41 protein-coding genes and 2 pseudogenes (2 of these 43 only partly in view) are annotated in these 57,671 nt (G+C 65.2%); 26 read left to right on the top strand and 17 right to left on the bottom strand.

Annotation, left to right across the window (positions count from 1 at the left end; all coding sequences use genetic code 11):
- On the bottom strand, window positions 1-395 hold the 5' portion of the coding sequence (locus KF791_11295; GenBank protein ID MBX3733164.1) for a hypothetical protein. Its footprint begins 76 nt before the window's first position; only the first 395 of its 471 coding nucleotides appear in the window; its start codon is at window positions 393-395; its stop codon lies off the left edge, out of view.
- Window positions 396-545: 150 nt separating this feature from the next.
- Between KF791_11295 and KF791_11290 the strand changes: the two are divergent.
- Window positions 546-755, top strand: a pseudogene (locus KF791_11290) (type II secretion system protein).
- 636 nt (window positions 756-1,391) lie between these two features.
- On the opposite strand, the gene KF791_11285 reads toward KF791_11290, so the two are convergent.
- Entirely contained in the window at window positions 1,392-2,981 is a 1,590-nt protein-coding gene (locus KF791_11285) for a calcineurin-like phosphoesterase family protein (protein MBX3733163.1), read from the bottom strand.
- Window positions 2,982-3,132: 151 nt separating this feature from the next.
- On the opposite strand from KF791_11285, the gene KF791_11280 reads away from it, so the two are divergent.
- The 3 genes from KF791_11280 to KF791_11270 all read left to right on the top strand — a co-directional run bounded on the left by KF791_11280 (window position 3,133) and on the right by KF791_11270 (window position 7,937).
- Window positions 3,133-4,572 (top strand): PhoPQ-activated pathogenicity-related family protein, encoded by a 1,440-nt coding sequence (locus KF791_11280; protein ID MBX3733162.1) that lies wholly within the window; start codon window positions 3,133-3,135, stop codon window positions 4,570-4,572.
- Window positions 4,573-4,597: 25 nt separating this feature from the next.
- On the top strand, window positions 4,598-5,467 hold the full coding sequence (gene mtnP / locus KF791_11275) for an S-methyl-5'-thioadenosine phosphorylase (protein ID MBX3733161.1): 870 nt from the start codon (window positions 4,598-4,600) through the stop codon (window positions 5,465-5,467).
- A gap of 106 nt (window positions 5,468-5,573) precedes the next feature.
- Window positions 5,574-7,937 carry a LamG domain-containing protein gene (locus tag KF791_11270; GenBank protein ID MBX3733160.1) on the top strand — a complete coding sequence of 788 codons (2,364 nt, stop codon included), beginning with the start codon at window positions 5,574-5,576 and terminating at the stop codon, window positions 7,935-7,937.
- Between the two features lie 26 nt (window positions 7,938-7,963).
- Here KF791_11270 and KF791_11265 read toward each other — a convergent pair whose 3' ends face one another.
- Window positions 7,964-8,968 (bottom strand): hypothetical protein, encoded by a 1,005-nt coding sequence (locus KF791_11265; GenBank protein MBX3733159.1) that lies wholly within the window; start codon window positions 8,966-8,968, stop codon window positions 7,964-7,966.
- A gap of 392 nt (window positions 8,969-9,360) precedes the next feature.
- Between KF791_11265 and KF791_11260 the strand changes: the two genes are divergently transcribed.
- A complete protein-coding gene (locus tag KF791_11260) occupies window positions 9,361-9,561 on the top strand; it encodes a hypothetical protein (protein ID MBX3733158.1) in 201 nt (66 codons plus the stop codon).
- Between the two features lie 170 nt (window positions 9,562-9,731).
- The gene (locus tag KF791_11255) at window positions 9,732-10,991 is read left to right on the top strand and encodes a DUF418 domain-containing protein (GenBank protein MBX3733157.1); all 1,260 of its coding nucleotides are present in this window, start codon (window positions 9,732-9,734) and stop codon (window positions 10,989-10,991) included.
- A gap of 205 nt (window positions 10,992-11,196) precedes the next feature.
- Here KF791_11255 and KF791_11250 read toward each other — a convergent pair whose 3' ends face one another.
- From KF791_11250 to metG, 3 genes are read right to left on the bottom strand one after another with little or no spacing between them, the layout of a single operon-like run.
- On the bottom strand, window positions 11,197-14,139 hold the full coding sequence (locus tag KF791_11250; GenBank protein ID MBX3733156.1) for a thioredoxin family protein: 2,943 nt from the start codon (window positions 14,137-14,139) through the stop codon (window positions 11,197-11,199).
- A 12-nt stretch (window positions 14,140-14,151) separates the two neighbouring features.
- Window positions 14,152-14,565 carry a BlaI/MecI/CopY family transcriptional regulator gene (locus tag KF791_11245; GenBank protein ID MBX3733155.1) on the bottom strand — a complete coding sequence of 138 codons (414 nt, stop codon included), beginning with the start codon at window positions 14,563-14,565 and terminating at the stop codon, window positions 14,152-14,154.
- A 42-nt stretch (window positions 14,566-14,607) separates the two neighbouring features.
- Window positions 14,608-16,281, bottom strand: coding sequence for a methionine--tRNA ligase (metG, locus tag KF791_11240; GenBank protein MBX3733154.1), 1,674 nt, complete (start codon window positions 16,279-16,281; stop codon window positions 14,608-14,610).
- 98 nt (window positions 16,282-16,379) lie between these two features.
- Between metG and KF791_11235 the strand changes: the two genes are divergently transcribed.
- On the top strand, window positions 16,380-17,384 hold the full coding sequence (locus KF791_11235; GenBank protein MBX3733153.1) for a PmoA family protein: 1,005 nt from the start codon (window positions 16,380-16,382) through the stop codon (window positions 17,382-17,384).
- A 64-nt stretch (window positions 17,385-17,448) separates the two neighbouring features.
- Here the strand turns inward: KF791_11235 and KF791_11230 are convergent, their stop codons facing one another.
- Window positions 17,449-19,446 carry an acetylxylan esterase gene (locus tag KF791_11230; protein MBX3733152.1) on the bottom strand — a complete coding sequence of 666 codons (1,998 nt, stop codon included), beginning with the start codon at window positions 19,444-19,446 and terminating at the stop codon, window positions 17,449-17,451.
- Window positions 19,447-19,567: 121 nt separating this feature from the next.
- On the opposite strand from KF791_11230, the gene KF791_11225 reads away from it, so the two are divergent.
- The 3 genes from KF791_11225 (at window position 19,568) to KF791_11215 (ending at window position 24,032) form a co-directional block, all read left to right on the top strand.
- Window positions 19,568-20,950 (top strand): Gfo/Idh/MocA family oxidoreductase, encoded by a 1,383-nt coding sequence (locus KF791_11225; protein MBX3733151.1) that lies wholly within the window; start codon window positions 19,568-19,570, stop codon window positions 20,948-20,950.
- A 653-nt stretch (window positions 20,951-21,603) separates the two neighbouring features.
- On the top strand, window positions 21,604-22,596 hold the full coding sequence (locus KF791_11220) for a dihydrodipicolinate synthase family protein (GenBank protein MBX3733150.1): 993 nt from the start codon (window positions 21,604-21,606) through the stop codon (window positions 22,594-22,596).
- Window positions 22,593-24,032, top strand: coding sequence for an NADH:flavin oxidoreductase (locus KF791_11215; GenBank protein ID MBX3733149.1), 1,440 nt, complete (start codon window positions 22,593-22,595; stop codon window positions 24,030-24,032). Before KF791_11220 ends, KF791_11215 begins: the two co-directional genes overlap by 4 nt.
- Window positions 24,033-24,550: 518 nt before the next feature.
- Here the strand turns inward: KF791_11215 and KF791_11210 are convergent.
- The 7 genes and pseudogenes from KF791_11210 to KF791_11180 form a co-directional block, all read right to left on the bottom strand.
- Window positions 24,551-25,763: pseudogene (locus KF791_11210) on the bottom strand (IS4 family transposase).
- Between the two features lie 39 nt (window positions 25,764-25,802).
- The gene (locus KF791_11205) at window positions 25,803-26,369 is read right to left on the bottom strand and encodes a hypothetical protein (GenBank protein MBX3733148.1); all 567 of its coding nucleotides are present in this window, start codon (window positions 26,367-26,369) and stop codon (window positions 25,803-25,805) included.
- Window positions 26,362-27,666 (bottom strand): AAA family ATPase, encoded by a 1,305-nt coding sequence (locus tag KF791_11200; GenBank protein ID MBX3733147.1) that lies wholly within the window; start codon window positions 27,664-27,666, stop codon window positions 26,362-26,364. Before KF791_11200 ends, KF791_11205 begins: the two co-directional genes overlap by 8 nt.
- 131 nt (window positions 27,667-27,797) lie before the next feature.
- Window positions 27,798-28,334, bottom strand: coding sequence for a hypothetical protein (locus KF791_11195; protein ID MBX3733146.1), 537 nt, complete (start codon window positions 28,332-28,334; stop codon window positions 27,798-27,800).
- Between the two features lie 31 nt (window positions 28,335-28,365).
- Window positions 28,366-29,286 (bottom strand): type II secretion system protein, encoded by a 921-nt coding sequence (locus tag KF791_11190; protein ID MBX3733145.1) that lies wholly within the window; start codon window positions 29,284-29,286, stop codon window positions 28,366-28,368.
- 148 nt (window positions 29,287-29,434) lie between these two features.
- Window positions 29,435-37,102: a cadherin domain-containing protein gene (locus tag KF791_11185; protein ID MBX3733144.1), complete on the bottom strand. Its 7,668-nt coding sequence runs from the start codon at window positions 37,100-37,102 to the stop codon at window positions 29,435-29,437.
- On the bottom strand, window positions 37,099-37,974 hold the full coding sequence (locus KF791_11180) for a hypothetical protein (protein MBX3733143.1): 876 nt from the start codon (window positions 37,972-37,974) through the stop codon (window positions 37,099-37,101). Before KF791_11180 ends, KF791_11185 begins: the two co-directional genes overlap by 4 nt.
- Before the next feature lie 549 nt (window positions 37,975-38,523).
- Here KF791_11180 and KF791_11175 point away from each other — a divergent pair.
- Window positions 38,524-40,302, top strand: coding sequence for an IS1634 family transposase (locus tag KF791_11175; protein ID MBX3733142.1), 1,779 nt, complete (start codon window positions 38,524-38,526; stop codon window positions 40,300-40,302).
- A gap of 234 nt (window positions 40,303-40,536) precedes the next feature.
- A complete protein-coding gene (locus KF791_11170) occupies window positions 40,537-41,715 on the top strand; it encodes a transposase family protein (protein MBX3733141.1) in 1,179 nt (392 codons plus the stop codon).
- A gap of 629 nt (window positions 41,716-42,344) precedes the next feature.
- On the opposite strand, the gene KF791_11165 is transcribed toward KF791_11170, so the two are convergent.
- The gene (locus KF791_11165; protein MBX3733140.1) at window positions 42,345-43,004 is read right to left on the bottom strand and encodes a phosphatase PAP2 family protein; all 660 of its coding nucleotides are present in this window, start codon (window positions 43,002-43,004) and stop codon (window positions 42,345-42,347) included.
- Between KF791_11165 and KF791_11160 the strand changes: the two genes are divergently transcribed.
- The 7 genes from KF791_11160 to KF791_11130 all read left to right on the top strand — a co-directional run bounded on the left by KF791_11160 (window position 43,003) and on the right by KF791_11130 (window position 49,088).
- Window positions 43,003-43,608: a winged helix-turn-helix transcriptional regulator gene (locus KF791_11160; protein MBX3733139.1), complete on the top strand. Its 606-nt coding sequence runs from the start codon at window positions 43,003-43,005 to the stop codon at window positions 43,606-43,608. The genes KF791_11165 and KF791_11160 overlap by 2 nt on opposite strands.
- Entirely contained in the window at window positions 43,605-44,459 is an 855-nt protein-coding gene (locus tag KF791_11155; GenBank protein ID MBX3733138.1) for a CPBP family intramembrane metalloprotease, read from the top strand. Before KF791_11160 ends, KF791_11155 begins: the two co-directional genes overlap by 4 nt.
- A 423-nt stretch (window positions 44,460-44,882) precedes the next feature.
- The gene (locus tag KF791_11150) at window positions 44,883-45,245 is read left to right on the top strand and encodes an aspartate 1-decarboxylase (GenBank protein MBX3733137.1); all 363 of its coding nucleotides are present in this window, start codon (window positions 44,883-44,885) and stop codon (window positions 45,243-45,245) included.
- Window positions 45,246-46,060: 815 nt separating this feature from the next.
- Window positions 46,061-46,225 (top strand): hypothetical protein, encoded by a 165-nt coding sequence (locus tag KF791_11145; protein MBX3733136.1) that lies wholly within the window; start codon window positions 46,061-46,063, stop codon window positions 46,223-46,225.
- 86 nt (window positions 46,226-46,311) lie between these two features.
- The gene (locus KF791_11140; GenBank protein MBX3733135.1) at window positions 46,312-47,223 is read left to right on the top strand and encodes an ATP phosphoribosyltransferase; all 912 of its coding nucleotides are present in this window, start codon (window positions 46,312-46,314) and stop codon (window positions 47,221-47,223) included.
- Window positions 47,224-47,253: 30 nt separating this feature from the next.
- Window positions 47,254-47,355 carry an AURKAIP1/COX24 domain-containing protein gene (locus KF791_11135; protein MBX3733134.1) on the top strand — a complete coding sequence of 34 codons (102 nt, stop codon included), beginning with the start codon at window positions 47,254-47,256 and terminating at the stop codon, window positions 47,353-47,355.
- A 74-nt stretch (window positions 47,356-47,429) separates the two neighbouring features.
- Window positions 47,430-49,088 (top strand): tetratricopeptide repeat protein, encoded by a 1,659-nt coding sequence (locus tag KF791_11130; GenBank protein MBX3733133.1) that lies wholly within the window; start codon window positions 47,430-47,432, stop codon window positions 49,086-49,088.
- 20 nt (window positions 49,089-49,108) lie between these two features.
- Here KF791_11130 and KF791_11125 read toward each other — a convergent pair whose 3' ends face one another.
- Together KF791_11125 and KF791_11120 are read right to left on the bottom strand one after the other, a co-directional pair.
- Window positions 49,109-49,762, bottom strand: a complete 654-nt coding sequence (locus tag KF791_11125) for a hypothetical protein (protein MBX3733132.1) — start codon at window positions 49,760-49,762, stop codon at window positions 49,109-49,111.
- Between the two features lie 27 nt (window positions 49,763-49,789).
- Window positions 49,790-50,695 (bottom strand): prepilin-type N-terminal cleavage/methylation domain-containing protein, encoded by a 906-nt coding sequence (locus KF791_11120; protein MBX3733131.1) that lies wholly within the window; start codon window positions 50,693-50,695, stop codon window positions 49,790-49,792.
- Window positions 50,696-50,772: 77 nt separating this feature from the next.
- Here KF791_11120 and KF791_11115 point away from each other — a divergent pair, with 77 nt between their 5' ends.
- From KF791_11115 to KF791_11085, 7 genes are all read left to right on the top strand, one after another.
- The gene (locus KF791_11115) at window positions 50,773-51,750 is read left to right on the top strand and encodes a LysM peptidoglycan-binding domain-containing protein (protein MBX3733130.1); all 978 of its coding nucleotides are present in this window, start codon (window positions 50,773-50,775) and stop codon (window positions 51,748-51,750) included.
- A 39-nt stretch (window positions 51,751-51,789) separates the two neighbouring features.
- Window positions 51,790-52,614: a hypothetical protein gene (locus KF791_11110; GenBank protein ID MBX3733129.1), complete on the top strand. Its 825-nt coding sequence runs from the start codon at window positions 51,790-51,792 to the stop codon at window positions 52,612-52,614.
- Window positions 52,611-53,363, top strand: coding sequence for an ABC transporter ATP-binding protein (locus KF791_11105; protein ID MBX3733128.1), 753 nt, complete (start codon window positions 52,611-52,613; stop codon window positions 53,361-53,363). Before KF791_11110 ends, KF791_11105 begins: the two co-directional genes overlap by 4 nt.
- Before the next feature lie 47 nt (window positions 53,364-53,410).
- Window positions 53,411-55,156, top strand: coding sequence for a hypothetical protein (locus tag KF791_11100; GenBank protein ID MBX3733127.1), 1,746 nt, complete (start codon window positions 53,411-53,413; stop codon window positions 55,154-55,156).
- A gap of 88 nt (window positions 55,157-55,244) precedes the next feature.
- Complete coding sequence (locus tag KF791_11095; GenBank protein MBX3733126.1) at window positions 55,245-55,805, top strand: SEL1-like repeat protein; 561 nt, start codon at window positions 55,245-55,247, stop codon at window positions 55,803-55,805.
- A 134-nt stretch (window positions 55,806-55,939) separates the two neighbouring features.
- Complete coding sequence (locus tag KF791_11090; GenBank protein MBX3733125.1) at window positions 55,940-56,938, top strand: phosphatase PAP2 family protein; 999 nt, start codon at window positions 55,940-55,942, stop codon at window positions 56,936-56,938.
- A gap of 99 nt (window positions 56,939-57,037) precedes the next feature.
- Window positions 57,038-57,671: the 5' end (the start) of an ATP-binding cassette domain-containing protein gene (locus KF791_11085; GenBank protein MBX3733124.1), read on the top strand. Its footprint extends 1,658 nt past the window's final position; only the first 634 of its 2,292 coding nucleotides appear in the window; it begins with the start codon at window positions 57,038-57,040; its stop codon lies off the right edge, out of view.

Raw genomic sequence — 57,671 nt, 5'->3', positions numbered from 1 at the left:
TTTTGCCACTTCTCGTATTGCTCTTCGGTGAGGATGGATCGGGTCGTGGCGGCTGCGGCCTCGCGGAGTTCCCGGATTTTCGCCATGCGCTGTTCGCGTGTGAGACTGGAGTCGTCGCGGACGGCCCGGAGCTTCTCCAACTGATCGCGTTGCGCCTCCCGCAACTGGTCGCGTTGCGCGTCGGTCAGGCCAAGTTCTGCCAGCGTGGCCTCACTGCGCGCCCGGCCGGCCTCGGCACGTTCGGCGGCTGGAGGGCGCGGGAGACCCGCTGCGGGGGCGGGAATAGCGCCTCCGCCCCCGGGGGTCGCCTCGTCGGCCGCGGTGGCGGGGATGGGCAGTCCGGGTACGGCCAGCGTCAGCAGCACCGCTGCGGGAAGAATGCGGAGGGACTTCATGACGGCTCAAATTGAATTCGATCTATCAGTAGCCATTGATCGCGCCAATGTCCCGACCATTTGCGCGACAATCAATGGCAAGATTCCGCAAGCCGCCTCCCTGGCCCCGGCTATAATCCGGCCGTGCTCTGGAATGGTTCCAACGCCGGGATGCCCCGGAGCGGGCAGCGCCGGCACGCCGGATTCACCCTGCTCGAACTGCTGGTGGTGGTGGGGATCATCGCGATTCTTGCCGGCTTGCTCCTGCCGGCGTTGGGCAGGGCCAAATCCCAGGCACGGAAGGTCAATGAAATGTCGGCCGCGCGGCAGTTGATGCTCGCCTGGCACGTGTACGCCGATGATCACGGCGACCGGGTGCTGAAGGGCTACCGCCAGTTCCAGCCCGGGGAACCCCTGCCCGTGGACCACTCCGGGCAGCCGGTGCCCAATCCGATCAACAGCCGGTATCCCTGGCGCCTCGCACCGTGGCTTGGGCGCAGTTTTCCGGCGATGTATGTGAACGAGAACCGCCCGCTGCTCGAGCAGTTCCAGCGATTGGAGGACCCCTTCATTGCGACCTATGCGGCGAGCGTGTTTCCGTCGCTGGGCATCAACGCGACCTTCGTGGGTGGCGACGATCTGGAGCTGCCGCCCGAACCCCGGGCCTTTGAGCGCTTCGGTCCGTTCTGCGTGTTGAAGACCACGGACGCCTGGAGTCCCGGCGACCTGATCGTCTTCGCGTCGGCGCGCGGCCCCTTCGAGGGGCGGGTGGTCCAGGGATTCTACCTCGTCAAATCGCCGTTCTTCATGGCCCGGCGCTGGTCCGAGCAGTTTCGGGCCGGGGATGGACCCGAGGCCTGGGGGCACGTGCATCCGCGATTTTCGGGCCGGGCCGTGGCGGGCATGGTGGATGGCCACGTCGAGGCGCTGAATCACCGCGAACTGTCGGACATGCGCCACTGGGCCAATCAGGCCGACCGGGCGGACTGGACCCTCCAGCGCATTCGCTGAGGCCCCTCATTCGACGGTGATGGCGCGCATCGCCGGATGCAGGGTGCCGTTCACGTCACGTCCCTGGACGCAGATGTAATGCGTGCCCGGCGGGAGCCCGTCGGGCAGCGATCCCTTCCAGAGGTGCGGGGACGGGATCGGCTTGGGCAGGAGCCGCCATGGCGCCACTGCATTGGTGCCCTCGCGCTCCCGCTGGGCGACGAACACCGGGTCCGGCTCGCGCACCTGCTGGAGTTTCAGCCACGGCCCGCGGTTGTTGAGGCGCATCTCCACGACGGAGTTTTCGGCACCGTTGAAGAGGTTCACGTAGACCGGGGTCGAGCCGGTCGCCGCCGACGCCACCGTCTCGGGGGTGTGGATGTTCATCTGGTAGCCGCCGGGCCGCCGGGCCGCCTTGAAATCCACACTCACCCCCCGGTCGCGGAACGTGAGCACCGTGTAGCCGTTGGGGGCTCCACACGACATCGTGGTCTGGGGAATGCCGAGCTCGTCCGGTGCACCGCCCCACCAGCTGCCGCAGGCCGTGACGTTGACGATGTGATGATGCGGACGTGCACCGCGCCAGCCGTCCTCCGCCTTCAGGAACCGGTGCTCGTGCCAGTGGGTGTGCCCGGCGATGCTCAGGCAGTACGGGCGTCCTTCAATGAGCCGGTACACGGCCTCCCGGTTGGCCAGATCATTGATCGGGACGTGCATCATCAAGAGCACCAGCTGGCGTTGCGGCACCCCCTGCAGATCGGCCTCCAGCCAGGCGAGCTGGCGCTCGTCCAGCGACGGGCGCCACGTCGAACTTGAGGTCCGCTCGGCCGGGGGCACCCACCGGATGTTGTCCAGCGCCACGAAATGGACCGGGCCGTAGTCGAAGGAGAAGTAGTTGGGCCCGTACAGCCGGTTGTACGTGTCGTCGAACGCGTCCGCGTCGGGGGCGTCGGTGTTGATGTCGTGGTTGCCGATCACGTTCCACCACGGAATGCCGATCAGGGCGACCGCGGCGTTATGCGGTTCCATGACGCTCAGATCGTCGAACACGATGTCGCCCAGCGTGACGCCGAATGACGCATTCGTCTGGCCAATCAACTCTTCGACGATGTCGTGCTTGAAGTAATCCACCTCCCGGAGATCCCGGGGCTGGGTGTCGCCGAAAAACAGCGCCTGGAAGACCTCGGGTTCCCGCTGGCGGCTGAGGGGGAAGTCCACGGACGCCGGCAGCGGCCCCGTGGGCGGGACCCCGGCGTATTTGAGGGGCGGCGACCCGGCGGGCTTGTGAGTGTAGAAGAAGCGGGGGAGACGGTCGGCGGAAAGGGGCGGGGTGAATCCGCGGGGTTTGATGACGAAGAATGTGGTCTCGGGGCCGTCCAACACCGGCAGCCGCCACCGGCCTTCGCGGTCGGTGGTGACGATGTCACGCTGGTTCGAGACGCGGACGCCCCGCAGGCCGCGCTCTCCGGGGTCGCGAAGGCCGTTGCCATTGGCATCCTCGAACACCACGCCGGTGGCGATTTCTGCGGCGGATGCCGCCACGGCAATCCCGAGGGTGATCAGCGTCACCCACCACCCGCGGTGGCCCGTCCCCCTGCTGCCGGATTTGGAGTGCATGCCGGCAGGCTATCCGGGGTGGGATCCGTTTCACAAACTGCAAGTGACCGGACGCTGCAGATGGATCGCGGCGCCGGCCGGGTTTCCGGGACCGGTGCCCGGGCCTTTTCGCTCGCGCCGGGCGCGGACGGCCCGCCAATCTTCCCCGGTCATGCCGTTGCGCCGTCCGTCCCTGCCCTTCCTGATGGGTTTCGTTTCTCTGGCATTGCTTGCGGGATCCGCTCTGCATGCCGGTCCTCGCGCGGTGCCTCCGGAGCGCCAGACCGCGCTGGACCGCTACGTGGCGGCGCCCGACGCGACCTATGGCTGGACCCGGGTGATTTCGATGCGGGACGAGAGCGCCACGGGGTACGCCCTGGAACTGACCTCGCAGACCTGGCGGTCCGCGGCCGAGGTGGATCGCCCGACGTGGAAGCACTGGCTCCTGGTGGTCAAGCCCGACGACCTGGCCCACACCACGGGCCTGCTGTTCATTTCCGGGGGCAACAACCGCGGCACCCGTCCGCCGGCACCGGGTCGCGAGTTGATCCGGATCGCCAAGGACACCCGGTGCGTGGTCGCGGAGCTGCGCATGGTGCCCAACCAACCGCTGGTGCTCGACAACGACGGGGTCGAGCGGGTGGAGGACGATTTCATTGCCTGGACCTGGGACCGGTTCCTGCGCACCGGTGACGCGCTCTGGCCGGCACGGCTGCCGATGACCAAGGCGGCAGTCCGCGCCATGGATGCGGTGACCGAGTTCCTCGCGTCCGAGGACGGCGGCAAGGTCACGGTGGACCGCTTCGTCGTGGCCGGCGGTTCGAAGCGCGGTTGGACGACGTGGACGACGGCAATCGTGGATGACCGCGTGGTGGCCATCTGTCCGATTGTCATTGATGTGCTCAATGTCGAGCCGTCCATGCTCCATCATTATCAGGCCTACGGGTTCTATGCTCCCGCGGTCGGGAATTATGCGGAACAGCACCGGATCATGGACTGGCTGGGCACGCCCGAGATCGAGCAGTTGAACCGGATTGAGGACCCGTTTGCCTATCTGGAGCGGCTCGACCTGCCCAAGCTCCTCATCAATGCGACGGGAGACCAATTCTTCCTGCCGGACTCCTCGCAGTTCTATTTCGATCGGCTTCCCGGGGTGAAATACCTCCGCTACGTGCCGAATGCGGACCATTCCCTGCGCAACACCGATGCCTACGAAACCCTGCTTGCGTGGCAGTTCGTGATCGCCAATCGCCGGCCGTTTCCAAGATTTGAATGGACCCACAGTGATGGCGGTGTGCTCACGGTCACGACCGAGGACCGCCCCGAACAGGTCGTCCTGTGGCGTGCCCACAATCCGTCCGTTCGCGACTTCCGCATGGAGGTCGCCGGCCCCGTCTTCCAGTCGGTGCCCATGGAGTCGGACGCCCCCGGCGTGTTTCGTGCCCGCGTGCCACGGCCGGAGGGCGGCTGGACGGCGTATTTCGCGGAGTTGACCTACGATGTGGGCGCGGCGGCACCGCTCAAGGTGACCACCGACGTCAAGGTCACCCCGGACACCCTGCCGTTCCCGCCGCCCAATCCAATCCGCCCCAAGGGATTCCTCTCGCGTTGAAGGCATCCCGGCTGTCCTGAGCCTCATGGTCACTCACCGCATTGGCATCATCGGCGGATCCGGCCTGTACCAGATTGACGGGTTCGAGCGTCAGCGCTGGCGGCGCGTCCGGACGCCTTTTGGTCCGCCTTCCGATGCCCTGCTGACCGGGGAGTTGTGCGGACGGGAAGTCGTCTTCCTGCCCCGCCACGGCCGGGGGCATCGTCTGCTTCCCGGGGAGTTGAACCACCGGGCCAATCTCTGGGCATTGAAGTCGCTGGGCGTGGCTTGGGTACTCAGTGTGAGTGCCGTCGGATCGTTGCAGGCGCGGTATCGTCCCCGCGACGTCGTGCTTGTGGACCAGTTCTTTGACCGGACCAAACGCGCTGCGGACCACACCTTCTTTGGCAACGGTATTGTGGCCCATGTGGCCTTTGCCCATCCGGTGTGTGAGGAGCTTCGCCGGTTGCTGCTGCGGGCGTCGAAGGGGTGTGGCGTGCGGATCCACGATGGCGGCACCTACGTGAACATGGAGGGACCCGCCTTCAGCACGCGTGCCGAGTCCATGCTCAATCACCGCCTTGGCTTTGACGTGGTCGGCATGACCAATCTGGGCGAGGCCAAGTGCGCCCGTGAGGCGGAAATCGCCTACGCCACGATGGCGATGGTCACCGACTACGACTGCTGGAAGGAGGACGAGGCGCATGTGACTGTGGACCTCGTCATCGAAAACCTCCATCGCAACGCCGCCGCCGCCCAGACGATCCTGCAGAAGACACTGCCCCTGATTCCAGAAGCGCCGGGCTGGCCGTGTCACGAGGCGCTCAAGAACGCCATCCTGACGGACCGCGCCCATTGGCCCGCGGCGACGGTGCGGCGGTTGGGTCCGATTCTTGAGAAATACTGCGCCGCGTGAGCGTTTGGGTGCCCACAGGCCTGGCTGACAACTGCGCCCGGATTTCGTGGGGCGGGCACCTGTGTCCGGAGTGGTCTCAACGGCCGCGGTGCGTCAGTCTTTCCCCATGCACTCCCGTTCCGATTCCGGCTGGCACGCCTCACGCCGAGATTTTCTCAGGTCGGCCGCCTTGGGCGCGGCGTCCCTTGGCGGGTTGCCTGTCCTTGCGACTGATGACGTCGAACGCGGCTTCGGGGTGAATGCTGCCCCCGGGTGGGTTGCGGGCGTCCACGGCTACGCGGAGGCACACAGTGTCACCGCGGGAAGCCGGATTTGGTTCGCCGTGAGTTCGGATGTGCCCTATCGGCTGGAGCTGGTCCGCCTGGGAATTGAGGTGGATGACCCGGCCGGCGATCTGGTGATCCACGACGCCGGAACGTTTCCCGCGGGCCGGCAGCCGATTCACCCGGGCAGCCATGTCCACGTGCCGCGCGGGATTCGCGGGTCCCGGAAAGCCCTGACGATCGAATGCTGGGTCCGCCCCTGGTCCCTGGAGCGACTCCAGGGGCTGGTGACGCAGGAGGACAAGTCCAGTGACGCCGGATTTGCCCTGGGTCTGGGCAGCGGCGGGTATGTGGGCTGGTTCCTCGGGAATGGCGTGGGCCCCGACGAGGCCGTCGTGCACCGCACGGCCCCCGGCGTCGTGGCGCGAGGGCGATGGCATCATGTCGTGGGACGCTGGGATGGCGTGGACAAACAGGTGTGGGTGGATGGCCTGCGGGTGGCGTCGTGGCCGTTCGCCGGTCCGCTGGTGCCGGGCCGGCATCCAATCCGGCTCGGTGCCATGGGGGAAGACGGATGGGTGGTGAAGCATCTTGATGGCGATCTCGCGCAATGCGCCGTGTATGCCCGGGCATTGTCTGACGCCGAGATCGTGGCCCGATCCGAGAGCCGCGGGCTCAAGACCGCCAACGGGCGGGGCGTGCTGGCGGCGTGGGATTTTTCCGAGGAACGTGGCGATCGTGTGGGCGACCGGTCCGGGGCGGGCCGGCACGGACGGCTCTGCAACCGGGGCACATGGATGATCGGGGGTCCCTCCTGGGATCCGGACGTGCCTCGATTCGGCGATTACGATCCCGGCCGCGATCCCTCACGGGGACACGGCCTGCGTCTGGCCTCCGATGACCTCTATGATTGCGGCTGGCGTCCGGTGCTGAACTGGCGGGTGCCGTCCGAGGCCCGGAGCGGCATTCATACCGCCCGAATCCGGTATCTTGGGGACGGGCGCGAACGGTTGTACGACATCACCTTCCTCGTCCGGCGCGCGGCGCGGTCGCGTCCGGCCCCGATCCTCGCCCTCTGTGCCACCAACACGTGGCGGGCGTACAACGGGGCGCCGTTCGGGGTGTGGCCCGATGCCCTGCACGCGGTCATCGGCACCGACGGCCTGCCCAACGCGCCGGGAAATCCCCCGGCCTTCTGTCTGTACCGCCGCCATGCGGCGGGGCAGGGCACCTACCACGTCGGGCTGCGCATGCCGTGGCCGGTGGCCGGGCCCTATGTGCTCTACGGTGGACCCACCCGCTACAGCCATCTCATGCGTGCCGAACGGTTCCTGCACACGTGGTTCGAACGGACCGGCTACCGGTTTGAGGTCATGGCGGATGACGACCTCCATCGGCATCCGGAGCGGCTCCGCGACCACCGCGTCGTGGTGCTCAACGGGCACAGCGAATACTGGTCGCTGCCCATGCTGCAGGGCCTTCGGGAATTCCTGGGTGCCGGGGGGCAGCTCGTGGTGCTGTCCGGGAACTCCCTGTTCTGGCGGGTGAGCTTTGACCCGGGTGGGACGGTGATGGAGTGCCGGAAGGTGGACGCCCCGGGCGACCAGATGCTGCCGCAGGAACGCGGGGAAAGCTGGCACAGCGACGACGGTTTGCGGGGCGGGTTGTTGCGCGATTGCGGGCATCCCGGCTGGCGGTACATCGGTCTGGAAACCCTCGGTTGGAATAATCAGTCCAATCCGAAGAACTTTGGCCCGTTTCTGGCCACCGCGACCGACCACTTCCTCTACCACCAGCCCGAGGAAACCGGGATCGGTCCGGGGGAGAGCTTCGGGCACGGTTCCGATGGCGGGTTGCCCCTGGCCAACGGTCACGAGATTGACCTTCGGCTCTCCACACTGGCCGCGCTGCAGGAAGAACCGTCCCCCCCGGGTGCCATCATGCCCGACGATCCTCCGGGCATCGTCCAGCTCGCCAACGGCGTCATCCCGTGGCGCGAGGGCGGCGCGGCATTCGACTACTTTTTCCGCCCGATCCGGCCGCGCACCGACCAGGGTGGCGAGCTGATTTACTGGGAGCGCCCGGAAGGGGGGCGGGTGTTCAACGCCGGAAGCATCGGGTCCGGATGGGCGCTGTCCGCAGATCCACGTTTCCAGACCCTGATGCGCAATGTGCTCGCGCACTTCGGGGTCCTGCCGGGGGCGTGATCACTGGGACCGGCCCGTGCGGCCGATCACCCCCGGGAGCTTACGGCCAGCTCGAAGGTCACGTCGGCGCCCTGGTCGGGAGCGATGGTAATGGACTGGGACACGGCATCCGAGCGCATGTGGACCGCCTCGAGTTGATAGGTGCCGGCCGGCAGCCCTGCGGGGAGTTCGAACGTTCCCGTCTCGTCGGTGACGGCGAAGAACGGGTTTTCCAGCACATGCACGAACGCGATCATCCAGGGATGCACGTTGCAGGCGAAACGGATCCTCAGTTCGGGGGTTTCAAAGACCTTTTCGTTGATCTGGCCCTTGTTGGCCTGGCTGATGTTGAACCCTTTGTTGCGGGGATCCTTCGGCGTGCAGTTGACGTTGTGCATGAAGGGGTCGGAGTTGCGGATGGTCAGCGTCTCTCCCGCCAGGATGGCCGAGACGTAGGGCTCATACATGCAGCCCTCCTGATCCAGCAGCACCGGGCCCGCCGATTTGCCGGCACCGGAGGGCGCCTGGACAATGCGGACCAGCGTATAGCCGAGACCGCCGTCCGCTCCGACCACATAGGCCCGGGTCATCGCGTCGCCAACGGCCACCTTGCCGCAATTGGCATCAGACTTCACGGCGCCGATCACCTTCTCCGGTGGCGGGGTGCCCTTGAGGATCACGCGCCCGCGGATCCGTCCGTCGGAGGTCGGAGTGACCACAGGGGCTGCCGCGGTCACGGCGGCGGCGGCGGGGGCGGGTGGCGTCGTGGCGGGTTTTGCCGGTTCGGCAGGCGCGGCGGGCCCCGGCGTCGTTCCGGGCGCGGCCGTGGGAGCGATGCCCGGTGCCGCCGCCACGATCTCCGCGACCGTCACCTGGACCACCTGGTTGGTCAGGATGGGACGCGGCCGCGCGCCGGGTTCGATGACGTAGCTCTTTGAGGCGCCGCCGGGGATGAAATAGAGGGTGGCGGCCGTCGCCAGAAGCAGGAGGAAGGCAATCAGGATCAGCAGGGGATCCGCGAGCGGAGATTTGTGGTCAGCGTTGGACGACATTGCGACTGAAGGATCCGGCTCCAACGACCGGGTGCAAGCCCCGACTCGCCGCGATCCTGCCGACCTCCCGTGGATTGGCGGTGCGAATCGCGGCGTGGTCCCCCGAGTTCTCCGCGCCCTTGGCGGGTGGCGTTGCCGTGCGGTGACCTTTGGTCTGGTGGTCGCGGACCCGAATCGGGCGGATTCCCCGGATGGATGGCCGGTCCCCGCTCGATCTTCTGTCCTCGTCCACCCGTCCAGATATCCATAAAAGCAGACTTTGCTACAGACCGTTTGCAAACAAAAGCGGTCTCCGTGAACGACCGAATAAGGGATTCGATCCGGCAAAAGCTGGGCGACGCCATCGAGACTCCCTCGCCACGGCTTCCGATGGCTCCACACAGCTGATCCAGGTGGCCGGCGAGATCGGCATTGTCGGGACGCTCGAGCGTGAGATCCGGGCCCTCCAGGGCGCGTCTGCGGCGTTCCCGGCCGCCCGCAGGTTGCTGATTGCAGAGGGTCCACCATCACGCGGCACCCGCATCCCCGAAGGCATCGAGGTCCTGCCCATGTGGCGGTGGTTGCTCGACCCGTCCATCACGGCGCAAGGGTAGGAGATCGGGTCTCGAGGGGGAGCCGGTGCAACGGCGGTTCCAAATCCAGCGCCCGCGATCCCCCGGCGGCCGTGGCTGAGGTCTGTTCCGGCAGATCTGTTTGGCGATTGACCCTGAGTGGCCGGTGCGACGACGGTCACCCTCGGCGGTTCCAACCCCCAGTTGCCTCCATGCCCCAGCAATCTCCCGACCGCGTGGTTCTGATTGATGCCCTCCGCGGTTTCGCCCTGCTGGCCATCGCCATGGTCCATTTCATGGAGCAGTTCCTCGCCAACATGGCGCCCCCGGAGCATGAGAGCTACACGCGGCACTGGGCGGGCGACACCGTGCTGGAGGTTTTGTTCGTGGTGCTGGTGCGCGGCAAGGGGTTCGCGCTGTTTTCCTTCATGTTCGGACTCAGCTTTGCCCTGCAAATGGGGCGGGCGCAGCAAAAGGTGCCGGGGACGGACCCCCGCTGGCGGTTTGCCTGGAGACTGGCGGTGCTTTTGGGCATCGGATTCGTTCACAGCCTCGTGTATCGCGGGGACATCCTGATGATCTACGCGCTGCTGGGATTTCCCCTGCTGCTCTTTCGCGACGTCCCGAGCCGGGCCCTCTGGGCGACGGCCCTGGTGCTGGTTGCGGGCCTGCCGCGATTGCTGATGGCCCTGGCGGCATCCGGTTCCCCGGCGGCGGCGGCGGAAGACGCCGCCGCGGTTTTGACCTACTGGACGACCCTGGAGTCCGGTTCCTGGCGGGAACTCTTCGCACTGAATGCGACGGAGGGACTGCGGGGACGGTTCGGGTTCCAGTTCGGTCCGGTGTCGAGGGCGTACCAGACCTTCGCCCTCTTCCTGATCGGACTTTGGGCTGGACGCCTGCGTTTGTTCGAAGTTCCGGAGGCCCATGCGGCCATTTTCAAGCGCCTGTTGCGATGGTGTGGCGGGCTGACGGTGGCCCTGCCGCTCGTTGTCGGGGGCGGGTTTCTGGTCGTCCGACTGCTCGGCACCGGTGAATCCGGGGAGTCGCCATCGGGCGATGCCTCCGCTCGATTGCTGAGCCCGATCGGGCTGGCGGGGATGGGCCTCTACGACCTGTGGAATTTCGTGATGACCCTCTTCTACGCGGCCCTGTTTGTGCGGGTGTTCCAGACGGATACCGGACGGCGACTGCTGATGCCCTTCGCGCCCGTGGGTCGCATGGCCTTGACCTGTTACCTGACCCAGTCCCTGGCGGGTGCCTTCCTGTTCTACGGGGCCGGGCTCGGGCTGCTGGGGCGTGTCGGCAACAGCGTGGCGCTGCTGCTCGGTGTGGCTGTCTTCGGGCTCCAGATGCTCGTGTGCCGCGTCTGGCTCCAATACTTCCGCTACGGCCCGGTGGAATGGCTCTGGCGTTCGCTGACCCTGTTGCGATTCCAGCCGATGGGCTTCGGAGGTGCCGCAGTCCGTTGAAACCCGGCCGCCCCCGCACCCCTCAGGGGGGCCGCGGGCGCGTGTGACAGGTTCACTCCTCCTCCTCACCGGGCTCGATGACCTGGAACGGTGACGATGGCTGATGCGAATCTGGCGTGCGCCTCGCCGGGAGATGAATTCCGCCCCCCCCACCGACGGGACACCGTTGCGCCAAAGCCGGGACAGGACAGACCGGGGGACAGGCTTACTGTCCACTGGCCGGGGCGTTCACCCGCCGGCCCGCCGGGTCAATGATCGTGGGCGTGACGAAGACAAGCAGACGCTTGCGCGTGGGCCTGGCTTCGGACCGGAAGAGGCGTCCGATCCTGGGCAGGTCACCGAGCGTCGGCACCTGGTTCGTCGTGGGGCTGGCGGTGCCTTCCAGGAGGTCTCCTGCCAGCACGAGCGTCTGCGAATCCTGCACGGTGGCCGACGACATCAACTGGCGGCTCCGCAGCCGGGGCAGGTGCGGGGTGGCGGGATCGGTTTCGAGAAGCTCCGTGAATCCGGCGATCACGGTGAGTTGGATGGCCTGCCCATCCGCCGTGACATGGGGGATGACATCGAGCACCGGTCCAAACGGCACGGCGTTGGTCGTGCCGTCGGCATCCACAACGGACTGCAGGTTCACCATGCTGATCTGCGCCTGCCGGGCGCTGAGCGTGGTGACGTTTGGGGCGGAGAGCAGTGTGACGCCAGGGCGCGATTCCAACGCGGCGAGGACCGTGCGGAACTGTTGCTCGGTGAGAATTCCGGTAAGGCTTGGAGCGGCTCCCGGCGGTCCGGGCGGGGGCGATGTTCCGCCTGCTTGGGGAAACACTCCGCCAGGGCCGCCACCGGGCGCACCGCCGCGAGCAGGACCGTCATCGGGCGTTCCCGGATTGGGAGTGGCCGGGGCGTTGCCGAGGAACCAGTCAAGACCGAGCGCCTGGCTGTCCCGGTCCGCGATCTCGACAAACTTCACTTCCACCTGGACCTGTGGCGGTGCGGCGTTCAGCACCTGGATGGCCTTCTCGATGATCTCCAGGTCTTCCGCAGTGGCCCGGACAAAGAGCAGGCCGGCGCGGTCGTTGAAGAAGACGGCCTTGCGGGACTGGTCGGGCGTGTCGCCCTCTGGTGGCGCTGAAAAATCCACGCCCGCGGCACGGAAGAATTCGCGCAACTGGCCTTGGGTATGGCGGGCTTGGTTGATCCCGGTCGACTCGGAAGGAGGCGCGCCCGTGACGAGCTCAAGGGCTTGGATGAAGGTGTTGGGATCCACCCGGAACTGCCGCGTCAGCAGCGGCACTGGCTCGGCAAACATCCTCCCGTCGTCAACGGTCAGCGGAACCCTGCCGGCGTCGTCTGGCGAGGCTGTGGAGAGTGAAAACCGGGTGATGCCGGCCGCCTTGGCAGCGTCCATCGCGAACACAATCCGGGACATGGGCACCTCCGGGTTGGCAATCAGCCGTAGGACCAGGTTGGCGTCTGGCACCATACGTCCGGCCAATGCGGCCTGAAGCTCATCGGCGCTCACTGTCCTCCCATCCAGATCAAAGCCGGTGTCCTCCGCTGGCACGGTCACGGTGGCCACGCGGCCTTGATCCGGAGCACCAGCGGTCGGATTTGCGGGAACAAGTCCGTAACGCCGCGCCAGCAGCGGGTCCATCAGGTAAAGCGGCCCTGGACTGGCAGGAGTCGTGGCGCCGGGTTCCAGTCCGTAGCGTGCCGCCGGCGCGGAGGCCGCTGTCAGACTTGCCGTCAACGCGCTTGACGGAAGCACGGTGTAGGCGCTCGGCGGTTCTGCCGGGTCTGCCGGATAAAGCAGCACCAACGGAACGCCTGGTTGCCCCAGTTCGGCGAGCTTGGCCGCGATGAGGGCGTTGGATTGGGTGAAGTCCGCTTCCAGCACCAGCGCGTTGATGGCCTGGAGTTCCTGCAGGACTTCGGCGCTCTCCAACGTTCGGCGGTTGACCTGGCAGTCCACGCACCACTTGGCTGTGAAGTTCACCACCACGGGCCGGCCGGCGGCGCGGGCCTCGGTCACGGCGGCTTCGCTCCAGGGCCGCCAGTTGAGGCGGGTGATGACGGTGGGTTCATCAGCAGGCGTGGCCTCGACGCGGCGGTTGAAGGCCATCGGCAGGGCGACGAACGCGGTGACCAGCAGCGTGATCCAGCCGGACCAGCCCAGGCCGGCACGTTGCGGAAGGGGCGCGTGGAGCAGGCGGTCCACGCGGGAGCGGAGGGCGCGGCGGGATTCAAAGATGCCCAGGAAGCTCAGCGCGATCATCGGCCGCGCGGCGCAGTGCCGGGCGACCTCCACGAGCGTGGCCGGATACGCCGCGCGGTCCTGCTGCGTGGCGAGCATCACGCCTTCGTCCACGGCCTGTTCGCGCAGCGTTCGGATGCGGGCGTTGGCCAGCCACACAAGGGGATTCCACCACCAGAGCACCTGCACCAGGGCCTGGAGCAGGTTGACCCAGAGGTCCTGCCGGCGCAGGTGCGTCAGCTCATGCAGCAGCACGGCCCGCAGGCCTTCCCGGGAGAGCTGGCCGGCGAGTTCCCGCGGCAGGAGGATCGCGGGCTGGAGGAAACCGCAGAGCGCCGGGCTGTGATTGGCCTCGCTGATCCGCAACGCGGGCACCCGGCGCAGGCCGACAGACGCGGCCGCCTCGTTCAGGAGGGCCTGGAGGTCGGCGGAAGCGTCCCGGGCCCCTCGGGTGAGTCGGTGGATCGGCCGGTTGCGGACCATCATGCCGAGGGCCAGCAGCAGGGCTCCCGCCGCCCACGCAAGCAGCAGCTTCGCGTGAAGGCTGAGGGGAGCGGGCGGCGCGGCGGGAGTCACGAAGGGCGGGTTCCAGGCAATCTCCAGCGAAGGATCCACGGCTTCGGCGGACACCTGATAGCGGGCGGGCGGCTGCATCACAACAGGACCGGCGAGCCAGCGGCCGAGCCAGAATCCGGCTCCGGTCGGCAGCAGGAGCGAAGGCGGCAGCAGCAGCTTCACGACGAGCAGCAGCCAGAGTCCATAACGCAGCGCGCTCCGCAGCCGGCGGCCGAGGAGCAGGTCCAACATCACCAGTGCCGCAACCAGCAGGGCGGTCTGGAAGAACATGGCGCGCGCCAGGCCCCATGCCGGCGTGCCGAGTTGGTTGAGGAAGTCGAGCATGACCGGAGGGGTTCAGGATTTGGCCTTGCGGGAAGGAGCGCCGCCCTGCGACTTGCGCCGGGCGGCGATCAGGGCCTCGAGTTCGTCGAGCTCCCGGGCGGAAATCGTCTCACTGGTGAGCAGCGTCTCGACCATCGGCTTGAGCGCACCATCAAACGCGTGCTTGAGGGCGTAGCGCAGTTCCGTGAGCTGGGCCTGCCGCCGGGTGACGGCGGCCCGGTACAGCGTCAGGTGGCGGACCTTATCCGCGGTGAGCAGGCCTTTGGCGACCATGCGGTCCATGAGCGTGCGGACGGTGCTGTAGGTCCAGCCCTGGGATTTCATGAGCGACTCCTGCACGGCCGGGGCGGCACAGGGCTGTTGCTCCCAGACGGCCTTGATGATGGCCCATTCAGCCTCGGTGAGTTCGGGAAGGGGGGATGACATGGCGGCGACGGATGTAAAGCTATCTCTACATCTGTAGAGATGTCAAGCCCCCGAAGCACCCCCCTGAGGCGGTCCCCCTTGCCACCCTCTGCATCGGGACGGCGGCGCCATGCCGCCATGGGACTTCAGGATGATGGGACTACCGCTGCCGGGGGGTGCCGGCGGTTCCTTGCGGGGGAAGAGCGGAACCGGGTCACCGATGACGTGGCCGGGTGCCAGGCCTCCCCATGCCGCCAGGCTGCGGCGGTCGGGGACGGGGTCGAGACGGAGCTGGGCGCAAATTCGGACCGCGGTGTCCGGGATGAACGGCCACAGCAGCACGGCGAGGATCCGGCAGACCTCCGCAAGATTGTAGAGCACGGCGTCCAGACGCGCCGCCTGCTCCGGATCCTTGGCGAGGCTGAACGGACGGGTCTGGTCCACATACTGGTTGGCGCGTGTGACCAGACCCCAGAGGGAGACCAGTGCGTCCTGCAACTCGTGGCGGTCGAGGGCGGCGGTGGTGTCGCGCACAAACACCGCGGTCTCCGCCGCCAGTTCCGTCGAGACCGGAGGCACCACGCCGTCGCGGTACTTGCGGAGCATGCTCACCGAGCGGTTCACCAGGTTCCCCAGTCCGTTGGCAAGTTCGGCATTGTAGCGGGCACGAAACCCCTCGTCGGTCCAATTGCCGTCGGGTCCGATGGCCAGCTCCCGCACGACATAGTAGCGGAAGGCGTCGAGTCCCCACGCCGCGATCACGGCAAGCGGGTCCACAATGTTGCCCGTGGATTTGCTCAGCTTGGCGCCATCCTTCTGCCACCAGCCGTGCGCCAGGAGAGTCGCGGGCAGGGGGGCGCCCAGCGCCTTGAGCATGATGGGCCAGTAGACGGCGTGGAACTTCAGGATGTCCTTGCCGAGGAGATGCACGTCGGGCGGCCATGCCGAAAGGCCGGTGGACGGTGCGCTGAAATCCGGACCGAGCAGGCCGGCGATCGCGGGATCGCCCAGTGCCGCCGGGACCGAGAAATAGTTCACCAGCGCGTCGAACCACACGTAGGTCACGTACGCCGGATCGAAGGGCAGGGGAATGCCCCAGGCCAGGCGGGCCGCCGGACGGCTGATGCAGAGGTCGGCAAGCGTGTGGTGCTTCAGGAACCCCAGCACCTCGTTGCGCCGGGACGCGGGCTGGATGAACTCCGGATGGGACGCGATGTGGTCGAGGAGCCACGCCTGGTGGCGTCCAAGCCGGAAATACCAGTTCTCCTCCACCAGTTCGGTGACCTCCCCCCATTGGGCATCCCAGGTGCCGTCCGGATTGCGGTCCTTCTCCGTGAGAAATGTCTCCTCCTTCACCGAATAGAACCCGCGGTACTCGGCCTTGTAGAAGTGATCCTCCGCGTGCAGTCGGGACAGGATGGCCTGAACCACGCGGTGGTGGCGCGGCTCGGTGGTGCGCACGAAGTCGTCGTTGGAGACCCCCAGTTGTGCGACGAAGTCCCGCCATTGAGCCGCCAGTTCGTCGCAATAGGCCTGGGGCTCCCGGCCCTGCTCCTGGGCGGCCTGTTGCACCTTCTGCCCGTGCTCGTCGAGTCCGGTGAGGAAGAACACCCCATCGCCGCGGGATCGGCGGGCCCGGGCGATGACGTCCGCGAGGATCTTCTCGTAGGCGTGGCCGAGGTGCGGCGCGCCATTGACGTAATCAATCGCCGTGGTGATGTAGAATCGCTTGCTCATCGGCGGGGCCAGCCTGACGGAGCCGTTGCGGGAAGTCCAACCGCCCACGGTCTGCGCTGTCGGGCGGTTTCCGGGAGGGGTGATGTGCCGCTTGACCGGTGACGCTCCTGAAGCCGAAGTCAGGCATGCACCTTCGCCAGTTCGTCCGGATTGCCTGGCGCCTCGGAGTCGTGGTCGTGGCCGTGACCGTGGCGCTTGGGTCTGGCAGGGCGGATCCCATCACGGCACGGCGCGAGGGGAGCCGGATCATGTTCCGTTCCGGCACGAATCCGCTGGGCGCGTACCAGGCGGAGCCCGGGGTGTTTCCACGTCCGGACATCGGCGACCGCCAGCGCCGGGGTGGCTATCTGCACCCGCTGTACACGCCGTCCGGACTCCTGGTGACCGACGATTTCCCGCCCAATCACGTGCATCATCATGGGGTGTGGGCGGCCTGGACCCGGACCGGATTCGAGGGGAGGCGTCCGGATTTCTGGAACCTCGGGGACGGCACCGGTCGCGTGGAGTTTGTGGGACTGGACAGCGTCTGGGAGGAGGCCGGGGCCGCCGGTCTGCTGGCGCGGCACCGGTACGTGGATCTCGTCGCCAGCCCACCGCAGGACGTGCTGGAAGAGACATGGGACGTGCGGGTCTCGGAGCGTCGAGATCCCCGTGCCGCGTATGAGTGGGATCTCACCCTGGTCCAGACGCTCGTCGGGAATTCACCCCTTGAGCTTCCCGAATACCATTACGGCGGTCTGGGATTGCGCGGGAACTGGGCGTGGAACGGCCCGGACCACGGGGCGTATCGGGACTCCAACGGGATGACCAACCGGGTCGCGATCAACGGCGCCCGCTCGCGCTGGTTCTGGATGGGCGGACCGGTGTCCAACGGCATCGCCGGGGTGGTGATCCTTTGTCATCCCGCCAACTTCCGATTCCCCCAGCCGATGCGAATGCATCCAAACGAGCCCTTCTTCTGCTATGCGCCGCAACAGGCGGGTCCGATGCGCCTCGAACCCGGGCAACCGTGGACGGCCCGTTACCGGTTGGTGACGATGGACGGTACCCCGGAAGCCGCGGAGTTGGAGGCTCTGTGGGAGGCGTACGCCGCGCCTCGGTGATGGGCACCGGTCCGCCGGCCACCACGCCACGGGAGCGTGGATCGTCGTATGGGATGATGACCGCTCAGCGGGGTCCGCCGGTCCCCGTTGACCCACGCTCAGCCTGTTGAGCGCGTCCGTCCTCCAAAAGGCGCAGCAGGTTTGCCGTGTCGGTGACCGTGGCCCTTCCGAGGTGGTCGGGTTCGTCCTCCAGTCGGTCCGGAAGTTCCTGGAGGTCCAACATCGGTGTTGGGTCCTCAAACACCGCCGCCAGGGCGGCGTTCACGGCGGAGCGACCCCGCGCGGTGAGGATGACCTCGGAGCCGCTCCCAAGCCGTCGGGCGGCTTCAAGTCCGCGCCCGATGTCCCAGACGCGCATCCCGTCGAGGGTCTGGCCCACCAGCGGGAACCGGCGGCGGATCTGGGTCTGTTTGCGCGCATCACCGGTCCATCGGTGCGGACCCTCGCCGCGGGGTGCCATCGCGAAGAGGACCTCGCCTGGCGCCGGACCCGTCCACACCGGCACCACGCCCGCCGACGCCTGGGCCGGGTTGCCGGCGAGGCGGCCGGCGGCCCCGGGAAACCGCGGGGCCCAGGCTCCCATCCAGGAGTCCCAACCGGCGTCGTCGAGCACCACGAACCGGCTCCACTGCGGCGGCGTTCCGGGCTGGTCGGCGACCACCAACCGCAGGACGACATGGGGCTGGCTTTGAAACTCAAACACCCTCAGTCGCACCGTGCCATTGGTTTCGCTGGAGAGTTCACGCAGCCCCAGCGGCTCGTCGGCCCCGGGCCAGCCCAGGAAGCAGCGATCCCGAAGGATGAGGCGCAAGGCTTCAAGATCCGCGGGTGGCGGGTTGGTGGGCGGGCCGAACTCGCGCTGGATCCGCGAGTTTCGGGCGTCGGCGGGTGCCGTCCCCAGCGCCCTGAGCGTGTGGCCCGGGTAGCGGGCAAGGGCTGCATTCGTGACGGGCGTCGTCGCTCCCTTGAGATGACGGTCGAACCAGCGCACGACCGGAACCTGCAGGTCCTGGGTGTCCACGTGAGGGCCAGGAGCAATCACGAGGCCCAGCTCGTCCTCGGCGCCGAGGAGCCGGTAGAGACGCCGGGTTGCGGAAAACAACCGCTGCACGCCGTCCAGGGGAAACAGGGTGTCGGCATCCGTGTTCACGATCAGGAGCGGACGCGGGGCGACAAGGGCCGCCTGAAGTGGAAAATCCCATTGGTGGCGGTTCAGGTAGAACATGCAGTCGCAATGGCCCTCGACGGCGCCGTCCACGACCTGGTTGCGCAGATCCGTGATGCCCGCGACGGGCGCCGCCACGCGGACACGTTCATCCAGTGCGGCGACCGTCCAGGTGTAGGCACCGCCGCCGCTGCGTCCGGTCATGCCGATCCGCCCCGGGTCCACCTCGGGGCGCGACTCGAGGTAGTCGAGCGCACGGATGCCGTTCCAGGCCTCGACGCCCGCCGGGGTGTAACCGCGGCTGTTCCACCACCATTGTCCGAGCCGGTAGGTCCCATGGTGATCCCCCTCGATTTCGCCCAGCTGATGGGTGTCCACCATCAGGCAGACATACCCCTGCTGCGCCAGCCAGATGCCGTGGTGCTGGTAGGCAACCTTGTTGCCGAAGCTGATGCCGTTGGTCTTCACCGGGGAATGGCCGCAGACGTACAGGATGGCAGGTGCGGGTGCGGACAATCCCTTGGGCAGGTACAGGTTGGCGGTCACGTACAGTCCTGGCAGGGACTGGAAACGGAGCGACTCAACGAGGAGGTCCCCACCGTCCACACGCCCGCTCACCTCCGCCTGCAGATCGGTCCGTGCCGGCGGCGGCCACAGGCCGAGCATGTCGAGCAACTGCTGGTGGCGCCGGGGGCGGACCGCCTCCCAGTCGGAACGCGTCTGGACGTCTGCCAGGCACCGCGCCTCCAGCCGTCCGACGGCTGCGGCGAAGTAGGCGGCGAGCTGCGGATCCTCGAGGGCCCACGAGGCCGGCAATGGCTGGGCCTGCAGGGCGAGTGGTGCCAGGAGGAGCCATGCGGCGAGTCGTCGGGAGTGCACGCCCCATCCTGATCCCATCCCGGACCTGGACGCCACGGGGAAGTCGGATGCCACCGGCGGCACGGGCGACGGCGAAGCGGGACCGGACCGCTCTGCGCAGTTGACAGGTGGAAGGGGCCGGGACGAACGTCTCGCCACCATGCCCTCAGAAGAGTCTCCATTGGTCCTTCCGTCGCGACGCGACTTCCTCAAGAGCACCGGCACCCTGGCGGCTGCCGGTGCATTGGCCGGCGTGAGCCTGCCCCATGTCCATGCCGCCGAAAACAACACCATTCCCATCGCCCTCATCGGCTGTGGCGGTCGTGGTACCGGGGCCGCTGCAAACGCGATGAGCGCGAAGAACGGCCCCGTGAAACTGGTGGCGATGGCCGATGTGTTCACCGACCGGCTCAAGTCCAGTTATGACGGCCTGAAAGGGCAGTTCGGGGACAAGGTGGAGGTGCCCGAAGACCGGCGTTTCGTCGGGTTCGATGGCTACCAGAAGGCCATGGATGCCCTCGGCAAGGGAGGGATTGCCATTTTCGCGACCCCCCCGGCGTTTCGCTGGGTGTGCTTCAAGTACGCGATTGACAAGGGAATCAACATTTTCATGGAGAAGCCGGTCGCGGTGGATGCGCCGACGGGCGTGCGGATGATCGAGTTGTCGAAGCTCGCGGACCAGAAGGGCATCAAGGCGGGGGTCGGCCTCATGTGCCGGCACTGCCGGTCACGCCAGGAACTCTTTCGCAAGGTGCAGGATGGCGCCATCGGCCAGATCATCACCATGCGGGCCTACCGCATGCACGGGCCGGTGGGCTCCGCCTTCTCGCAGCCGATGCCGGATTCCGAGGAGAGCGAGTTGCTCTGGCAGATCAAGAACTTCCACAGCTTCCTGTGGGCGTCGGGCGGCTGCTTCAGCGACTTTTACATCCACAACATTGATGAGTGCTGCTGGATCAAGAACGCGTGGCCGGTGCAGGCCCAGGCCAGCGGCGGCCGCAACTACCGCGGCGACAACGTGGACCAGAACTTCGACAACTACTCGGTGGAGTACACGTTCGATGACGGGTCCAAGTTCTTCATGTTCGGGCGCACCATGGCGGGCTGTCATGACGAATTTGCGAGCTATGCCCACGGGCAGAACGGACTTGCGGTCATCTCCTCGGCCGGGCACTGGCCGTCCAATGCGCGCATCTACAAGACGCAGAAGATGGTCAATTCCGACATCGTGTGGCGGACGCCAAAGGAGGGTCCGACCCAGGATCCCTACCTGCTGGAATGGGAGGATCTGATTGACGCGATCCGGAACGACCAGCCGTACAACGAAGTGGAGCGGGGCGCCCAGGCGAGTCTGGTGACTTCGATGGGACGCTTTGCCGCACACACCGGCCAGGTGGTGAAGTACGATGAGTATCTGAAGAACCCGCAGGAGTTCGCGCCGCATGTGGATTCCTTCGACATGAAGTCCACCGCCCCGGTGATCGCGGAAGGCGGCAAGTATCTCGTACCGCGTCCGGGCATGCTGAAGGATCGCGAGTACTGATCCCTGGCGACCCTGAACCGGCCCGTGTCCCGTCCCCCGGGGCACGGGCCCTTTTTCTTGGGGTCATGGGACCTGCAGCCAGCGAGCCCACCCCGGCGTGGCGCGTGCCCGGTGGTGTGAGGCCTTTGCCTGGTGGTGTGAGGCTCCTGCCCGGTGGGGTGAGGCCTTTACCAGGTGGGGTGAGGCTCCTGCCGAACCGTACGCGCCACCGGGAGCTGGGCCTGTGGGGACCCCACGAGCGTACGGCTCCGCGGAGCGTCGCCCCACCGGAGGGAAAATTGGTGCGGCACTGATGGTGTAAGGCCTCGAATTGGTGGGGTGAGGCCTTTACCTGGTGGGGTGAGGCTCCTGCCCGGTGGGGTGAGGCTCCCGCCGAACCGTACGCGCCACCGGGAGCTGGGCCTGTGGGGACCCCACGAGCGTACGGCTCCGCGAAGCGTCGCCCCACCGGAGGGAAAATTGGTGCGGCACTGATGGTGTAAGGCCTCGAATTGGTGGGGTGAGGCCTTTACCCGGTGGGGTGAGGCTCCCGCCGAACCGTACGCGCCACCGGGAGCTGGGCCTGTGGGAACTCCACGAGCGAACGGCTCCTCGGAGCCCCACGGGATGCTTGACGGTGACTACTCCGGATTCCCGGCTGGGCAGGTTTCGGCATGCCCCGTACGCTCCGCGCTCCGGTGACGACCTGCCCGCCATTGCGCCCCCGGCGCCCCATCGAGGGCATCTCCGCAGTCCTTCTGCCGTTCCAAGCCGACGGCGTCGCGGACCTCGACGGATTTGCCGCACTTCTCGACGCCACATGGACCGCTGGATTGACCCCGGCGGTCAACATGGACACCGGGTACGCCAACCTCCTGACGCCCGGGGAACGTGCCCGGATTCTCGCCCTGACCCGGGATCACGCCCACGGCCGCCGGTTCGTTGCCGGCGCCTTCATTGAGGGCCTCCCGGGCGATCCCGCGCGCAATTACCTCGAGGTCGCCGGGGTCATCACGCGCCACGGTGGCGTGCCGATCCTGTTTCCCTGCAGTGCGGTCAAGGCACTGCCGGGGCCGGAACTGGTCCGCGTGTTTCGCGACGTGGCGGCCGGCTGCCCGGAATTCCTCGGCTTCGAGCTCGGCGAGATGTTCGTGCCGTTCGGGCGCATCTGGGACCTCGCGACCTTCGAGTCCCTGCTCGACATCCCCCAGCTCACCGGTGCGAAGCACAGTTCGTTGTCGCGCGAACTCGAATGGCAGCGCCTCGAAGTTCGGGACCGGATACGGCCCGGGTTCCGGCTGTACACGGGCAACGACCTCGCCATTGATCTGGTGATGTGGGGCAGCGACTACCTGCTCGGACTGTCCGCGTTTCACGTCGAGGCGTTTGCCGCGCGGGACCGGCTCTGGGCGGCCGGAGACGCGCGATTCCATGAGCTGAACGACTGGCTTCAGTACCTCGGCATGCTGGCCTTTCGCGCCCCGGTGCCGGCCTACAAACACAGCTGCGCGCAGTTCCTTCACCGGCGCGGGCGCATTGGCTGTCCGGACCCCCATCCGGCGAGTCCCAGACGTCCGGAGGCCGACCTCGCCCTGCTCGAGCCCATCGCCGCCCGGTTGGAGTCCCTCGTCGCGGCAGCGCCCTCCGATGCCGCCCGCCTCCCATGAATTACCCCCGCATGTCCGGCCTCAAGACGGCCGCCGACCTCCAGCAGCGCCTCGGGACGTTCGGGCTGCAGCTCTCCGTCCGGAATCCGGGGCCGGCACCCCATCTGGCGTCCGGACTCCCGTCCGGGCCTGGATGCCCGCGGCCGATCGGCAACCGGTTCGCGATTCTCCCGATGGAGGGTTGGGATGCCACCGCCGACGGGCAGCCCACCGAACTCGTCCGCCGCCGGTGGGAGCGGTTCGGCCTGAGCGGCGCCAAGTTGATCTGGGGTGGTGAGGCGGTCGCCGTCCGCCACGACGGACGCGCCAACCCCCGGCAGTTGGTGCTCCACCCGGAAAACGTGGGGGCGCTCGCCAACCTCCGGGAAATTCTTGTCGCTGCGCACACCCGCGAAGACCAAGCGGACGACTTGTTGATCGGGCTGCAACTGACCCACAGCGGACGCTGGTCACGACCCAACGACAGCCGGCGTCCGGAACCGCGGATTGCGTACCGGCATCCGCTGCTCGACGCGCGAGTGCAGATTTCGGACGACCGCGCCGTGTTCACCGACGGGGAGGTATCGGACCTGGTGGGCGATTTCGTGGCGGCTGCGGGCCGGGCGCGCGAGGCGGGCTTCCACTTCGTGGACATCAAGCACTGCCACGGATACCTCGGTCACGAGTTCCTGAGCGCGGTGGAGCGTCCAGGCCGTTACGGCGGGTCGCTGGAGAACCGGACCCGTTTCCTGCGCGAGATCGTGGAGGGGATCCGCCGGGACGTGCCCGGCCTTGAGGTGGGCGTGCGGCTCAGCCTTTTTGACCAGCGTCCGTTTGTGAAGGGACCCGACGGCGCCGGCGTCCCGGCTCCATGGAGCGGCCCCTATCCCTACGCGTTCGGCGGCGACCCTGCAGAGGCATCGCGAATCGCCTGGGAGGAGCCGCTCGCCTTTCTGCGAATGCTCCTGTCGCTGGGCATCCGCCTGGTTTGCCTGACGGCCGCCAGTCCCTACTACAATCCCCACCTGCAACGTCCGGCCGCGGTGCCTCCCAGCGACGGCTACGAGCCTCCGGAGGATCCGCTCGCTGGCGTGGTGCGACAGATTGTGGCCGTGGCCCGCGTAAAGCAGGAATGTCCCGGCCTCATCGTGGTGGGTTCGGCGTACAGTTACCTTCAGGAATGGCTGGCGCCGGTCGGGGAGGCGCTGGTGGCGGCGGGAGCGGTGGACTGCATTGGATTGGGCCGCACCGTCCTCAGCTATCCGGACCTTCCGCGGGATGTGCTTTCCGGCCGCCCGCTGCAGCGCCGGCGCATCTGCCGGACGTTCAGCGACTGCACCACGGCACCGCGCAATGGACTCGTCAGCGGGTGCTATCCGCTCGACGACTTTTACAAGAGCCACCCTGATGCCCACGCGCTGAAGGCCGTATCAGCCACCCCAAGGCCTCCGTCATAATCCCTGCCGCGTTCAAGGCCGGGGAAGCCTCCGGCCAACCAGGGCACAGATCCCTGGTGCCCCCCCACCGGGTGGGTGGGGTCGTGGTGCCCCGCGACCCACTTCAACTCCGCTCCCCCCGTGGACCATCCCCCGGGGAACGCGGGAAGCCCCATGGTGCCGGACCGCCCACCCGAACTCCCGCTCGATATCGGCGTCGCAATCCCCCGGAGTTCCCCTCCCGGCTGAACTGGTACCAGGCGAACATGGCCACAGAAAGCTCCCCCCGCGAATGCGTCCAAAGCCGCACAGCGCCATGGAATCAAACTCGGTGATGTTGCCGGTTGAGCCAGTTCCGGAACTCGCTCACCAGCTTTCCAAAGGAGTCATCGCGATCCACAGCCATCCCATAGGGAGGCGTTTACAAATGGGATAGGTTCGGAATCCATTGGAATTCCGTTACGGCAGAGGAAAATGACTTTAAGGATTACATCAGTCAATCCAGCGGGGCATTTCCGGCGTCGTGCTGTCCCACAGCTTCAACAGAATTGTGGGAAAAAGCCTTGTTCCGGCCGCGCCAAGTTGCGGTAACTGCCCCGGGCTGTCCCATAGCGCCCTAAAATTTCCGGCAGATCCAGCGTTTGCCATATTTGAGAGCGCACCAAGGCAAAAAGCCTCACAAAGCTGTGCGTCCATTCATGCGCCCAAGCCAGGTATCTCAACAACAAATGAACCAGTAACGCCGTCCAGACCTGCCAGCGGATTGCATTGGCGCGCTATACCCGATCAGGTCACAGAGCTTGAGCGTCTGCTTCAGTTGTTTGAAGAACACCTCGATCTCCCACCGTGCCTTGTACAACGCGACCACCGTGCTCGCGGCCCACCTCAGTTCGTTGGTCAGAAAGACCATCTCCCGTTCCTGGCCGTCCACACCTCCACCAGCGCGCGGATCGGCGTGCGGAAAGGCCGTTGCTCAGGGCCACCCATTCGTCGGCCAGGATCTTTCCCCCTTGGGCACCTCCCGCCGCTCAGGACGTCGCACACCATCCTTCCTTCCAGGCGCGTCACCCAGACCACCTCCCGATCGGAAAGGTCCTTGAGGTGTGCTTCCGATCGACATCGCACGGTCGAAAACCACCACTTCCCCTGTTTTCAGGCCCGCGCACAGCTCTCGAGCCCGGCCGGCATCCGATTCCCGGGCGTGTCCCTCACCACGTAACCCGGCAACAGCGACTGAAAATTGAGGCGCACATGGGCTTTGGCGGCGGCCTTGCGCCGCCGGTGCTGAGCCCAGGGCATGCAGTTGGCCACCAGTTCAATCGTGGTCGAGTCCACCAGATGGATCGTCGCCTTGAATCGCCTCAGGCGCCCCGACAGCCGCCGTCCCCCGAAACCCCGGACTCTGCTCGCGCAAATGCTCCAGGGTGCGCCAAAACAGATCCTCCGCCATCTTGCTGGGCCGCTCCTGATTGGCGTGCGAGAGGGTGTTGCGGTGTGGAGGGTGGCCCCGCGGATGGCGGACAAAAGGGGCCGGAGTAGAGCTGCAGCATCGCACAGGTCATTGAGACCGAATGCATGGCTTAGCTTTCCATAGATCAGGGCCACCACATGGCTCCAGTGACTAAAGGTTCGGGCCTTGCTCTCCGCCCGGTGCTCCCTGGCCAAGGACGCCACCAAGTGCGGCGGAATCAGTTTGCAAAGCTGGCCGAGAATCGTGAACTTGCTGCGGGCTGAGTTGAGATGTTTTTTCATTCACGGACAGGCTGCGTCGCCCGCCCGCAAAACGTCAACTCAGCCTTTTTCCACCCCATTTCCTATGGGATGGCTGTGATCGCGATCCGCCACCCTTTGGATGTGATAGGCGTTGACGATGTCCTCCGCGTACTCCACCCCGCCCAGCAAAGGCTGCACCCCCGCAAGCCGGACCGCCTTGTTGAGCAATCGCTTGTAGCGGGATTTCTCGCACTTCTCATCCGGGGCGTCACACCCGGCCCCGACGGCCGTCCGAAAAGCCTCGCCATCAAGCAAAAACCATCGCTCGATGTGGGGGTCGGGGATCGCGCAGATCACAAAATCCGCCAACTGTCGGGCTCGTTTGTTCACCATCCCGCGTCGCTGCACATACCCCTGGCAATTGGCATCCAAGCCAATGACCAAGCCGTCTGGCAGCGACTCACTTCCCTGCTCCACCGCCTTGGCGAATTCCTCAAGATGATTGAGTGCTTTGCCAATTCCCCCACGGGCGGTTCTTGGACGGATCGCAAGCGGGACCGACTGCTCCGCCGCGATTCGCAGCAGCAATGCCGACAGGAACTTCTCCTGGGCTTGGTCCTCCACAAACAAGAGCAGCTCAGGCATCGAAGTCCCCCCGGAGAATCTTTTCGGACACGGGCACCCGGCCTTCCTCCGGATCGGTCAGTCCGTCCCGGATCCTGGCACGCCAGAACAGGTCCCCGTCGTCGTTGGCGAGCGGCTCGATCCGGGTCCGACCATCCTCACGCCGACAGACGAAAAGCGACTCGCGTGGGACAAGGTCGGCAAGAATTGGAGAGTGCGTGGTGACGATGAACTGGGTCTGGCCGTCCTCAGTGCGTGATTCCAGAAACCGGGCGATCAACTCAATGCGGCGGGGATGGATGCCGTTCTCGGGTTCCTCAAAGGCCACGAGCGTCGGAGACTCCTTGGCGCCGCCCAGGGCCAGGAGTCCGAGCATCCGCAACGTCCCTTCGGACACCAGGCGGGCTGGCACGGGCATTCCGTCCTCCACGAGCTGCAGTTCCACCTCGCCCACCGTGTTGGGCCTCACCCGAATGCTCTGCACCCGGGGAATCAGGGTGTGCAGAGACTTCTCCACACCCCGGAACTGGGCAGGCTCGAGCGTTTGCAGCGTGTTCAGAAACGACGCGAGGTCTTCACCCATCAGCCCGATGTGCCGCACCTCCTTGACCGGATTGGCCGCCCGCATCCGTTCCCGGGGCTCAAAATAAAAGCAGAACCACCCGGCCAGCTCCTGGCGGAATGCCGCCAGATGCGGGTAGTGCGGCGGATACAAAGGGCGGGACACGATGGTATGGTCCAGCCCAACCTCATGATAAGTGGGATGAGCCTGCCCCTCGAGCCGCAGGAACAACCGATGATCTATTTTCTCCAGGAAGGGATTCCGCGATGCCTTGACCTCCCCGCGGCCCTTCAGCGCTGCGAGGTACTCATCCTGCACCCTCAGGATCCCACTCCGGGGCAGGACCTCGACTTGCAAGCGGTACCGCAACTGCCGTTCCTTGATGTAGCTGCCGGACTTGACCTCGCCGCCGGCCGTCCCTTTTCGCAGATCGGCGATCTGCTTTTCCACGGTCGCGACGGTCGCATTCGACAAGGTCACATCAACCTCCATCCGGAAGCTGACCGACTCCCGTTCCAGATGTCCGGCGAGGCCGCCCTGGCCAAAGGCGAATGACTCCAGAGGCGTGCCGCGGTACGGCGGTTCAAAGGCCTCCTTCAAGGTCCGGGATGTGACCAGCCGCGAAAGCAACTGAAGCGCGTCCAGAAAATTGCTCTTCCCAACGGCGTTCGGACCAAACAGAACCGTCAGCGGAAGAGGACGCACCTCCAGATCGCCGAGCGACTTGTACCCTGAAACCTGGACACGGGTGATCATGGGACTGTCATTTGGCCATCCTGTGACATGGCTGAATCGTCGGCCAGCTTCTTCGTGTTGCTTCGACTGGGAGTCAGGATCTCAACGCCCCCCCACCGGGTAGGTGGGGTCGTGGTGCCCCGCGACCCACTTCAACTCCGCTCCCCCCGTGGACCATCCCCCGGGGAACGCGGGAAGCCCCATGGTGCCGGACCGCCCACCCGAACTCCCGCTCGATATCGGCGGCGCAGCCCTTCGGAGTTCCCCTCCCGGCTGAACTGGTACCAGGCGAACACGGTCTCCGAAAGCTCGCGACAACGCCGGGCGCGCGACAGGACATGACGACGGTGCTCAAAGCGCCGCTTGGTCGCTCCCAGGACCCTCGGACGAAGTCCCGGCAGAAACCGGAATCCGCAGAACGGCACTCCCTCGCGCGTGGCCAGCAGTCGGGACTTCGGTTCCGCCAGACGTAACCGAAGCGCCGCCAACCGCTCCACGATCCCGGTGCGCAATTGCCACAGCCTCGTCGCGTCGTCACCAAACAGGAGGAAGTCATCGGTGTAGCGCAGGTAGGCGCCATGCCCCTCCGTTGAGGTGGACCCATTTTTGGTACCGGGATTTAAGTTGGGGCCTGTCCCGATAATTGACGAAGTTGAAAGGCAAAAGAAGGACTCGAAATTGACGTGCAACTGCCAAAGCCACTATGTCGCAGTCCGCTCTCTACTGCCGAAATGGAACGCTCGAGTGATCCCTGAGCCAGGTCCAATCCTGCCGGGTCTTTTGAAGAAAGCCACCCCACCGGCCTCTACGCTGGATCGGAATCAAAGTTGCCGGATTCACCCACCGATGGTTGTCCACATGGCCGTCAGCGAAGCTAAAATTCGCTGAACGCTTGTGTCGCCAGGATGGAAATTCAGCCCACCCACCAACTGGGTCTGCCCAATGACTCACTTGAAAGCGGCCATCATGCACTTGATCATCATGCTTTTCACCAAAGACAAATAGCTCCATGGGAGCGTGCTCAGCAACCTGATCTAATGTCAAATAATCATACTGCAACGGATTCCCATCACCATTTTCACTCCACATAAACTCGCGATAATAAAATCCCGTCCCCATCACACAATTCATTGAATAGCTTCGGACTCGCGGGTGTTTGGCACCATTCAAAACAACAAACGACTTGTCGCCTGGACACCGAAATACGCCGGGAGACAAATAGGAATATCCCAGACGCCCCGGCCCTGGCTTCATCAGCAGCTGCGAATTGGTGGACTCCGGAGGAAGGGATCGAGAGAATGCCTCTTGCACATCAGATTCATACATCATGTAGCCGTCCACCCAGTTGGCGCGCCTATGATCAATCCCAATAGTATAGACGCCTCCAGGATTCTCAGGCAACAAGCCTCGATGATCGCCCGCATACAGTAACCACCCTAACGTCAACTGACGGAGATTGCTCTGACAGGCTCCAGAAAGCACAGTTCTCCGTGCCCGGCTGAGGGCGGGCAAGAGCAGTCCGGCAAGTATTGCGATGACCGCAATGACCACCAGAAGTTCAATAAGCGAGAACGCAAACCGCCCCCGAACGATCTGACGAGACGTCTTCACGATGCAATCAAACGACTCGGATGTCGTCATGCCTCCTGTCAATAGTCAAACGAGTTCGGCGTCAGGAGAAATGCGCGAATGACGCCATCCTATGGCAGAAAAACGGCGGGATATCTGCAAGGCGATGAGACGCGTGGCCGGGTGCTGGATCCAGGCGTGATGGGAAGATGGGTTTCGTTCACTCCTCGCGAACGCGCCAGAAAATGGGACCCACGCCTTCACCGGGGGTCATCACGAGTTCGACCGGAACGTCCATGCCCAAGCCCAGCACGGTATGCAGGACGCTCCAGGCACCAATCACCGTGGCCTGCTCCACGATCAGGGGTTTCAACAAGGGCGCCCGGATCTCCAGAACCACCCGCCCGTCCGCACGCGGTGGCAGAATTCGCAGGGCCACCGCGGCCGGCACCGAGATCCGGAAACTCTCCCGGTCATTGAGCTGCCCGTCCGTCAGGAACACGGTCACCTCAAACGTTGAGCCGACGGCGGTCGCGGCAGGTGTCCAGCGGAGCCATCCATCCCGAGCCACCGTCATTCCCGTTGGCCCCGACACCATGGCGAAGGTCAACGGCTGCGGTGGCAGGTCCGGATCCCGGCCAGTCAGCATCCATTCGAACGGAATCCCGACAGCGGCCACCTGGTCCGGAATCGGATCCAGCTCCGGCGCTTGGTTGACCTCCCGTACGGTAACCACAATCCGGCTGGTCGCCGACAACGGTGGTTCCCCGTTGTCCGTCACCGCGACCTCCACCTCGACCGTCGCGGGGCCGTCGAGCTCGCCAGTCTGCCAGCGAAGTGCTCCTGCCGGCGTGACGGTCATTCCCACCGGACCCCTCACCAGCGAAAACACCAGTTGTTGCGGCGGCAGGTCGGGATCGCTGGCCTCCAGGTCCAGACTCAACAGGTTGCCTTCGTCGAGCGCCTGTTCCGGCACCGGGACCAGCACCGGAGGACGATTCACCGATCCCACTGCAATCCGGAAGCTTCGTCGGGTGCTCAGTTGGCCGTCCATCAGCAGCACGGTTACCTCGAAGGTTGAGCCGGCGGCGCTCGCGGCAGGTGTCCAGCGGAGCCATCCATCCCGAGCCACCGTCATTCCCGTTGGACCCGACACAAGCGCGAAGGTGAGCGGCTGCGGCGGCAGATCCGGATCCCGACCGGTCAGCAGCCACTCGAAGGGAACCCCCGCGGCGGCCACCTGGTCCGGAATCGGATCCAGCTCCGGCGCCCGGTTGCCCTCCAGCACCACCACCTGGTACTCGACCACGATGGCCTCCGGAGGCGACGCGTCATCGCTGATCCGGATCGCCACCGTCTGGCTCGAGGGCCCCTGCGCGACGGTGGGCGTCCAACGCATCACGCCCGCTTCATCCACCGTCAGCCCCGGCGGACCCTGCACCACCTCGTAGCTCAGGTTCTGCGCCGGCAGATCAGGATCTGTCGCCTTCAGCGGGACGACAAGGGTTTGTCCCGAGGCCACCTCGTGCCGGGGGATTACGCTCAGCCGCAGATTGTCCAAATGCACCTGGCCCACTGAGTTCGCCGTGCGCCCTGCCAGCACAAACCTGCCGGGACCCGGCACGAACCCGGTCTCCACCCCCTCCAGCAGCGGCACCCCCTTCCACCAGGCGAAGAACCGACCGTCAGGCTTCAATTCCAACACCAGCGGCTGCCAGGTCAGCGTCGCCCATGCCGCTGGCGACAATGGATCGCCGCTTCCGGCCCAGTACGCCGCATCCCGCGGCCCGGTCTGCAGACTTGTGGCATCGCCTGGTGCTCCGTTGCGCGTCGGCAACTCCACCTTGGCCACCGTGCGGTGATCCACCCGCACGATCAGTCCCTCCACGTCGGTGGCATCGCCCTCGGCCCCGGGGAACGTATTTCCCGACCAGGTGTCAAAAGACACTGCCAACCCGGTGCGGGTTCCCGTCTCCGCACAACATCCCCCGGCAAAACCCGACTGGTTCCCCGGATCCAACAGCACCGGATCCCCCTCACGCGCGAAGCTGAAGCTGAATCCGTCGGCGACCCGGTCCCGAGTGCCATTACCCGCCCGCACATCACACGACATGCGAAATCCAGCAATGGCCGCGTCTGAATCTGGGATTCCCGGAAAAACCAACGCGGTGTACTCGTTCGCCTTTGCAAAAGTCAGTGCAAGAAACCCTTCAGGACTCCCGCCGCGCGGCACCCACGGAGATTGATTCGCGGCCACAACAGCAGCAAATCTCGAAAGCGAACTCGATTCGAAATCCGAACCGAAATGGGAACGATGGAGACTCGTGAAACCACCACGCTCAAGGAGAATACTAAACGCCAACTGATTCGTTTCCGGCGGAACCGAATTAGGAACGGTGTACTCAAGAATAACTGGATGTTCTCCACGAACGTGCGATTCCGATGGCTTCCAGATCATTGCCCCGGACCCCGTCAGCACCATGCCAGTCGGGCCTCCGGCTAGTCTGAAACGGCCGCGCAATCCCTTACCAAACAAGTCATGAAGACTGATCCCAAAGGTTTCGTCCTCGCGAACACTGAAATCCCTAAACCAGGACCCACTGTCTCCGCCAGGGAGTTCCATCAGATAACCTTGCCGGGTCTGCGCGGCGGCATCATTCCAGCCTCCCGAGGCAAGGATGTCCAATCGATCCTCGTCAACCCCGCCAAAATCGTTCGGTTCGCCAGGGGCCCATGCCTCAAAGTCCCATGGCTCCCCAGTCACCCAAGACCATCCGCTCCCTGCCCCCGACATGCCCCCGGCCTGCAAGCCCCCGATCCAAATCCTGCCCCCGGTCCTGGCCCAGACTGAACGCCCCGCCTGCCACTCCAAAGCATTGGCAAACGTTGCCAAATGCCCACCTTGCCGCTCCGCATCCTCCCGAGCCTCTTCCCAAGCAAAGCTCCCGGCAACGACTCGAAACCGAGATGGATCGTCCAGTGCTGTCCACCGGATCGGACGACTGTTCCACACCAATGGCCACAGCGATGTTTGATATGCCCATGGCTCTCCTTCAAAATTAGTCCATTGAGCCCCATCCCAAATTCCAAATGTTGCCCAAGTCGTCTTGTCTGTTCCAAACTCAGTATCTACGGCGCTATCCTGCTCACCCCAAAGCCACAACTTATCATCGTACACATGGATTTCTGTGCGATCATTACCATCATTTGGCCCGGTGTAAAACTCAGCGGGCAAGCTTTGCCCTGCCATCACCGGGACCCGCCCAACGCCTCCGACCAGACCCAGGTCCGCATAGATGATTCCATGGGCGAATGACAAGCGTTCAACGGAATTCTCCAGACATGCGCCCCGAGGTACAATCCACTCACCGTCTGTCAACCGCGCCAAATTGGCTCTCCGACCACGAAGACTGCAATCAACGGGCGCACCGCCATTCTCCTCCAATTGCGCCTCAAAAGTGCCACCCGCAAAGACAGTGTCACCAACAGCTAGAAGGGATCGTACAACTCCCTGAACCCCACCCACCTGACGCCAACCGGACTCCTGCCATAAGGCTACCGAACTCCCCTTCGACGCAAAACTGCCTCCGACAAACAGTTGATCGCCCAGTACCGCAAGCGAATAGACAGCACCATCAATTCCATCCTCCAAGGGGTGCCAGTTGACGCCATCCCACCTGGCAATTGAATTTGCCGGAAAGCCGCCCACACTCGTAAAGTAGCCAGCCGCAAATAAATCCCCATGCAATGTTGCAAGGGCTAGAACCTGACCGTCAAATACGCCACCGAGTGAAATCCACGACGATCCGTCCCACATGGCAATTCTTGATTGGATACGCCTGAGCCACCAAAACTCTCCATCGGGTCTCTCCCCCTTCTCTTGCACCCAGACTGCAGTCAATAGACCATTGTACTCCATTCGATCGCTGTCATCTGGAGAAAACCAATAGCCTTCATCAGAAAACGCTGGCAGCTGATTCCAATTGGAGCCATCCCACACCGAAGTCGCCGAACGATACAAGTTGTTGTTCGGCGGATTGTAGGTGACCGTCATTTTTGCCTGGGTCTGATTCCCTGAGCTGTCGAACGCAGTGATGACGAGGATATTCTGGCCGGATTGTAGGTTGATCTCATTGGCCGTCCAGTGATCCGTTCCAATGGCCATGCCACCGCCGCCACGATTGTTGCTCCAAGTCAAATGAGTCAGGCCGAGGTCATCACTGGCCACACCGACAAGAGTAATATTCTCCGCCGTCGTTGTGTAGTTTGCAGTACTTGTCGGTAAAGTAATTCTGACAATAGGAGGAGTGCCATCGGGAGAGGTATAGGTTACGTTTAGACTGTGGCTTGTACTGTTGCCCGCCCCATCCGTAGCCACTGCCGTGATTGTGTTTATCCCCACGGCGAGGTTTACCACCCGCGACCAGTTGGCGGTGCCGCTGCCAACTGTCGCGTCATTATTGGCGCGCACGTCGTTGACCATGACCGATCTGATACCACTGTTTCCTCGTCCGGAATCTGAGGCCGTGCCGCTTACCGTCAAGGAACTGGTTGTGACCCTAGCCCCATTGGCCGGGCTGCTGATCGTCAGCAGTGGCGGCATCGTGTCCGTCGGCATCTCGGTCTCGTTGCCGACCGTAATGGTGAACGCCTTCTCGTACCACAGGCCGCCCTGGTCGGTCGTGCGGACGCGCACGCCGTAGGTGCTCTTGGCCTCGAAGTTGAACGGCGCCGCCGTCCGGAGTGTGATGCCGTTGATCGTGAACGAGCCGTTGTCCGCGCTATCCGACCCGCTGACCAAGGTATAGGTGAACGTGTTGCCCGCGTCCGGGTCCGTCGTCGAGAGTGTCCCGACCGTCGTCCCCGACGGTTGGTTCTCCGTTACCGTCGAGATGCTAAGGAGGATGTCCGTCGGCGTCTCGTTCACGTTGCCGACCGTGATGGTGAACGCCTTCTCGTACCACAGGTCACCCTGGTCGGTCGTGCGTATCCGAGCGCTGTAGCTGCTCTTAGTCTCGTAGTCGAACATGGCGGCGGTTCGCAGGGAGTTGCCGCTAATCATGAACGAGCCGTTGTCGTTGTCCGCGCCGCCCGCCTCGCTGACCAGCGTATAGGTGAACGTGTTGCCCGCGTCGGGGTCCGTCGCCGAGAGTGTCCCGACCGTGGTCCCCGACGGTTGGTTCTCCGCCACGGTGGTTCCGCTGAGAAGGATGTCTGTTGGCGCGTTGTTGGCAGCGGAGTACGTTGCCCCGGCACCGCTCAACGTGTAGGTCTGATTCTCCGTCACGGTGACTGTCTGGTTGCCCGGCTTTGTCCAGCCCGCGACATCCTTGAACTCGATGGTGTATTGCCCAGGCTGCAAAGCGTTGAGGCTGACGCCCGACTTCTGCCATGTGCCATCAGCAATCCGCCAGCGTGCCCCGGCAGTAATGGCATTCTGCGGCGACATTGTCACCCGAACCATCGTTAGAAGACGCTTGGCGACAAAGTCCATGGTGGTCGGAACGTCTAAATATGATGAGTGATCTACGAACTCACCCCTGGACTGAGTTAAGTCGATCTTCTCAACGCCTGTGTGGATGCTGCCAAACAACGCGCTTGAAAGGGGAACCAACCCATCGTTATTGCCAACCGCGCTCTCGCTTGCGTATTTCATATCCCTGAAAACGCCTTTCACAAAATGCAATTTCCCGTGGTCGTTATCTACTTCATCAGCCGCTTTGTCAGGCCAATTACTCCCTTCACCCACAATACTCGAGTTGAAATAACCACCGTATGCAATGATTCTTGAGTCACCGGTAACGCTGGTCATATTTGCGGACCCGCAGAATGGACTAGATAGACTCGAATCCAAGCGACCTTGATCATAATAGCCCATGAACTTGATCCAATTGTAGTGAGCCCCGTCTCTTTTCGCCGATGTGGGTATTTCCGATGTGGAATGCCATGCAAGATCAAAATCACCTTGCGATCCACCGAAGTTGACATTGTAGTAGACATCAAGAAATGACGCGACTTGGTTTACCCCATACTTGTCGTACAGATGCTTCGTCACCCACGTCGGATTCGCCAATGGCGATCCGAGGTGCGGTGTTCCCAGCGTGACAAGTCGATGTACTTTATCACGGAACGAGGAGCTTATGTTGAGCGCATAACGGCTGACCAATCCCCCCATGCTGTGGGCCATAACAACAACTTGTCTTTCGCCCAAATCCGGATTATTCGCATAGAATTGATCAAGAAATGCCGCAAACGCCTGACCATTCTGAGCAATGGAAAGGCTCGAGTCGTAAACGTACCGATACACTCGGAATCTGCTGCTCATGTCAGACTGATTGAAGCGGGGCTGGGGTGCATTCGGATCGTCATTCACCCAGCCGAACCAATAATTCAGAGAATGCATCTTCTTGTCGCCGCTTGCCCCATGCACCAAAATGACGGGGACGCGATCATCGGTTAGAGCTGTCTTTCGCGTGGATTCCCCCCCTGAATAATAGAAATTCCCATGGTCTGGACTTGGCAACTGGCGCTGGCGAACTCTTAACTCGGCGGCGGCGGATCGGGAGGAGGATTGTGTTATGCTACCGTAGGAGACTTTAAAGTAGTACTCCGGATCTCCGGACTGATCATCCTGCCACTTGGCGATCCATGTTGCTTTGACGTATGTCTTGCCGTCCTCTGTCGCATATACCCTTCCTGAGAGTATTGGAAGTACTGGATCATCGGGCAGCAGAATACCGTCATCTTCAAAAACTTGGAACGTGCATTGGGAATCAACCGGGATGCCTTCGACCTCCGCGCACATGGTCACAGTAGCGCCATGGTACACGTCCAAGGGTGCCCACCAGTAGGCGGAAACAAACGTGGAGGCCAACCCGACAGAAATCGTCGCACTTCGGTCGTTATTCGTTTCAAATGACTCGGTAACTTCCGCGTTACCGTCAGCCACGGCCCTGATGGTATGATTGCCGGCGGCAGGCGCGGTAATTTCAATGGATTGGACGGTGATCTCCGCCCCCGGTGCTAAACCATCGTAGTCATCCCCTTCGCCGTACTTGACGCCGTTGAGATAGAAAAGCGCCTCCTGATTGGCGAACCGACCGGCGTCCGCCGTTGCGACACCTTGGTTCCTGACCGTGGCCTTGATCCTGAATTTCTGCCCCTCGTAAACGGTTGCCGGTTCAGTCCAGATCGCCGTAACGATCAAGTCTGGGCGACCCGTAAAAGTGAATGTCAGGTTCCTGTTCTGCGTAACCGGTGCCGTCGTGTACGTGTTCCCGCTCCAGGAAAACCCTCCCGCATCACCGCTCACCGAATTCCTTTCATAATGCGTCGTCGGCGAAACCGCAAAGGTGGTCGTGTTGCCATGTGTGACGGTGCGCGATGCCGGGGTAACACTGCCGCCTGTGCCTGCGGAGGCATTGACTGTATATGAAGGGACCTGACCGGTAATGTTCCAGTAGTGATACTCGTGGTGACTGCCGCTCTTGAGCACCTGCGCCCTCACCTCCATGTAGCTGGCGGTTAGAGGGTAGTTCGAGGAATCGCCTTCCACCAAGAACCGTGTGCCGTTCCAGTCAATGGGCAAGGTGCCCCAGGCCAGTGTCACGCCAAGGTTAGATGTCTTTACGGTTGTCCAGCTTCCCCCAGAGCGTCTGATGGACCAGACGATTTCATAGCGGGTGATCCGGGGCAAATTAAAGCCCGTGACGCGCGTTGCGTGCGATCCAACGGGCATGGGGTTAACCGTGGATGTCCCCGGCGTCCCGAACGAGCGATCATAATTCGTGGCATGCGCTGTTGTGGTGGCAAATCCCAGGCAGGTACAAACCAGCAAGAGCATTGCAATGACTGAAATCCGGCGGTGGGGTCCGTGGGCGGTTTTCATTGGTCCTCCTCCTCGCCTTTGTTGCCGGCCAAGTCTGAGCGTTTTTTCTCCCATTCCGCGGCAAGGAAAGCGGCTCTTTCCGCTAAAGCGTCTTCGTAGCGCTGCCGATCCTCTGGCTTCATGGCCGCCCGCCGCTCGCGTTCTCGTTGCTCCCGCTGTGCCCTCTGTTGCCGCAAGGCGCTGATCCGCTCCGTCCGCTTGGAATGGACGGAAACAACCTCGTCAGGATCCGAAAGCATTGCCTTGGACGCGATTCTCGCGTCAGGTGCGGAAGCGACACCAACGCCACTGTCAGCCGTCACGAGCCGGAAATCCATTGGGGTGACCATGACCACATGCCTGGCCGTTTTCCGTTGACCGCGTTGTCCCGGCGTTGTGGAAGCCTCCATCCTTGCGGCTTCCACCCAGAATTCCGGCGCCCCTCGGAAGTGTCGCAGGATCAGCGGAGAATCGGCGGTTGCGCTGGTGATAACCGTTGCCAGGTCGTCGAACGCGAATAAGTCATTTTCGGCATCTCCAGCCTCTCCGCCGCCATCGTTTGCAGTAGGGGCGGCAGCCGTTCCCTTCGCTTGTTGCGCAACGATACGCGATGTCACATCCGCGATGTGTTGTTGAAGGGCGGCAGGCGTATTGAAACGGCTTCCCGACTTCGCAAACACAAACGCATAGGCATTTGGGTTGCCATCAACGTCATACAGCACCATGCGGTCAAGAGCCTGCCACTGATAGGGCTGGTTGTTGGCGTGAACATGCTGGCTAGCGACGAATCGTGCCAATTTTACTTCAATAATTGCCGGGGCGTTGGTTTGGGCTTGCGCATTTATGCCAAACCACGAATCAACCAACAACAAGCTGAACAACAAGATTCTCATAGTCTACACTGGTAGGAATTTGGTTTTGACGCTTTGCCGGGAAAAAGATACTGGAGAGTATCCAGGATCGCGGTGTGGCCGGCAATCCTGCACCAAATCCTCAACGGACACCGGCCCATGAATCTGGACTCCGGCCAGTTGATCAGCGGTGATGAGGTATGGCGGTTCTCGGGTTTGCGGCCCCTCATGATGGAGAACCGGCCTTGAAGTCTTCTTCGAGCAGGCAGGAGGACCCTCTCGAATCCCCGCGCCACTGAACGCGGGTCGCTGTGTCCGTTTTTTGGCCTCCAAGTGATTTGGAGTGGGTAGGGGGTAGAGGACGTTGAGGGGTGGAAGGACGGAAGTCTGGGTCGTTTGGCTTGCTGGAAGCAGGGTTCTGCAACGCAGAACCCTAACCCGACTTTCGCAACTGACGTCGGGAAACGGGGATTTTTTGAGAGTGAAGCGAGGCAAGTGGCTGTGAATGAGGGGAGCGCATTTCGAAAGTGCGTGTAGTGAAGACCTGGCCTCTTCCCAAGGCGGGATTTTTGAGGAGGATATTGAGGCGTCATGTTCTTGCGGCACACGCGACGGTGGAAAGACGGGAAGGAGCACCTCTATTGGTCGTTGGTGGAGAACCGCCGGTGTGGAGGCACCCGGGTGGTGCAGCATACGGTGTTGTACCTGGGGGAGATCAACGACAGTCAGAAGGAGCAGTGGATTCGCGCCATTGAGGTCTTTGACGAGGATTGTGGGAGTCCAGACCAACTGAAGCTCTTTGCGGCGGAGCGGCCGTTGCCGGCGGATGCGCCGGACGGGGTTCAGGTTCGGCTCCGGGACTTTGAGTTGCACCGCCCGCGGCAGTGGGGCGGTTGCTGGCTCTTCACCGAGGTGTGGAAGGAACTGGGGCTGGATCGCTGCTGGCGGGAGCGCTTGGGGAAGTCGCGGGAGGGAACCGATTGGGAGCATGTGCTGCAGACGCTGTGCGCCTATCGGTTGCTGGATCCGGGCAGCGAGTGGCGCCTGCACCGGGTCTGGTTTGATCAGTCGGCCATGGCCGATCTGCTGGGTGAGGATTTCTCCCTCGCTGCCAAGGACACCCTGTACCGGGGGCTGGATCATCTGGTGGAACATAAAGGCGAGCTGTTCACATTCTTGCGCCAACGGTGGCAGGACCTCTTTGGAGTGAAGTTCGAGGTGCTGCTCTATGATCTGACCAGCACCTACTTCGAGAGCGATCCGCCCTTCCCGGAGAAGGATCCGCGACGCTTTGGCTATTCACGCGACAAACGCTCCGACTGTGTCCAGGTGGTCATCGCCCTGGTGATCACCCCGGAGGGCTTTCCCCTGGCTTACGAGATGATGCCTGGCAACACCGCCGATAAAACCACCTTGCGCGGGTTCCTGCAGAAGATCGAAACCCTGTACGGCAAGGCGCAGCGCATCTGGATCATGGACCGGGGCATTCCCACCGAAGCGGTGCTGGCTGAGATGCGCGCGGCAGACCCACCGGTGCTCTACTTGGTGGGCACGCCCAAGGGACGGCTGAGCGCATTGGAGCAGGAGCTGCTGGAGGTGCCATGGCAGCAGACGCGCGAAGGGGTGGATGTCAAACTGGTGCCCAGCCAGGGTGAACTCTATGTGCTGGCCCGCTCCAAAGACCGTGTCGCCAAAGAGCGCGCCATGCGTCGTCGTCAACTCAAAGAACTCTGGACCCGGTTGGCCGAACTGAAGCGCCAGGAGCCCAAACGGGATGCCCTCCTGCTCAAGTTGGGCGCCGCCAAGGCGCAGGGTCCGCTGGCGTGGAAATTGGTCACGGTGGAAGTCAGCGCCGAAGGAACCCTCCAGTATTCCCTGCGCAAAGACCGGCTGCGGGAGCGGCTCCGGCGGGAAGGCCGCTACCTGCTTCGTTCCAATCTGACCGGAAAGGATCCCGCCCAGATCTGGCACCTCTACATGCTGCTGGTCCAGGTCGAGGAAGCCTTCAGGAACCTCAAAGGCGATCTATCCATACGGCCCGTCTACCATCAACTCCCCGAGCGCATCGAAGCCCATATCCTGGTCGCCTTCCTGGCCTTCTGCCTCCACACCACCCTGCGACACAAACTCCGCCAGAAAGCTCCAGGCCTGACGCCCCGTTCGCTGATCGAGCAACTGTCCGCCCTCCAGATGCTCGATGTCCACTTCCCGACCACCGACGGACGCACCCTCCTTTTCCAACGCTATACCTCACCCAATAAGACCCAGAAACTCCTGCTGGCTCAACTCGGACTGGAGCTTCCCCCGCAATCCCCTCCGCGCATTTCATCCCACCGCGCCATCGAGCCGCTACCGGGGTCCGCCCTGTAGTGAAGACCTTCCACCCCAATCTTCAGAATCAGGCCCATTCTCTCTCTTTTCCTTCTCCAGTTGCGAAAGTCGGGCTAATGGCGCTCGGGCCGGGGGCGGGCGGCGGTCAAGGTGGAGCGCAGCGAAGCGAGCAATACCTTGAGGGCCGACCGCCCCCGGCCCTGGCCACGCCCCGACGGTGCGGAGTTCCGAAGGAGCTGACCCAAGCCATCCCTTCGCGCAGACTGCCGCGGCATGCAAGACACGCAGCTCTTCTCCCTGGCGCTCGGACTCGATGGCACCCGGTGGTTCGTGAAGGAGGTCCGCCTGGACCCGAGGGCCCGACGGCTGGATCTGGAGCTGGATTTCAAGCTCGGCACCCGTTTCCTCCATCCCATCACCTCCCAGCCCTCGCCGGTCCATGACACGGCCCGCAAGAGCTGGCGGCACATGAACTTCTTCCAGTTCGAGTGCCACCTGCACGCCCGGGTGCCCCGGGTGAGCGATCCCGAGGGGGTTGGGCTCATCCCGGTGCCGTGGGCCCGCCCGGACAGCGGCTTCACCCTCTTGATGGAAGCCTTGATGGTCCTGCTGTCCCGCACCGCCATGGCGGTCAACGAGGTGGCGCGATTGGTCGGTGAACCGGGCGGCGATCTTCTTGAAGCCACCGGTGGTTGGGTGGAGTTCGTCCTGCCAGTCGGCCTCCGCCAGCGCGCCCTGCGTTCGGACGTGCCGCCAGCGGGGGAGTTCCTGCTCCAGTTTGATCATCAGGTCGTCGAACCGGGCCAGCATGTGGTCGAGAATCGCCCGCTGCAGCGGGGCCGGAATTGCAAAGGAATCCATCACCTTCTTCACCCACCCGCCGGCAACCGGCAGCCCGAGGATCCGGACGCCTTTGCCCGACGGAATCGCATAGTCGTAGGCATGGGTGAAGATCCACGCGCCGGCCTGATGGTCGTCGCGAAGATCTGCCAGGTCCCGGTAGGCGAACTCAATCTGCAGCAGCCGCCGGTTGAACCGCGCGAGATGCAGGCAGTCCTCCCAGGTCATTCCCGTTTCGTACTTGTTGAGCAGGGACGGCAGGTTGTCGGCCACGATGTCATTGCCGCCCCCGCTGAACAGCACGCAGTCGAATTGGAGGCGCTCGCCGGCCATGGTCTTGAACAACCGGCTGAACGGCTTCCCGCAGAGCATTTCCCGGGCCTCCGCTCCGTTCCCCGAGAGATCCAGTTGTACGATCCCGGATGCGAATGTGGACTTCAGCTCGTTCACGATGTTCGTCCGGAGAAACATCGGAAAGGCGAACCAGGAGTCGCCTTCGAGCAGCATGCCAATCGCGCCCGGCTTCTTGCGCATTTCTTCGCGGTAGCGGCTGACAGGTGTGCCTGGAGCTTTTTGTTGTCCCATGGTGTCGGGTTTCCTTTCGGGGGCTGATGGTTTTTGGTGGTCGCGGTCGTCGAGTACCGTTGGAACCGTGGTCATTGTCGAGCCCGAGATTGGTGGCCCGTTTCCCCCAAGGCGGCGGGGACAGGACGTTCATCTCCCTACCAGCAGTTGGCAGGGTCGCGTTCCACCCGCGACCCTGACCCATTCCGTGGCGCCTGTGGACGTGCGACGGGGAACGTGGGAAGCCCCGGCACCCCGGCGCTTCCCCCGATCCCTGCAACGCCTCCCCGCGCCAGGCGGAGGAAGTTTGGGACGTGCGGGAGCCCATCCCAGCACTTGGTAGGGTCGCGTTTCACCCGCGACCCTGACCCATTCCGTGGCGCCTGTGGACGCGCGACGGGGAACGTGGGAAGTCCCGGCACCGTGGCGCTTCCCCCGATCCCTGCAACGCCTCCACGCGCCAGGCGGAGGAAGTGTGGGACGTGCGGGAGCCCATCCCTACCAGCAGTTGTTAGGGTCGCGTTCCACCCGCGACCCTGACCCATTCCGTGGCGCCTGTGGACGTGCGACGGGGAACGTGGGAAGTCCCGGAATCCCGGCGCTTCCCCCGATCCCCGCAGCGCCTCCCCGCGCCTGGTGGAGGAAGTTTGGGACGTGCAGGAGCCCATCCCTACCATTCACCGGACCCCGAGAAGGCGCGCGATTCCGGTGAGCAGGAGCGCGCCCAGGCCGTAGGAAAGGAGGATGTCGCTCGGCCAGTGGCCCCCGAGCACCACGCGGGCACTGCCGCCGATGACCAGGATCAGGACGCCGCCGCCCACGATCCACCAGCGCCGCGGCGGACGCATCCGGAGCGCCGCCACGAGGATCACGGCGCCGAAGGTCGCGGCGTAAATGAGGGCGAAGGTGGATGGACAGCCGTTGCCGGCGGCACTGCCGGCCACCTGGACCAGGTCCGCAGATGGACGCGGCCGCGCGATCCATCGCTTCAGGAGCGGGTCGAGCGCCAGGACCGCCGCGTAGGCGATGGGCGGGATGCCGGCGGCCCGCAGGCCGCCGATCCGCCATGCCGCGACGGACACGAGGGCCAGCAGGCCGAGGGCAACCGGGGGCTTGGCGGAGTTGGTGACGTATTGAGCCCAGGCACGCCCCGAGGGATTCCACGCCTGAAGGGTTCGAGTGAGCCCGAGGTCGAAGGGGAACCGTCGCTGTTGGGACGCGGCCCAAAACAGCAGGACGAGGAGAACGAGCGCGGCGGTCCACGCGCGCCAGAAGGAAGGGCGCCAACCGGCCAACGGACGGCGTGGTGGCTTGGTTGAGGCGTTCTTTGAGGCCATGGCGCGGGAGGTTCCCAATCCGGGCCTGAGTGGCCAGCGGGATTTGCTGCCGGGATTTCCGCGGGCTTGGCATGTGGGGCCATCGGCGGTAGGTACCGCGTGCATTGTGGCTGACGCCAACCCCCTGGTCCCCCTGCCGCTCGACTCCCCCGGGCGCCGCCGCCTGCCGCCCCTCCTGCGGCGCGCGTGGTATGGACTGAACCAGGCCTTTCGCCGGCGCATCCTTCACACCGGGGTGACGCCGGACCAGTTCACCGCCATGAGGTCGCTGCGCGAAGGGGATCCCTCAGGGATGACCCAGCGTGACCTCACCACGGCGATGTCCAGTGATCCCAACACCGTGGCGTCCCTGCTGGAGCGCATGGAAGTCTCCGGATGGGTTGAGCGGCGTCCCCATGAATCGGACGGCCGGGCCTACCGGATCCGCATGCTTCCCGCAGGAGACCGGGTGTATGAAGGGGTCCGCTCCATCGCGGTCGCCCTCCAGACCGAGGTGCTGGCGGTGTTGCCAGAGGCCGAACGGGAGCGGTTTCTCGAGCAACTGGATCAGGTGGCCGCCGCCTGCCGTCGCGCCGCCGGGGAACCGTCGCGTCCCCGGCGATGAGCGACGTGCCGCCGCCCATCCTCGACGGGCACCCGGCACCCGCCGCTCCGGTGGAGGTGCCGCGTTGGCGGACCGTGCTCATGCTGCTGGTGGTCGGCGCCTACCCGCTGGCGGTGGGTGTGATCAGCGCCCGGGGAATCCAGGGAGCGGCGGCCGTTTCGGGAACGGCACTGCCGCGGACGACCTCGGGATTGCTGGCGGTGTGCGCGGAAAATCTGGGGATTTTTGGAGTTCTCTTTGTGCTGACCTGGCTGATCGGCCGTCCCACGAGATGCGAGCTGCATGCTTCGGGCGGCCCGCGACTCCGCGAGTGGCTCCTGGGAATGGCACATTCAGTGACCCTCCGGATCGGTCTCGCCGGTGTGGCGCTCGCGGCCCTGGGCATTGCCGCCGCGGTGCTGAGCCTGAAGGGGCGTCCGCTGGACGCGCTCGACGGTGTCCGACCGCAGGTCGAGCATCTGCTCGATCCCGCCGCGCTGCGGCAACCCGTCTACCTGCTGCTGACCATGACCCTGGTCAGCTTTCTTGTGGCGGGGTTGCGGGAGGAGTTGTGGCGGGCTGTGGTCATCGCCGGCATCCTGCGGTTGCATCCCGGGGATCCCCGGGCGTTGGGACCGCGCCTGTGGGCGATCGGTGTGGCGGCGTTGATCTTCGGGTTTGGCCATTTGCCGCAGGGATGGGGTGGCGTGGGCCTGACGGCCGTTTTGGGGATGGGACTTGGGGCCATTCTTGTTTTCCACCGCTCGCTGTGGGTGGCTGTGCTGGCCCATGGATTTTTCGATGCCACCTCCTTTGCCCTGATCCGGGTTGCCGACCAGATGGGTGCTCTTGACTCGATGCTGGGGCGTTGAGCGGGGTTCGCGGGACGTATCGGAAGCTTGGGTTCGCACATGGGGACGGGTCCGCACATGGGGACAGGCTAACTGTGACTCTCCACGGGCAACCGGGTGGGGCAAGGCTCCCGCCGCGCCGTACGCGGAACGGCAGGCTGATCGTGTGGGGACTCCATGGGCGGCTCAGGAGGACCTTCGTATTGGTGTTGGTGAGCCGAAGTTGCCCCACCGGGGGGGACTCACACACATGGGGACAGGTCATTTGTGACGCATTGGACCACCGGGGGGGCCCACATGGGGACAGGTCATTTGTGACGGATGCGCGTCCGCTGTCCGACGCGCAGCAAAGGAAGGATTGTGCCCGAAACCGCGTTGCCTATGGTCCGCGGGTCGCGTTGCGCCGGGACCGGGTTCACCCGGTCCCCCTTCGGACGCCTCCGCATGCTGGTCCACCTGCTCAAGTCCAAGATCCACAAGGCCACCGTCACCGCTGCCAGCGTTGAGTACGAGGGCAGCCTGACCATTGACGAAACCCTCATCGCCGCCGCCGGGCTGGTCCCCTTTGAGCGAATCCTGTGCAGCAACATGTCCAATGGGGCCCGATGGGAGACCTATGTGATCCGGGGACCCGCGGGGTCGGGTGCCATTGAATTGAACGGAGCGGTCGCCCACCTCGGCCGGCCGGGGGATCGGGTCACCATCATGGCGTTCACCCAGGTGAAGGTGGCGGCCGCTGCCGGGTGGGAGCCCCGGGTGATCGTCCTTGGTGAGGGGAACAGGGTGGTGAACGAACGGGGTACTTGAGGAGTTGCCCGGGCTGTGGGGAGTCCATGGGGGGACGGCTCAGAGGGATCTCCGCCCCACCGGTATTGGAGCCATGACCTCTCGACTCGGTGGGGCAAGGCTCCTGCCGCGCCGTGCGCGGAACCGCGAGCGGACCTCGTGGGAACGCCACATGCGCACGGCTCGCCGGGAGGCTCGCCCCACCGGTATTGGAGCCATGACCTCTCGACTCGGTGGGGCAAGGCTCCTGCCGCGCCGTACGTGCAACCGCGAGCGGACCTCGTGGGAACGCCACATGCGCACGGCTCGCCGGGAGGCCCCACCGGTATTGGAGCCATGACCTCCCGACTCGGTAGGGCAAGGCTCCTGCCGCGCCGTACGCGGAACCGCGAGCGGACCTCGTGGGAACTCCACACGCGCACGGCTCGCCGGGAGGCCCACCGGTATTGGAGCCATGACCTCCCGACTCGGTAGGGCGAGGCTCCTGCCGCGCCGTACGTGCAACCGCGAGCGGACCTCGTGGGAACCCCACACGCGCACGGCTCGCCGGGAGGCTCCACCGGGGGTGTGGGGCCGGGGTGGCGGAGGAGTTGGTGGGGCAACACCTGCGGAGCCGTACGCGGGTGAGGTCTGCACAGGCCTGGGCTGCGGTTGCGCGGACGTTGAAAACTCGCCCCACCCGGTTTGGATCGTGGCTCTCTTCATACGGGAGTCCCTGGACCGGGAGACTTTTCCGCCTCATCCAAGAAATGGAGATGCGCCCGGGCTTCGTTGCCCGCCCGCGTTGCCCGCGTTGTCCTTGTCACTGGCGCGGCCTGTTCGTATGGTGCCGACCTGTGCAAGGAATCAAGACAACACTGTTTTTCCTGTTCTGGACGGTGCTCGGCGCCGCGGGCGTCGTGATGGCGACCAAGGGGCAGGGGATCTGGCTGCTGGTGGTGGGGTTCCTCGTGTACCTCGGCATGCTGATCAAGTGGGGTTGCCTGACGGAACCGCACTGAGACCGGGCGCCGGATGGCGTCCGGCCATCCGCAGAACTTCGGGAAGGCTCCAAAGCCGTCCTCCGCCGCCCGCTCCCCACTCCGTCATGGCAAAAAAGCCTGCCAAAGCGTCACCGCCTCCGGAATCCCCCCGGTTGAAGCTGGGTTTGCCCAAGGGATCCCTGCAGGATGCCACCCTGGAGAAACTGGCCAAGGCGGGGTGGAACGTCACGGTGTCCAGCCGCAGTTATGAGCCGTATGTGGACGACCCGGAGCTCGCGATCCGCCTGATCCGTGCGCAGGAAATCAGCCGGTACGTGGAACTCGGCTACCTCGATGCCGGGATCACCGGCCACGACTGGATCATGGAGAACCAGAGCCAGGTGCATGAAGTCGGGGAATTTCTGTTCAGCAAGGTGTCGCGCCAGCCCACCCGCTGGGTGCTGGCGGTGCCCGAAGAGTCCGCGATCCGGTCGGTGAAGGACCTCGAGGGACGGCGGATCGCGACCGAGGTGACCGGCCTGACGCGGCGCTGGCTCAAGAAGCACGGGGTCCGCGCCGAGGTCGAGTTCTCCTGGGGAGCCACCGAGGTGAAGGCGCGCGAACTGGTGGACGCCATCGTCGAGGTCACGGAAACGGGATCGTCGTTGCGGGCCAACAAACTGCGGATTGTCGAGACGCTGCTGGAGAGCACGCCACGCCTGATTGCCAACCGGGACGCGTGGCGGGAACCGTGGAAGCGGCACAAAATCGAGACGCTCGCCCTCCTGCTCCGCGGGGCCATCGAGGCCGAGGCCAAGGTGGGCCTCAAGCTGAACATCCGTGAGCGGGATCTGCCAAACTTGTTGCAATCCCTCCCTGCGTTGCGTACTCCCACGGTGTCGGGGCTGAGTCAAGCCGGGTGGGTGGCCGTGGAAACGATCATCAACGAGGCCGTCGTTCGGGAGATCATTCCGCAGCTCAAGGCGGCCGGAGCGGAGGGCATCATTGAATATCCGCTAAACAAGGTGGTTTATTGACCACCGTCCGTTGCTCAGGGTTTTCATCGTATGGGTTCACTCAAGAAGCGCCGCAAGGCCAAGATCAACAAACACAAGCGGCGCAAGAAACTGCGTCAAAACCGCCACAAGAAGCGCACCTGGCAGAAGTAGCCGGTCGCCCGTGATTGCGGGCGCCCTGTCGGTGCCTCCCCCGGTCCCGGGGGCGATTTCGGTCCTGTTGTCGTATGGTCCGCCGGCGCTGGCTGCCCCTGTCGGGGCTTCTGGTCACGCTCCTGCTCCTCACGGGGTGCCAGACCACCCGCGATGGCCGTGGAGGGAAGTCGCCGTCCGGCGATGCGCCCGGCACGGAGTCCGATGCGGTGCTGGAGCAGCGGGTGAAGGCCCATGCGGCCTACGCCGCCGGGGTGTTGCTGCAGGAGCGGGAGGAACCCGAGGCGGCGTTTGCGCAGTTCGTCCGGGCCACTGAATTTGACCCCTCGAATGAGCCGCTGGCGACCGAGGTGGCCGGGTTCTACCTGCAACGCAACCAGTTCCCCGAGGCCCTCGCCGTGCTTCAGCGCACCGCCGCGCAGCCGGGGACCAGCGGGGTGTCCAAGACGCTGCTGGCCGTCACCCTGCGGCGCGTCGGACGGACCAACGAGGCGATGGCGGCCTTTGCGGACGCCATCCGGTCAACGCCCACCCTGCTGGCCCCGTACCAGGAGCTGGCCGAGCTCCATCTGGCCGAGGGACAGACGAACCGGGCCGTCGCGCTGGTGGAGTCCTCGCTGCAGGTGTCGAGTGAGGTGCCGGCCCACTGGCTGGCGACCGGGGATCTCTTTGCATGGCTGGCCGCAAGGTCCCCGGACGCGCGCGAGCGGGCGGTACTGGGGCGGCGTCAGGCGTTGGATCGGGCCACCGCCCTGGGGACCACCGATCCGGCGCTGCTGCTGCGGCTGGGACGCGCCTGGATGGACCTCGGGGATGCCACCGCCGCCGAGGCCATGTTCCAGCAGGCGGCGAGGCAGCTCCCGCGGGACCCGGCTGTTGCCGCCAATCTTGCGGAACTCATGATCCGCGACGGGCGCCTCAAGGAGGCCCGCGAGTCGCTTGAATTGTTGAGCCGGTTCAACCCGACCTCCCATTTTCCGTGGTACTTCCTGGCCATCCTGGATCTCGACGAACGCAATGTGGACGAAGCGGTCCGGAAGTTCGAGCGGGCCATTGCGGTGAATCCGGACTTCGAACCGGCGTATGCCGACCTGGCGGCGGTCCAGATGAACCGCGGCCAGACGGAGACCGCTTTGGACCTTTTGAAGCGCGCACGGGTCCGGTTTCCGGAATCCCACCGGGTCGTGCTGCTGCTCGGGGTGGCTGAGACCCGCGTTCCCGATGTCGAAGCCGCGCTTCAGGCCTTTGCCGAGGCGGAGGCACTTGCCCTGAAGACCGAACCGCCGGATCACCGGTTTTATTTCCAGGCGGGCGCCGCACTGGAGCGGGCCGGGGCCACTCCGGAGGCGATCCGCTATCTGCGCCGGGCGCTGGAGGTAGATCCGGACTTTGACGAGGCGCAGAATCACCTGGGGTATCTCTGGGCGGAACGCGGCGAGAACCTCGACGAGGCCCTGCAGCTCATCGAGCGGGCCGTGGCGGCCGATCCGGAGAATCCGGCGTACCTCGACAGCCTCGGCTGGGTGCTGTTCAAGCTGGAGCGGCCCGCGGAGGCATTGCCCTGGATGGAGAAGGCGGTGCAGTTCCTGCCGGAGCCCGATGCCACCGTGTACGATCACCTGGGCGACGTGCTGGAGGCGCTGGGGCGTCCGGACGAAGCCCGGGCGGCCTGGGAAAAATCCCTGGGGGTTGAGGCCAGCGACGACGTCCGCAAGAAGCTGGAGCGACCGTGAACGTCCCGGCTCCCGGCCGGTCAGCGAGGGTGGGTCTCGAGGGACTGCGGCTCGATGGCGTACGGGGATTTGGGCTGGATGAACGGAATGGGCTGGCTTCGATAAAAGGTGGCCCGATAGATCACGAAGGCGGCCAGGGATGTGCCGAGCGCAATCAGGATGAGGCGGCGGCCGGCCCGCCGGGTTTCGGTCGAGACCGTTGGCACCCGAAGCATGGCCGGGCGGTCGCCCCGGCCTGAAAGAAGATCTCCGGCACGGCGGAGCACCTGCTCGCGATCGAAGCGCCCGGGGCCGGTGATTTCGACATGGAAGAAGCGCGCCTCGCAGCCGTTGCGCGGACAAAACCCGAGCCTCAACCGCTCAAGTTTTGCAGGCAGGTCGCGATGGGATCCGGAATCGCCGACCACGGCGAGCTCCCCCAATTCCGCCCCGGTGACCGGAAGGCTGCAGCCGACACACACCGCCCGGATCCCGGAGGCGAACAGGGCGTGCAATTCCTGGCCGCCCAGGCCGGCCTCTCCCAGCGCCGTCGCGAGCGCCGCATGCACCTGAGGCAGCCCGCCCGTCGGGACCCGGAGCGGTGCGGTGGGTGTCGCGGGTGCGGCGGGTGCGGCCGGGCGATTGCCTTCGGTGGGTGCCGGCGTGGCGTCCGGACGCGGTTCAGGTTCAGCCATCGGGAGCGACTTGTACCGGGAGCCGGGTCACCTGTCAGGTCCCTTGTACCACATCCAGTCCGCCGTTTCCTCGTACGGATGCAGCGGGTCGGTGGTGAGGGCCCGGGTGAAGTTGTGCTGACGGGTGTGGCCGTCCACGAACAGCACAGGCGACACGAACCGTCCGGGCGCCGTGCGCGGGTTCACAAACTCCGCGGGACCCGCCGCCGCGAAATGCCACTGGTACCAGCGGGGTCCGGTGTCCAGGCAGCCATAGATGCGGGCTGGCGGCTCGTGCATCAGGATGAACCGCGACGGATCGGGCACCCAACCCTCGGACTGCCCGGCCAGCGTGGCGGGAAGCACCGGGGCGTTGTTCCATGCAAGAAATCCCCCGCCGGAGAGCACGAGCGGCGACCCGCCGTTGTACTGGTAGCTCATGCCCAGCACCTTGAAGTTGGACGGGCTGAAGTCCGGTCCGCACTCGGGACTGCACGGGAGGATTTTCTGGCCGCGGTCGTCCGGACACCGGAAGACGTCGGACGGCTTGATGTAGGGCCAGAGCGGACGCGACCGCGCGTTCGGGTAGCAGGTCGCGTTGATCGGCTCGCGCCCGCCAAGCGCCTGGAGCGTCCCGCGCGGGATCGGATCCATCGGCAGACCCGTGAGCGGATCCACCTGGACCACCGAGGCCGGCGGAAACCGCTGCCGATGGTCGTCGGCGTACATCTGGATCGCGAGACCGACCTGACGCAGGTTGTTGATGCACAAAATAATCTTCCCGCGTTGTTTGGCACCGGCCAGCGACGGCAGCATCATGCTCGCCAGGATCCCGATGATGGCGATGACCACCAGGAGTTCGATAAGGGTGAAGCCCGTGCGGACGGTGCCGATGGGGCGTGCGCGTCCGGGAGGCGGATCTTGGGTGCTCATCACGGGAAGAGCATGGAGCATTTGTTTACGTGCGTAAAGCGTATTCCATTTGCCGGGGTTGCGTTGACGGCCGCCCCCGCAATCCCAACCTTGGTGCGGTGACGTGCGGATTGGCGAGGTGGCCGGGGGTGTTCCTGATGCTGGCGGCGATGCTGGCGTGGGGAGGATGTGACCGTTGGGGGGCGGGGAATCGCAACGAGGCGCTGGAGGCGAACTATCTCGAGGGCGTGAACTACCAGCTGCAGAACAACACCAACCGAGCGATTCAGAGCTTTGAGCGCGCGCTGCACGTCAATCCGTCGAACTACCACGCACATCTGGCCATCGCCGGGCTGTTCTTCAAGACCGGGGACTTCACGAGCGCCGCGTACCATTACCGCCGGTGTGCGCGGCTTCGCGAGGAACGGGGCCAGCCTGCGGAAAGCGCCCTGCACCAGATGATCGAGTCCTGCGACTTCAACCTTGCGGTGGAATTCAGCGACCGGATCGGCCAGCGGCAGACCGACGCGACGATCGCGGACCTGCGGCGCCGGTTGGCGGAGAGGGACGATGCGATCGCCAAGCTGCGCGACGAGATCGGCCGTCTCAAGGACGCCGGCCAGCGGGCCGCGCCCCCCGCGCAGGCGACGGCCCCGCCTGCACTGGTCGCAGACCCGGCTCCGGCACCCTCGGTGCGGCAGCGCGCGGATCCGGAGCCGCCGCGAGGCCCGGTGGTTCGCGGACCGTCCGCCTCCGCCCCGTCGGCCCAAACGCCCGCCCCGTCGCGCGCGGTACGGAGTCTGCAGTCGCCCTCCCCGTCACCCTCCGTGCGGAGCCCGCAGACGCCTTCTCCGTCGTCCACCCCGTCGCCCGCTCCATCGTCCCGCCAGGCGGTCACGCCGCCGCGTCCTTCGGCGACCCGCCCGCCCGCCCGCCCCGCATCCCGCATGCGGGCCTACGTGGTGCGCAGCGGCGACACCCCTGCGGCCATCGCGCGCCGCGCCGGGATCAGCACCCAGGCATTCATGGCGGCCAATCCCGGGTTGAACCCGAACCGGATGCGCCCCGGCCAGGTCGTCAATGTGCCCAATCCGTGAACCCGGCCCCCGGCTGCGGGGTGATCCCGCCCTCGTGACATGATCCCGCGGATGCTGACCGTCGTGGTGGCCCTCTTCTGGGTGATCATGAACCTCCTGCTCTGGCGCTCGGAGTTCGGGCGCGGCCGTGAGGGGTTGTCCCAGGTGCCGCTGGACACCGTCATGGACCGGCTCCTGAGTGCGCCGGACGCCTCGGTGCTCCTGGTGCGGCATCGTGGGGAAACCCTGGGCGTGCTCCGCTGGGTGCCGAGCGTGCTGGAGGCCACCGACGCCCGGCCGCGGGGTGCGGCGGCGTTGGAGGGCATGGTGATCGCCGTCGGCTACAGCCTGGACCTGGACCTGAATCTCACCGGAAGCACCCCCTCGGACCGCTGGCGGGTGCTGTTGCATGCCGAACTCGACACGAATCGCACCTGGAAGGAGTTCTCCGTGCGACTCTTTCAGCGGCCGGCCACCTGGGAGATTTCGGCGAAGGCCGGTGACGATCGCATCCGGCTCCGGTTTGAGGAGGGCCGGAACTCCTGGGAGCAATGGTTTTCGCCCCGCGATGTCCGCCAGTTGGGCCCGCTGCTGGGACCGTATGCGGCGTTCGTTCCGGAGGTTGTCACGTCCGGACTGACCCGGATGCAGCCGGACCAGTGGCGTCAGGCGGTCCGGTGGGAGGCGCGGAACGACTGGCTTCAGGTGGGACGCAACCGGATGCGCGTGTTTCGCATCCGGGTGGTGGCGTTGGACCGCCATGAGATCGTGGTGGACCTCAGCCGGGCGGGTGAGGTGCTGCAGGTGCGGCTTCCGGATCAGTTGATGCTCGTCAACGAAGCGCTGCCATGGACCGGAGTCCGCCCGACTGGAGGGGCGCCGTGATCGAGTTCAAGGAACTGGTGAAGCACTTTGGGGACGTGCGCGCGGTGGACGGCGTCTCGTTGACCATTCCTCGCGGGGAATTCTTTTGCGTGCTCGGGCCGAATGCCGCCGGCAAGACGACCCTCATCAAGATGATCGTCGGCCTGATCCGACCGGATTCCGGGACGGTGCGGGTGGCTGGATTCGATGTGCAGTCGCAGCCCCTGGAGGCCCGGGCCCGGCTGAGCTACGTGCCCGACTTTCCGTTCCTGTACGACAAGCTCACGCCGTGGGAATTTCTCCGCTTCACCGGACGGCTCTTCCGCATGAGCGAGCCGGCGATCCGGGCGGCTTCGGAGGAATTGATCGTCCGGTTCCACTTGGGCGAATGGCTGGAGAAGCCCATCGAGGGCCTCAGCCACGGCACCCGCCAGCGGGTGGCCATCGCCAGCGCGCTGCTGCACGGTCCGGAGGTGTTCGTGATTGACGAGCCCATGGTGGGCCTCGACCCGCATCATGCGCGTGTGGTCAAGGATCTGCTGCGGGAACGGTCGCGGGCGGGCATGACGGTCTTCCTCAGCACCCACCAGATTCCGGTTGCCGAGGAACTCGCAGACCGCGTCGGCATCATCCACCGCGGCCGGTTGCTGGCGGTCGGGCCGCCGGCGGAAATCCGGATGCGCTCCGGAGCCGACGTGGCCCTCGAGGCGGCGTTCCTGGCGATCACCGAAGATGAACCGGAGAGCCTGCCGGCGGGTCCGCCCGCCTGACGCCTGACGCCTGACTCGCGACTCCTGCCGCCGCCCTCCTTGTGCCCATGACCGCCTCCGTGGACTCCCCCGGCGCCCTCCGGCTGATCGTCGGGGTGGCGTTGCGCTCGGCGTGGCGGCGTGTCCTGGCGCTCCGGGAGCAGTCGTGGCTGCTCCTGGGAATGGTCGGTGTGTTCCTCGCCGGCTATCTCGCACTGGCGTTCACCCTGTTCTATGCCGGCCTGCGGTTCCTCTCCCGCTTTCCCGGGCTTGGCGGGCTGCTGGTGGAGCGGTTGCTGTATCTGCTCTTCGCCTTCCTGTTCGCCCTGCTGCTGCTCTCCAACCTGGTCATCGGCTACACCAACCTCTTCCGAAACCGCGAGACGGCGTTCCTGCTCACCCTGCCGATCCCCTATCGCACGGTGCTCCAGTGGAAGCTGATCGAATCCACGCTGCTGGCCTCCTGGGCTTTCGTGTTCCTCATCGCCCCGCTGCTTGCCGCGTACGGGCTCGTCCAGCGGGTGGGCTGGATGTTCTACCCCGGCGTGCTGGTGATGATCGCGCTGTTCGTGATGCTGCCAGGCATCGCCGGATGCTGGCTGGCGGTTGCCGTGGCTCGGTTCCTCGACCGCCGGGGCTTCCAGGTGCTCCTGCTGGTGGGAATGACCGCCGTGGTGGGCCTGATGTTCTTCCGGCTGCGTCCGGAACCGATCACCGACGAGATGCTCGAGACCCGGGTGCTCGCGGTGATTGACCGGCTGCTCGACAACACGCGCTTTGCCCAGTTCCCGCTGCTCCCCAGCTACTGGTTGAGCGCCAGTGTCCAGAATTGGAGCGAGGGGACGGTGCGTACCGCGGTGTTCTTCGCCCTCGTGCTCCTGAGCCATGTGCTGTTCTTCGGCACCCTGGCGGCCCAATACCTCGGCCCCCCGTTCTACGAGGCGACCAGCACCGTACACAGCCGCGGCGGCCTGTTCTCCCGATGGCTGCCCCGGCCGCGCGCGGGGCCATCCCGACGGGCCCCCGCCTGGCCGCGTCCGGTGCTCGAGCGGTTGCTGGGCTGGCGCGGCGTGCTGCCGCCGGACGTGCAGGCGCTGGTGTCCAAGGACCTCCGGGTCTTCTGGCGGGACACCACCCAGTGGGGCCAGACCCTGGTTCTGTTCGGCCTGCTCGCGGTGTACATCATCAACCTGCGCCATTTCACCAGGCAGCTCGACTCCCCCTTCTGGATCTCCCTGGTGAGCTACCTCAACCTCGGTGCCTGCGCCCTCAACCTCGCCACCCTCACCACGCGATTTGTGTTTCCCCAGTTTTCGCTCGAGGGCAAGCGGGTCTGGGTCGTGGGACTCGCGCCGATCGGACTCGTCCGCGTCGTGCGCCTGAAGTTCTGGCTGGCCGGCGGCGCGACGCTGGTCGTCACCCTGGGGCTCACCCTGCTGTCCTGCTCGATGCTTGGCCTGGAGTGGCCCCAGTTGCTGTTCTTCGGGGTCACGGTCACGGTGATGACCTTCACCCTGAACGGCATCGCCGTGGGCCTGGGCGCTCTCTACCCCAACTTCCGCGAGACCAACCCGGGGAAGATCGTGAGCGGCTTCGGGGGCACGTTCTGCCTCGTGTTGAGCTTCCTCTACATCGTCGTTTCGGTGGTGTTGCTTGCGGTCGGAAGCCCGTGGGGATGGCGTCCGGATACCATGGAGGGCTTCGCCCCGGGCCGGGCGGCGGTGGCCTGGACGGCATTCCTGCTGTTGAGCGCCCTGGCGGGATGGTTGCCGCTCCGGCTCGGCCTCAGGCGGGTGGCGGCCACCGAATTGTGAGCGGATGCCGGGAACCCGGGGCGGGCGGGACCCCGGAGAACTCCCGGAAACACTGGCCAAGAGTCGGGTCTCATGCGTTCTTACCCCCATGAAGACGACGCGCCTCCTCCCGCCTTCCCTCGTCTCAATGGCCCTGCTGCTGCTCGCCACCCCTCCGGCAGATGCGCAGTCCGTCGGCCGCATCCGGCAGTCCCTCGACAAGGCCACCGGCGGCGCGACCCAGGCGCCGCCACGTCCCGCCCCCGCTCCGGCCGTCCCCTACCGCGTTGCAACCCCCGCGCCGGCGGCACCGGTTCCCCGGAGCGCCGCGGCCCAGGCGGCGGTGGACGAACGGGTGGTGGCGTTCCTGAAGCAACGGATCGAGGACGGCTCCGCCGATGCGGCCTTTGATCTGGCCAAGCGCATGGAGGAGGGGAACGGCGTCCCCGCAGATCCGGTGGAGGCCCGGCGGTTGTATTCCCTGGCCGCCGAGCGGGGCAACGAGGAGGCCGCGGCATGGCTTGCCGAGCATCCCGAACCGGAGTCGGACGGCGCCATCGCCGATCCTGCGGAGGCCACGGAGCAGGCTGAGGAGGATGCTCCGGACCCTGTGCCGAAGCCGGTGACGGTGCCGGCAGCGGCGGCGGTGCCGGCGGTCGCCAAACCCTGACCGGTCAGAGGTTCTGCGTCCGGTGCCCGAATCCCGCCCGCCCCGTTGACCGGCACGTCCTCCGCGTCCTTTCGCGGCCGATGATCCGAGGGTTCCGATCCGACCCCCAGGGAGTTTCGCGGTGGCGTGCGTCCATGGGCCGCACCTTCCGCGCCTACCGGTTCGTGGATTGGTCCACACAGGGGTTCCTGGTTGTGGTGGCGGCCGTGGTGGGATGGCTGCATCGGCAGGCGCCTCCCGGGGCAGGGTGGCTGGTCGCGGGTCACGGGGTGGTGATGCTGGCCATCCATGGGTTGGTGGCCCGGGAGGCCTCAGGGCGGGCCGGCCGTGGGCTTCGCTTCCTGCGGGAGATTTATCCAATCCTCCTGTACACCGCGTTCTTCCGGGAGACGGAACTGGTCAATCGCCTGCTGGGCTGGCCACGGCTCGACCCGGTGTTGCTCCGATGGGAGGACCGCGTGTTCGGGGGGCAGCCGAGCGTGCGCCTCATGGACGCATTTCCCTCCGTTTGGGTGAGCGAACTGATGTATGCCTCGTACGCGAGCTACTACCTCATGATCGCCGGGCTGGCGCTCCTGTTCCTCGTCCGGAACCCGCCGGTTTTTCGTCAGTTCATCGCCGTGGTCTCGTTCGTCTTCTACGCCTGCTACCTCCTGTACATGGTGGTGCCGGTGATCGGTCCCCGGTTGCTTTTCCGGCCGACCCCGGAACGTGACTGGTACGCCTGGCGCCATCCGGACCTGCCGCTGCCCGCGTATCCCGAGACGGTCATCCATGGGCCCTTCTTCCAGCTGATGGCCTTCATTTACCGGAATTTTGAGGCCCTCAGTGCCGCCTTCCCCAGCAGCCATGTCGCCATCGCCGTGACCACGCTCTGGTTCACCTGGCGTCATCTGCGGCCCTGGCGCTGGGTCCACGGGACGCTGGTGATCCTGCTCTGCGTCTCGACGGTGTATTGCCGCTACCATTATGCGCTGGATGTTCCGGCAGGGCTTCTCGCCGCCGCGGTGCTGATCCCCGTGGGGAGCGGTTTGTTCCATCGGTGGGATCGTCCTGCAGCACGGGATCAGCCCGATTTGCCACAGCCGGAATCAGCAATAAAATCAATCGCCGCCGGATCTGGTTTCGAATGAACTTGGGTCCGGTCCTGGTCATGGCAGCCGCTCCGAGGGTTGCCGGGCCGCTTCCGGGGCCCACCGGACTGCCGACGGCGCCCTCCTTGAAGCTTATCCATGGAAATCACACTGCAACCGGTCACGGCGGCTGGCGGGGACCGTCACGAGGCGGGGGTGGGCCGTCTTGCGGGAGCGGTGACGCAGTTGGCGCTCGCGTGTGGCATCGAGGTGGATCCCGGGGAAATCCGTTCCGTCGCCCGACAGGTGTTGCCGCGTCCCGGGGAAGTCCCCTGCGATGACGAGGATGAGCCGTTTCTCTGCCTGTTGCGGGTGGTGGAGGCGTGCGGGATGCGGGGAACACCGGTGCGGATGCCGCTCCGGGAGGTGGTGCACCATGCCCGGGACGACCGTCCCATGGCCATCGTCCAGATCCGCGATGGGGTTCCGAGGTACCTGACCCTCCAGCGCCGCGGCTGGTCCAAGGTGCGGGTGGGCGGCCTGGAGGACGATCCGGTGGTTGCGCGCGTGCGCGTGCTGGCGCGGGAACTTGGCGGAGGGACGGACACGCTGTTCACCTGCCTGGCCGTCGAGCGCGACCTGCCGGCCCAGCCGCTGTCGGCATCCCCGTCTCCGTCCTCCGGCGGCCCCCCGGGCGGTGCCGCCGGCGCGGGCGGGGGCGGCCATGGGCACGGATCCGGCGGCCACGGTCCCGCCGGCCACCCGTCCCCGTTTCCCCGCATCCTCGCCCTGT

It is taken from the genome of Verrucomicrobiia bacterium, from assembly GCA_019634635.1.
Lineage (GTDB): Bacteria > Verrucomicrobiota > Verrucomicrobiia > Limisphaerales > UBA9464 > UBA9464.
This window is presented reverse-complemented; position numbering and strand designations above follow the sequence as displayed.

What these genes read in the sequence shown, in the direction of transcription:
- KF791_11285 (MBX3733163.1), bottom strand. Translation starts at nt 2,981, where the DNA reads ATGCACTCCAAATCCGGCAGCAGGGGGACGGGCCACCGCGGGTGGTGG.
- KF791_11280 (MBX3733162.1), top strand. Translation starts at nt 3,133, where the DNA reads ATGCCGTTGCGCCGTCCGTCCCTGCCCTTCCTGATGGGTTTCGTTTCT.
- mtnP (MBX3733161.1), top strand. Translation starts at nt 4,598, where the DNA reads ATGGTCACTCACCGCATTGGCATCATCGGCGGATCCGGCCTGTACCAG.
- KF791_11270 (MBX3733160.1), top strand. Translation starts at nt 5,574, where the DNA reads ATGCACTCCCGTTCCGATTCCGGCTGGCACGCCTCACGCCGAGATTTT.
- KF791_11265 (MBX3733159.1), bottom strand. Translation starts at nt 8,968, where the DNA reads ATGTCGTCCAACGCTGACCACAAATCTCCGCTCGCGGATCCCCTGCTG.
- KF791_11255 (MBX3733157.1), top strand. Translation starts at nt 9,732, where the DNA reads ATGCCCCAGCAATCTCCCGACCGCGTGGTTCTGATTGATGCCCTCCGC.
- KF791_11250 (MBX3733156.1), bottom strand. Translation starts at nt 14,139, where the DNA reads ATGCTCGACTTCCTCAACCAACTCGGCACGCCGGCATGGGGCCTGGCG.
- KF791_11245 (MBX3733155.1), bottom strand. Translation starts at nt 14,565, where the DNA reads ATGTCATCCCCCCTTCCCGAACTCACCGAGGCTGAATGGGCCATCATC.
- metG (MBX3733154.1), bottom strand. Translation starts at nt 16,281, where the DNA reads ATGAGCAAGCGATTCTACATCACCACGGCGATTGATTACGTCAATGGC.
- KF791_11230 (MBX3733152.1), bottom strand. Translation starts at nt 19,446, where the DNA reads ATGGGATCAGGATGGGGCGTGCACTCCCGACGACTCGCCGCATGGCTC.
- KF791_11225 (MBX3733151.1), top strand. Translation starts at nt 19,568, where the DNA reads ATGCCCTCAGAAGAGTCTCCATTGGTCCTTCCGTCGCGACGCGACTTC.
- KF791_11220 (MBX3733150.1), top strand. Translation starts at nt 21,604, where the DNA reads ATGCCCCGTACGCTCCGCGCTCCGGTGACGACCTGCCCGCCATTGCGC.
- KF791_11215 (MBX3733149.1), top strand. Translation starts at nt 22,593, where the DNA reads ATGAATTACCCCCGCATGTCCGGCCTCAAGACGGCCGCCGACCTCCAG.
- KF791_11205 (MBX3733148.1), bottom strand. Translation starts at nt 26,369, where the DNA reads ATGCCTGAGCTGCTCTTGTTTGTGGAGGACCAAGCCCAGGAGAAGTTC.
- KF791_11200 (MBX3733147.1), bottom strand. Translation starts at nt 27,666, where the DNA reads ATGATCACCCGTGTCCAGGTTTCAGGGTACAAGTCGCTCGGCGATCTG.
- KF791_11190 (MBX3733145.1), bottom strand. Translation starts at nt 29,286, where the DNA reads ATGACGACATCCGAGTCGTTTGATTGCATCGTGAAGACGTCTCGTCAG.
- KF791_11185 (MBX3733144.1), bottom strand. Translation starts at nt 37,102, where the DNA reads ATGAAAACCGCCCACGGACCCCACCGCCGGATTTCAGTCATTGCAATG.
- KF791_11180 (MBX3733143.1), bottom strand. Translation starts at nt 37,974, where the DNA reads ATGAGAATCTTGTTGTTCAGCTTGTTGTTGGTTGATTCGTGGTTTGGC.
- KF791_11175 (MBX3733142.1), top strand. Translation starts at nt 38,524, where the DNA reads ATGTTCTTGCGGCACACGCGACGGTGGAAAGACGGGAAGGAGCACCTC.
- KF791_11170 (MBX3733141.1), top strand. Translation starts at nt 40,537, where the DNA reads ATGCAAGACACGCAGCTCTTCTCCCTGGCGCTCGGACTCGATGGCACC.
- KF791_11160 (MBX3733139.1), top strand. Translation starts at nt 43,003, where the DNA reads ATGGCGCGGGAGGTTCCCAATCCGGGCCTGAGTGGCCAGCGGGATTTG.
- KF791_11165 (MBX3733140.1), bottom strand. Translation starts at nt 43,004, where the DNA reads ATGGCCTCAAAGAACGCCTCAACCAAGCCACCACGCCGTCCGTTGGCC.
- KF791_11155 (MBX3733138.1), top strand. Translation starts at nt 43,605, where the DNA reads ATGAGCGACGTGCCGCCGCCCATCCTCGACGGGCACCCGGCACCCGCC.
- KF791_11150 (MBX3733137.1), top strand. Translation starts at nt 44,883, where the DNA reads ATGCTGGTCCACCTGCTCAAGTCCAAGATCCACAAGGCCACCGTCACC.
- KF791_11140 (MBX3733135.1), top strand. Translation starts at nt 46,312, where the DNA reads ATGGCAAAAAAGCCTGCCAAAGCGTCACCGCCTCCGGAATCCCCCCGG.
- KF791_11135 (MBX3733134.1), top strand. Translation starts at nt 47,254, where the DNA reads ATGGGTTCACTCAAGAAGCGCCGCAAGGCCAAGATCAACAAACACAAG.
- KF791_11130 (MBX3733133.1), top strand. Translation starts at nt 47,430, where the DNA reads ATGGTCCGCCGGCGCTGGCTGCCCCTGTCGGGGCTTCTGGTCACGCTC.
- KF791_11125 (MBX3733132.1), bottom strand. Translation starts at nt 49,762, where the DNA reads ATGGCTGAACCTGAACCGCGTCCGGACGCCACGCCGGCACCCACCGAA.
- KF791_11120 (MBX3733131.1), bottom strand. Translation starts at nt 50,695, where the DNA reads ATGCTCCATGCTCTTCCCGTGATGAGCACCCAAGATCCGCCTCCCGGA.
- KF791_11110 (MBX3733129.1), top strand. Translation starts at nt 51,790, where the DNA reads ATGATCCCGCGGATGCTGACCGTCGTGGTGGCCCTCTTCTGGGTGATC.
- KF791_11100 (MBX3733127.1), top strand. Translation starts at nt 53,411, where the DNA reads ATGACCGCCTCCGTGGACTCCCCCGGCGCCCTCCGGCTGATCGTCGGG.
- KF791_11095 (MBX3733126.1), top strand. Translation starts at nt 55,245, where the DNA reads ATGAAGACGACGCGCCTCCTCCCGCCTTCCCTCGTCTCAATGGCCCTG.
- KF791_11090 (MBX3733125.1), top strand. Translation starts at nt 55,940, where the DNA reads ATGGGCCGCACCTTCCGCGCCTACCGGTTCGTGGATTGGTCCACACAG.